At 62.2% G+C, this 56,893-nt stretch carries 53 protein-coding genes (1 of these 53 cut by a window edge); 23 read left to right on the forward strand and 30 right to left on the reverse strand.

The window, feature by feature from the left end:
• Positions 1–375, reverse strand: a 375-nt coding sequence (locus G568_RS18660) for an adenosylhomocysteinase (RefSeq protein ID WP_037374016.1), incomplete at its 3' end; no start/stop codon positions are given.
• A 109-nt stretch (positions 376–484) separates the two neighbouring features.
• Here G568_RS18660 and G568_RS0110495 point away from each other — a divergent pair.
• Positions 485–1,078 (forward strand): HD domain-containing protein, encoded by a 594-nt coding sequence (locus G568_RS0110495; RefSeq protein ID WP_037374017.1) that lies wholly within the window; start codon positions 485–487, stop codon positions 1,076–1,078.
• Here the strand turns inward: G568_RS0110495 and G568_RS0110500 are convergent, their stop codons facing one another.
• Both G568_RS0110500 and hrcA read right to left on the reverse strand, forming a co-directional pair.
• Positions 1,079–1,642: a nucleotide exchange factor GrpE gene (locus G568_RS0110500; protein ID WP_026757994.1), complete on the reverse strand. Its 564-nt coding sequence runs from the start codon at positions 1,640–1,642 to the stop codon at positions 1,079–1,081.
• A gap of 9 nt (positions 1,643–1,651) precedes the next feature.
• Positions 1,652–2,716, reverse strand: a complete 1,065-nt coding sequence (gene hrcA / locus G568_RS0110505) for a heat-inducible transcriptional repressor HrcA (RefSeq protein WP_026757995.1) — start codon at positions 2,714–2,716, stop codon at positions 1,652–1,654.
• Positions 2,717–2,828: 112 nt separating this feature from the next.
• Between hrcA and rph the strand changes: the two genes are divergently transcribed.
• Genes rph through G568_RS0110525 form a run of 4 tightly spaced genes read left to right on the forward strand, consistent with a single transcriptional unit; the run spans position 2,829 to position 5,656 of the window.
• Positions 2,829–3,551: a ribonuclease PH gene (gene rph, locus G568_RS0110510; RefSeq protein ID WP_026757996.1), complete on the forward strand. Its 723-nt coding sequence runs from the start codon at positions 2,829–2,831 to the stop codon at positions 3,549–3,551.
• Positions 3,538–4,149 carry an RdgB/HAM1 family non-canonical purine NTP pyrophosphatase gene (gene rdgB / locus G568_RS0110515; RefSeq protein WP_026757997.1) on the forward strand — a complete coding sequence of 204 codons (612 nt, stop codon included), beginning with the start codon at positions 3,538–3,540 and terminating at the stop codon, positions 4,147–4,149. Before rph ends, rdgB begins: the two co-directional genes overlap by 14 nt.
• Complete coding sequence (gene hemW, locus G568_RS0110520) at positions 4,142–5,299, forward strand: radical SAM family heme chaperone HemW (RefSeq protein WP_026757998.1); 1,158 nt, start codon at positions 4,142–4,144, stop codon at positions 5,297–5,299. The genes rdgB and hemW overlap by 8 nt, the downstream gene beginning before the upstream one ends.
• 3 nt (positions 5,300–5,302) lie before the next feature.
• Positions 5,303–5,656, forward strand: a complete 354-nt coding sequence (locus G568_RS0110525; protein ID WP_026757999.1) for a YbaN family protein — start codon at positions 5,303–5,305, stop codon at positions 5,654–5,656.
• Here the strand turns inward: G568_RS0110525 and G568_RS0110530 are convergent.
• The 7 genes from G568_RS0110530 to hemJ all read right to left on the reverse strand — a co-directional run bounded on the left by G568_RS0110530 (position 5,646) and on the right by hemJ (position 13,042).
• Positions 5,646–6,566 (reverse strand): ParB/RepB/Spo0J family partition protein, encoded by a 921-nt coding sequence (locus tag G568_RS0110530; protein WP_026758000.1) that lies wholly within the window; start codon positions 6,564–6,566, stop codon positions 5,646–5,648. The genes G568_RS0110525 and G568_RS0110530 overlap by 11 nt on opposite strands.
• Before the next feature lie 14 nt (positions 6,567–6,580).
• On the reverse strand, positions 6,581–7,390 hold the full coding sequence (locus G568_RS0110535) for a ParA family protein (protein WP_026758001.1): 810 nt from the start codon (positions 7,388–7,390) through the stop codon (positions 6,581–6,583).
• Positions 7,383–8,000, reverse strand: coding sequence for a 16S rRNA (guanine(527)-N(7))-methyltransferase RsmG (gene rsmG / locus G568_RS0110540; RefSeq protein ID WP_026758002.1), 618 nt, complete (start codon positions 7,998–8,000; stop codon positions 7,383–7,385). The genes G568_RS0110535 and rsmG overlap by 8 nt, the downstream gene beginning before the upstream one ends.
• Positions 7,997–9,865 carry a tRNA uridine-5-carboxymethylaminomethyl(34) synthesis enzyme MnmG gene (gene mnmG / locus G568_RS0110545; protein WP_026758003.1) on the reverse strand — a complete coding sequence of 623 codons (1,869 nt, stop codon included), beginning with the start codon at positions 9,863–9,865 and terminating at the stop codon, positions 7,997–7,999. The genes rsmG and mnmG overlap by 4 nt, the downstream gene beginning before the upstream one ends.
• A gap of 12 nt (positions 9,866–9,877) precedes the next feature.
• Positions 9,878–11,164 carry a tRNA uridine-5-carboxymethylaminomethyl(34) synthesis GTPase MnmE gene (gene mnmE, locus G568_RS0110550; protein ID WP_026758004.1) on the reverse strand — a complete coding sequence of 429 codons (1,287 nt, stop codon included), beginning with the start codon at positions 11,162–11,164 and terminating at the stop codon, positions 9,878–9,880.
• 29 nt (positions 11,165–11,193) lie between these two features.
• Positions 11,194–12,474: a transcription termination factor Rho gene (gene rho / locus G568_RS0110555; protein ID WP_026758005.1), complete on the reverse strand. Its 1,281-nt coding sequence runs from the start codon at positions 12,472–12,474 to the stop codon at positions 11,194–11,196.
• Positions 12,475–12,592: 118 nt separating this feature from the next.
• Complete coding sequence (gene hemJ / locus G568_RS0110560; protein WP_026758006.1) at positions 12,593–13,042, reverse strand: protoporphyrinogen oxidase HemJ; 450 nt, start codon at positions 13,040–13,042, stop codon at positions 12,593–12,595.
• Positions 13,043–13,461: 419 nt separating this feature from the next.
• Between hemJ and G568_RS0110565 the strand changes: the two genes are divergently transcribed.
• Genes G568_RS0110565 through dnaQ form a run of 4 tightly spaced genes read left to right on the forward strand, consistent with a single transcriptional unit; the run spans position 13,462 to position 16,163 of the window.
• Entirely contained in the window at positions 13,462–14,061 is a 600-nt protein-coding gene (locus G568_RS0110565; protein ID WP_026758007.1) for a Maf family protein, read from the forward strand.
• The gene (locus tag G568_RS0110570; protein WP_026758008.1) at positions 14,058–14,891 is read left to right on the forward strand and encodes a shikimate dehydrogenase; all 834 of its coding nucleotides are present in this window, start codon (positions 14,058–14,060) and stop codon (positions 14,889–14,891) included. The genes G568_RS0110565 and G568_RS0110570 overlap by 4 nt, the downstream gene beginning before the upstream one ends.
• Positions 14,888–15,478, forward strand: a complete 591-nt coding sequence (gene coaE / locus G568_RS0110575; RefSeq protein WP_026758009.1) for a dephospho-CoA kinase — start codon at positions 14,888–14,890, stop codon at positions 15,476–15,478. Before G568_RS0110570 ends, coaE begins: the two co-directional genes overlap by 4 nt.
• Positions 15,471–16,163: a DNA polymerase III subunit epsilon gene (gene dnaQ / locus G568_RS0110580; protein ID WP_026758010.1), complete on the forward strand. Its 693-nt coding sequence runs from the start codon at positions 15,471–15,473 to the stop codon at positions 16,161–16,163. The genes coaE and dnaQ overlap by 8 nt, the downstream gene beginning before the upstream one ends.
• Here the strand turns inward: dnaQ and secB are convergent.
• Together secB and G568_RS0110590 are read right to left on the reverse strand one after the other, a co-directional pair.
• Positions 16,160–16,660 (reverse strand): protein-export chaperone SecB, encoded by a 501-nt coding sequence (gene secB / locus G568_RS0110585; protein ID WP_026758011.1) that lies wholly within the window; start codon positions 16,658–16,660, stop codon positions 16,160–16,162. The two genes, dnaQ and secB, sit on opposite strands and share 4 nt — an antisense overlap.
• Positions 16,661–16,717: 57 nt before the next feature.
• Positions 16,718–17,224, reverse strand: a complete 507-nt coding sequence (locus tag G568_RS0110590; RefSeq protein WP_026758012.1) for an FxsA family protein — start codon at positions 17,222–17,224, stop codon at positions 16,718–16,720.
• A 108-nt stretch (positions 17,225–17,332) separates the two neighbouring features.
• Here G568_RS0110590 and G568_RS0110595 point away from each other — a divergent pair, with 108 nt between their 5' ends.
• From G568_RS0110595 to G568_RS0110605, 3 genes are read left to right on the forward strand one after another with little or no spacing between them, the layout of a single operon-like run.
• Positions 17,333–17,992: a Tim44/TimA family putative adaptor protein gene (locus G568_RS0110595; RefSeq protein ID WP_026758013.1), complete on the forward strand. Its 660-nt coding sequence runs from the start codon at positions 17,333–17,335 to the stop codon at positions 17,990–17,992.
• On the forward strand, positions 17,989–19,026 hold the full coding sequence (gene mltA, locus G568_RS0110600; RefSeq protein WP_026758014.1) for a murein transglycosylase A: 1,038 nt from the start codon (positions 17,989–17,991) through the stop codon (positions 19,024–19,026). Before G568_RS0110595 ends, mltA begins: the two co-directional genes overlap by 4 nt.
• Positions 19,023–19,607 (forward strand): Smr/MutS family protein, encoded by a 585-nt coding sequence (locus G568_RS0110605; protein ID WP_026758015.1) that lies wholly within the window; start codon positions 19,023–19,025, stop codon positions 19,605–19,607. The genes mltA and G568_RS0110605 overlap by 4 nt, the downstream gene beginning before the upstream one ends.
• A 70-nt stretch (positions 19,608–19,677) precedes the next feature.
• Here G568_RS0110605 and G568_RS0110610 read toward each other — a convergent pair whose 3' ends face one another.
• The 3 genes from G568_RS0110610 to hslV all read right to left on the reverse strand — a co-directional run bounded on the left by G568_RS0110610 (position 19,678) and on the right by hslV (position 22,809).
• Entirely contained in the window at positions 19,678–20,751 is a 1,074-nt protein-coding gene (locus tag G568_RS0110610) for an alpha/beta hydrolase (protein ID WP_157084377.1), read from the reverse strand.
• Between the two features lie 196 nt (positions 20,752–20,947).
• A complete protein-coding gene (gene hslU / locus G568_RS0110615; protein WP_026758017.1) occupies positions 20,948–22,255 on the reverse strand; it encodes an ATP-dependent protease ATPase subunit HslU in 1,308 nt (435 codons plus the stop codon).
• A complete protein-coding gene (gene hslV, locus G568_RS0110620; RefSeq protein ID WP_026758018.1) occupies positions 22,252–22,809 on the reverse strand; it encodes an ATP-dependent protease subunit HslV in 558 nt (185 codons plus the stop codon). Before hslV ends, hslU begins: the two co-directional genes overlap by 4 nt.
• 101 nt (positions 22,810–22,910) lie before the next feature.
• On the opposite strand from hslV, the gene G568_RS0110625 reads away from it, so the two are divergent.
• On the forward strand, positions 22,911–23,825 hold the full coding sequence (locus tag G568_RS0110625) for a hypothetical protein (RefSeq protein ID WP_026758019.1): 915 nt from the start codon (positions 22,911–22,913) through the stop codon (positions 23,823–23,825).
• A 17-nt stretch (positions 23,826–23,842) separates the two neighbouring features.
• On the opposite strand, the gene G568_RS18665 is transcribed toward G568_RS0110625, so the two are convergent.
• A complete protein-coding gene (locus tag G568_RS18665) occupies positions 23,843–24,502 on the reverse strand; it encodes a TetR/AcrR family transcriptional regulator C-terminal domain-containing protein (protein WP_084627388.1) in 660 nt (219 codons plus the stop codon).
• A 100-nt stretch (positions 24,503–24,602) separates the two neighbouring features.
• On the opposite strand from G568_RS18665, the gene G568_RS0110635 reads away from it, so the two are divergent.
• Positions 24,603–25,745, forward strand: coding sequence for an efflux RND transporter periplasmic adaptor subunit (locus G568_RS0110635; RefSeq protein ID WP_026758020.1), 1,143 nt, complete (start codon positions 24,603–24,605; stop codon positions 25,743–25,745).
• A complete protein-coding gene (locus tag G568_RS18670; protein ID WP_051202919.1) occupies positions 25,742–28,816 on the forward strand; it encodes an efflux RND transporter permease subunit in 3,075 nt (1,024 codons plus the stop codon). The genes G568_RS0110635 and G568_RS18670 overlap by 4 nt, the downstream gene beginning before the upstream one ends.
• Before the next feature lie 115 nt (positions 28,817–28,931).
• On the opposite strand, the gene trxA is transcribed toward G568_RS18670, so the two are convergent.
• From trxA to regB, 8 genes are all read right to left on the reverse strand, one after another.
• Entirely contained in the window at positions 28,932–29,252 is a 321-nt protein-coding gene (trxA, locus tag G568_RS0110645) for a thioredoxin (RefSeq protein ID WP_026758021.1), read from the reverse strand.
• Between the two features lie 61 nt (positions 29,253–29,313).
• Positions 29,314–32,691, reverse strand: a complete 3,378-nt coding sequence (addA, locus tag G568_RS0110650) for a double-strand break repair helicase AddA (protein ID WP_026758022.1) — start codon at positions 32,689–32,691, stop codon at positions 29,314–29,316.
• A complete protein-coding gene (addB, locus tag G568_RS0110655) occupies positions 32,688–35,630 on the reverse strand; it encodes a double-strand break repair protein AddB (RefSeq protein ID WP_026758023.1) in 2,943 nt (980 codons plus the stop codon). Before addB ends, addA begins: the two co-directional genes overlap by 4 nt.
• A complete protein-coding gene (locus tag G568_RS0110660) occupies positions 35,623–36,315 on the reverse strand; it encodes a nucleotidyltransferase family protein (RefSeq protein WP_026758024.1) in 693 nt (230 codons plus the stop codon). Before G568_RS0110660 ends, addB begins: the two co-directional genes overlap by 8 nt.
• A complete protein-coding gene (locus G568_RS0110665) occupies positions 36,291–37,310 on the reverse strand; it encodes an aminoglycoside phosphotransferase family protein (protein ID WP_026758025.1) in 1,020 nt (339 codons plus the stop codon). The genes G568_RS0110660 and G568_RS0110665 overlap by 25 nt, the downstream gene beginning before the upstream one ends.
• Positions 37,307–37,780: a tRNA (adenosine(37)-N6)-threonylcarbamoyltransferase complex ATPase subunit type 1 TsaE gene (tsaE, locus tag G568_RS0110670; protein ID WP_026758026.1), complete on the reverse strand. Its 474-nt coding sequence runs from the start codon at positions 37,778–37,780 to the stop codon at positions 37,307–37,309. The genes G568_RS0110665 and tsaE overlap by 4 nt, the downstream gene beginning before the upstream one ends.
• A 40-nt stretch (positions 37,781–37,820) precedes the next feature.
• Entirely contained in the window at positions 37,821–39,386 is a 1,566-nt protein-coding gene (locus G568_RS18675) for a PAS-domain containing protein (RefSeq protein WP_051202921.1), read from the reverse strand.
• Positions 39,387–39,459: 73 nt separating this feature from the next.
• The gene (gene regB, locus G568_RS0110680; RefSeq protein ID WP_037374021.1) at positions 39,460–40,854 is read right to left on the reverse strand and encodes a sensor histidine kinase RegB; all 1,395 of its coding nucleotides are present in this window, start codon (positions 40,852–40,854) and stop codon (positions 39,460–39,462) included.
• 94 nt (positions 40,855–40,948) lie between these two features.
• Here regB and G568_RS0110685 point away from each other — a divergent pair, with 94 nt between their 5' ends.
• On the forward strand, positions 40,949–41,587 hold the full coding sequence (locus G568_RS0110685; protein ID WP_026758028.1) for an SCO family protein: 639 nt from the start codon (positions 40,949–40,951) through the stop codon (positions 41,585–41,587).
• A gap of 91 nt (positions 41,588–41,678) precedes the next feature.
• Complete coding sequence (locus tag G568_RS0110690; protein WP_026758029.1) at positions 41,679–42,230, forward strand: ActR/PrrA/RegA family redox response regulator transcription factor; 552 nt, start codon at positions 41,679–41,681, stop codon at positions 42,228–42,230.
• A 3-nt stretch (positions 42,231–42,233) separates the two neighbouring features.
• Here G568_RS0110690 and mutS read toward each other — a convergent pair whose 3' ends face one another.
• On the reverse strand, positions 42,234–44,846 hold the full coding sequence (mutS, locus tag G568_RS0110695) for a DNA mismatch repair protein MutS (RefSeq protein WP_037374022.1): 2,613 nt from the start codon (positions 44,844–44,846) through the stop codon (positions 42,234–42,236).
• 161 nt (positions 44,847–45,007) lie between these two features.
• On the opposite strand from mutS, the gene G568_RS0110700 reads away from it, so the two are divergent.
• Positions 45,008–47,263: an NADP-dependent malic enzyme gene (locus G568_RS0110700; protein ID WP_026758031.1), complete on the forward strand. Its 2,256-nt coding sequence runs from the start codon at positions 45,008–45,010 to the stop codon at positions 47,261–47,263.
• 21 nt (positions 47,264–47,284) lie between these two features.
• On the opposite strand, the gene G568_RS0110705 is transcribed toward G568_RS0110700, so the two are convergent.
• The 3 genes from G568_RS0110705 to G568_RS18680 form a co-directional block, all read right to left on the reverse strand.
• The gene (locus G568_RS0110705) at positions 47,285–48,613 is read right to left on the reverse strand and encodes a UDP-glucose dehydrogenase family protein (RefSeq protein ID WP_026758032.1); all 1,329 of its coding nucleotides are present in this window, start codon (positions 48,611–48,613) and stop codon (positions 47,285–47,287) included.
• Positions 48,614–49,176: 563 nt separating this feature from the next.
• Positions 49,177–49,530, reverse strand: coding sequence for a hypothetical protein (locus G568_RS0110710; protein ID WP_026758033.1), 354 nt, complete (start codon positions 49,528–49,530; stop codon positions 49,177–49,179).
• Positions 49,514–49,786 carry a rod-binding protein gene (locus tag G568_RS18680; protein ID WP_051202922.1) on the reverse strand — a complete coding sequence of 91 codons (273 nt, stop codon included), beginning with the start codon at positions 49,784–49,786 and terminating at the stop codon, positions 49,514–49,516. The genes G568_RS0110710 and G568_RS18680 overlap by 17 nt, the downstream gene beginning before the upstream one ends.
• A gap of 141 nt (positions 49,787–49,927) precedes the next feature.
• Between G568_RS18680 and fliK the strand changes: the two genes are divergently transcribed.
• From fliK to G568_RS18685, 3 genes are all read left to right on the forward strand, one after another.
• On the forward strand, positions 49,928–51,439 hold the full coding sequence (fliK, locus tag G568_RS0110720; protein WP_026758034.1) for a flagellar hook-length control protein FliK: 1,512 nt from the start codon (positions 49,928–49,930) through the stop codon (positions 51,437–51,439).
• 12 nt (positions 51,440–51,451) lie between these two features.
• Positions 51,452–52,111, forward strand: a complete 660-nt coding sequence (locus G568_RS0110725; RefSeq protein WP_026758035.1) for a flagellar hook capping FlgD N-terminal domain-containing protein — start codon at positions 51,452–51,454, stop codon at positions 52,109–52,111.
• Between the two features lie 76 nt (positions 52,112–52,187).
• A complete protein-coding gene (locus G568_RS18685) occupies positions 52,188–53,087 on the forward strand; it encodes an aminoglycoside phosphotransferase family protein (RefSeq protein WP_051202924.1) in 900 nt (299 codons plus the stop codon).
• Here G568_RS18685 and ubiB read toward each other — a convergent pair.
• Positions 53,082–54,617, reverse strand: a complete 1,536-nt coding sequence (ubiB, locus tag G568_RS0110735) for a 2-polyprenylphenol 6-hydroxylase (protein ID WP_026758036.1) — start codon at positions 54,615–54,617, stop codon at positions 53,082–53,084. The two genes, G568_RS18685 and ubiB, sit on opposite strands and share 6 nt — an antisense overlap.
• Before the next feature lie 3 nt (positions 54,618–54,620).
• The gene (ubiE, locus tag G568_RS0110740) at positions 54,621–55,373 is read right to left on the reverse strand and encodes a bifunctional demethylmenaquinone methyltransferase/2-methoxy-6-polyprenyl-1,4-benzoquinol methylase UbiE (RefSeq protein WP_026758037.1); all 753 of its coding nucleotides are present in this window, start codon (positions 55,371–55,373) and stop codon (positions 54,621–54,623) included.
• 91 nt (positions 55,374–55,464) lie between these two features.
• Here ubiE and mutM point away from each other — a divergent pair, with 91 nt between their 5' ends.
• Both mutM and G568_RS0110750 read left to right on the forward strand, forming a co-directional pair.
• Positions 55,465–56,316, forward strand: a complete 852-nt coding sequence (gene mutM, locus G568_RS0110745; protein ID WP_026758038.1) for a bifunctional DNA-formamidopyrimidine glycosylase/DNA-(apurinic or apyrimidinic site) lyase — start codon at positions 55,465–55,467, stop codon at positions 56,314–56,316.
• Positions 56,317–56,380: 64 nt separating this feature from the next.
• Positions 56,381–56,893, forward strand: partial view of an enoyl-CoA hydratase gene (locus G568_RS0110750; protein ID WP_026758039.1) — the 5' portion only. 264 nt of this gene lie beyond the right edge of the window; the window shows 513 of its 777 coding nt (coding positions 1–513); its start codon is at positions 56,381–56,383; the stop codon falls past the right edge of the window.

A 56,893-nucleotide genomic window follows, 5' to 3' on the forward strand; every position in this document is an offset into this window, starting at 1 on the left:
CATGTTCGCCGTGCCCTCGGAAAACTGGAAAATCCGGTCGCAGTAATCCCAGTATTCCTCAAGCGTCTCGCCCTTCACCGCGAACACGGGCGTGCCGCCCTCGGCGATCGCCGCCGCAGCGTGGTCCTGCGTCGAGAAGATGTTGCACGACGCCCAGCGAACATCCGCCCCGAGCGCAACAAGCGTCTCGATCAGAACGGCCGTCTGGATCGTCATGTGCAGGCTACCCGCAATCCGCGCGCCCTTCAGCGGTTGCGCGCCTGCAAACTCCTCCCGAAGCGCCATCAAACCAGGCATCTCCGTCTCAGCAATCGCCAACTCCTTGCGACCATAAGCCGATAGTGAAAGATCCTTGATTATGTAATCCGTGGTCATTGGCCGCGCTCCTTGGAAAAAACTTGTTTGACCGAGCAAATAGCATTGGCGCATTTGAACGACAACACGGAACGAGACCGCTGCCGGAGCGCAGCAAGGAGAAGGCGCGATGAAGAGTAGAAGAGCCTGGCAAAGAATGCTCTCAGGGCGCAGGCTGGATCTGCTCGATCCGACGCCGATGGATGTCGAAATCGAAGATATCGCGCATGGCCTGGCATTTGTCGCGCGCTGGAACGGGCAGACCAAGGGCGACTTCCCCTATTCCGTCGCCGAGCATTCGCTACTGGTGGAGACACTTTTTTCCCGCATCGCGCCGCGCAGCCCGGCCAAATGGCGGCTTGCCGCGCTACTGCATGACGCGCCGGAATACGTGATCGGCGACATGATCAGCCCGGTCAAGGCCGCCGTGGGGCCCGGATACGAAGAGCTGGATGCGCGCCTTGCCAGTGCAATTCGGATCAGGTTCGGCCTTCCTGCATCGCTGCCGGACACCGTCAAGCGCAACATCAAGAAAGCGGATCGGCTAAGCGCATGGATGGAAGCCACTGAAATAGCAGGGTTTTCCAAGAGCGAAGCGACCAAGTTCTTTGGCAAGCCGTCCATGGATACCGTTGGTGATCTGACTATTCGGCTACGCGCGCCCCGCGATGTGCGCGCAGAGTTCACTGCGCGTCACAACGCGTTGCTCAAGGAGATGGGGTGATCATTCCTTGGGTGTGGACGAGACCCCAACCTGTGCCGGCCTGAGCAGGCGATCGTGCAGAAGGAACCCTTCGGCGGATACCTGAATGATGTCTCCCGCGATGGTGTCGGGGACCGGCGCTTCAAACATGGCCTGGTGCAGTTGCGGATCGAAGGCGTCACCGACCTGCGGCGAGATAAGCTCGATTCCATGCTTCTTGAACACGTTGAGCAGCTCCCGCATGGTCAATTCGACCCCTTCGAGGAGCGGGCCGAATGCTTCGCGCTGCTCGTCGGTTGCCGCGTCGAGCGCCCGTTTGAGGTTATCGTAAACCGGCAGCATGTCGCGCGCCAGCTTTGAGCCGCCGTATTGCTCGGCTTCTCGCCTATCCTTTTCGGACCGCTTGCGTGCATTCTCGGCGTCGGCCAGCGCCCGCATGAAGCGGTCGCGGTAATCGTCCCGCTCAGCGCGCAAGCTGTCGATCTCGATTTCTTCTTCGTCCGGCTCGGCCATCTGGCCTGCGTATTCCTCGGACTCTGCAGTATCGATATCGTCAAGAAAATCGTCGTTCTTCGGTTCTGCCATATTCCACCTCTAGCTCCGGTCGGAGATCAGTTTTCCAACCAGTTGCGCCGTGTAGTCCACGATCGGCACAATTCGTCCATAGTTCAGGCGCGTCGGGCCAATGACGCCGACTGCGCCAACAATCTTTCGATCGGCGTTCATATATGGAGAGACCACCAAAGAGGAACCCGAAAGTGAGAAAAGTTTATTCTCCGATCCGATAAAAATGCGCACACCGTCGCCCTGTTCGGCCAATTCAAGAAATTCGGCGATGTCGCGCTTGCGCTCGAGATCGTCAAACAGGCTTCGTATGCGCTCAAGGTCCTCTTCGGTGCCGTCTCCGCTAAGAAGATTCGCACGGCCGCGCACGATCAGGCGCTCCGTGTGCTCGCCCTCGTCATCCCAGACCGCAAGGCCGCTTTTGACCAGGTCCTGCGCCAGCGTGTCGATTTCCTGGCGGCGAGCCTTGATTTCGCGGCGCATCAGGCCCTGCAAATCGCTGAGCGTCTTGCCCTCAGCCAGGGCATTCACGAAATTCGCCGCCTCACGCATCGCCGAGGGCGTCTGACCCGCCGGCGGCGTGAACAAGCGGTTTTCAACGTGCCCGTCTGCGAAGACGAGCACGACCAAGGCCCTGTCCGAGCCCAGGCTGACAAACTCGACATGCTTGATCGGCGCTTCGTGCTTGGGCGCCAACACCAAAGAGGCACCCCGGGTCACGCCCGACAGTGCCGTGCTTAACCGATCCAGCATGCCGCTGACGTCCTGGGAGTTGCTGCCAAGGGTATCGTCGATCTTTTGCCGGTCCCCGACATCCAGATCGCCCACCTCCAGCAACCCATCGACAAACATGCGCAGGCCGGCCTGTGTGGGGACGCGCCCGGCGCTGATATGGGGGCTTCCGAGCAGGCCGAGATGCTCCAGGTCCTGCATCGCGTTGCGGATGGTGGCGGCGCTCACCTTTTCGTTCATCACGCGACTGAGCGTGCGACTTCCAACAGGATCGCCGCTTGCAAGGTATCCCTCCACGACGCGCCGGAAAACTTCGCGCGACCGATCGTCCATCTCGTTTATGATATTGGAACTGTCACCCATGCCTGTATCCTGTTCGGGGCGCCATTAAAGGCCTTCACACCAAAAGGTCAATCGGGGTTGCGCCCTGTGCCTGACTGGCTGTATCCCCGCCCTGAATTTACAGGGGACTTACATGCGACCTTCGGGAAGAAACTTAAGTGATATGCGCCCGGTTTCAATCGAAACCGATGTAACGAAACACGCAGAAGGGTCCTGCATGATCCGCGTGGGCGATACGCATGTTCTATGCACCGCCTCGGTAGAGCCGCGCGTGCCGCCGTTCCTCAAAGGCAGCGGCTTGGGATGGGTCACGGCGGAATATGGTATGCTGCCCCGCTCGACCGGGTCGCGCATGCGCCGCGAGGCAACCGCGGGCAAACAAGGTGGGCGCACCGTCGAAATCCAGCGCCTGATCGGCCGATCGCTGCGGGCCGGCGTGGATCGGGTAGCAATGGGTGAGCGGCAGATAACCGTGGATTGCGATGTGATCCAGGCGGATGGCGGTACGCGCTGCGCTGCGATCACTGGCGGTTGGGTGGCGCTCCGCCTCGCGGTCGGCCGCCTCATGAAGGCCGGGGACCTGACGAGCGATCCGCTCATCGAGCCTGTTTCAGCCGTTTCTTGCGGCATTTATGCGGGACAGCCGGTGCTTGACCTGGACTATCTTGAGGATAGCGAGGCAGGCGTAGACGGGAACTTCATCATGCTGGCCAGCGGCAAACTGATCGAGGTCCAGATGTCAGCCGAGGGATCCACCTATACGCGCGCGCAGATGAACGAACTGCTCGATCTGGCGGAAAAGGGCGTCGCGGAATTGACCCAGGCGCAAATGGCAGCGGTCGATGCGACGTCTTGAACAGGGCGAAACCCTGCTGGTTGCCACGCACAACGCCGGCAAACTGGAAGAAATCGCCGCATTGTTGGGGCCCTATGGCATCGCGGTGATCGGCGCAAAGGACCGGGGCCTCGCAGAGCCAGACGAAACCGAAACCACCTTTGTAGGCAATGCCCGCATCAAGGCACATGCCGCCGCGAAAGCAACCGGCCTGCCCGCCCTTGCCGATGATAGCGGGCTTGAGATAGATGCCCTGAATGGCGCGCCGGGGGTCTATACCGCGGATTGGGCCGAAACAGACACTGGGCGCGATTTTGTCCTCGCGATGACGCGGGTTCATAATGAACTAAGCAAAAGCGGCGCGCCGCAACCTTGGACGGCCCGGTTTCGCTGTACCCTTGTGCTCGCATGGCCCGACGGTCATGATGAGGTGTTCCCGGGCTATATCGATGGTCGGATCGTTTGGCCAATGCGTGGCGATCAGGGGCATGGATATGACCCGATATTCCAAGCTGATGGTTATAGTATAACGTTCGGAGAAATGGATCGCTGGGAAAAGAACCGCATCAGCCATCGCGCAGATGCGTTCACGAAATTCACGCAGGCATGCCTTGGTTGACGATTGGAAAAATGGCGGTTTCGCCATCTATGTTCATTGGCCCTTCTGCCAGGCCAAGTGCCCCTATTGCGACTTCAACAGCCATGTTTCACGTGAAATAGACCAGGAACGCTGGAAAGCGGCGTATCTAGCCGAGATTGATCGCTACGCGGCGCAGACGCCGGATCGGGTGCTGACATCTGTGTTCTTCGGCGGCGGCACGCCAAGCCTCATGGACCCGGACGTCGTTCACGCGATCCTTGATCGTATCAGGTATCACTGGCCCGCAGCGAACGATCTCGAAGTGACCCTGGAGGCAAACCCCAGCTCAGTCGAGGCGTCGCGTTTTCGTGGTTATGCGGCGGCGGGAGTAACCCGAGTTTCCATGGGGATTCAGGCACTAAACAACGCCGATTTGCAACGTTTGGGTCGCCTTCACAGCGTCGAAGAGGCAATCGCGGCCTTTGCTATCGCGCGCGAACAGTTCGACCGCGTGAGCTTTGACCTGATTTATGCCCGGCAGGATCAAAACCTTGATGCTTGGCAACAGGAGCTGGAACAGGCCCTTTCCATGGCCGTCGATCACCTGTCTCTCTATCAACTGACCATCGAAAGCGGCACCGCCTTTGGTGACAGGTACGATCGCGGCAAACTTCGCGGCCTGCCGACAGACGATTTAGCTGCCGATATGTACCATGCCACGCAGGAAATATGCCAATCCGCTGGGTACGACACCTACGAGGTTTCCAATCACGCCCGGCCCGGATGCGAGTCGCAGCATAACCGGGTTTACTGGCGTTATGGCGATTTCGTCGGCATTGGACCTGGCGCGCATGGGCGCCTCTCGATTGGCGGCGGTAGGTTCGCGACCGTTGCGCATAGCGCCCCTGGGCGCTGGCTTACAGCCGCAACAGATGGCAGCACCGAGCTGCACCGAGAGCCGATCTCGCGCGAGCATCAAGCAGACGAATTCCTGATGATGGGGCTGCGGCTATCTGAAGGCATTGATACGGAAAGGTACGCGGCGCTTGCCGATCGGGCCCTGCCGACAGAAAAACTGCAACATCTCTCCGATATCGGTATGGTCGAGTTAATCCCCGGAAACCTCAGGGTCACACCCGAGGGGCGTGCGGTTTTGAACTCGATCACTCGTGAGCTTCTGTCGGGATAGGATATGCGATTTCTGTGGGCAGGTATGGGGTTGGCATGCGTCGCGTTCGGGGCGGCGGGCATGTTCCTGCCGCTATTGCCTACCGTGCCCTTCATGCTATTGGCGGCGTTCTTTTTCGCGCGCTCTTCCGAGAGATTGCACGATTGGCTGTTGAATCACCGGGTTTTCGGGCCACCCATCCTCGAATGGAGCGAGAGAGGCGCCATCAACCCACGCGCCAAACGATATGCGACCCTCTCCATCGGCCTGGTGTTCGTTTTGTCCGTCCTATTCGCACTAAAACCGCTGATACTGCTTATACAGGGACTGATTTTGCTATGCGTGCTCGCCTTCATATGGTCGCGGCCTAGCGCGTAGCCGACAACATTCGGCACAACTCATCAAGTTCATCCAGCGTCGAGTAGCCAATGGTTACGCGACCGGATTCCTTGTTCTCGTCATGTTGAATGCTGACTCGCATCCCCAGAGCGGCAGAAAGATCGCCCTCAAGCGCCTTGGTGTCCGCGTCCTTACTGGGCTTTTGCCCCTTCCCTGCCGCCTTTTGTCCGCCCTGCGGCGTCTTGGCATCACTGGCGGCCTTGCGAACAAGGTTCTCCGTCTCCCGAACCGACAGTCCGGAACTGACTACCTTTTTCGCCAGCGCCACAGGGTCATCCGCGGTAATCAGGGCGCGCGCATGCCCCGCTGATAACTTGTTGTCGCGCAAATAGGCTTGCACCTCGTCCGGCAACCCCAGAAGGCGCACAAGATTTGCGATATAGCTTCGGCTTTTGCCCAGGACATCCGATAACTTTTCCTGGGTATGGCCAAACTTCTCCATCAGCTGACGATACCCGGCCGCCTCTTCGATCGGGTTGAGGTCAGCACGCTGGATATTCTCGATAATCGCGATCTCGAGCACCTCGGTATCGTCAAAATCGCGCACAAGGATAGGCAATTCGTGCAGCTTCGCCATCTGTGCGGCACGCCAACGGCGCTCGCCGGCGACGATTTCGAACGATCCGTCTTCTCCGGCCCGAGCGCGGACGATCAGGGGCTGAATGACCCCCTTTTGCCGAATGGACGCAGCCAGCTCTTCAAGATCACTGGTGGTGAAGTTGCGGCGCGGCTGATCGGGGTTTGGGTGCACCTTTTCGATCGGCACAATACGATCGGCCTGTCCACCGGAGGCGGCTGGGGTTGCAGCCTCTTCAGCCTGGCTTACATCAGCCATAAGCGCCGACAAGCCGCGACCCAACCCTCGGTTCTTGTGCTTTTTCTCAGACATCTCGAATTCCTGTATCAGGCCGGAATGCCGGCATGTTTTTCAAGCAGCTCTTTGGCCAGTGCGATATATGCATGGGCGCCCTTGGATGCCGGATCATAATCCAGAACAGGCTGCGCATAAGACGGCGCCTCGGATACGCGCACATTTCGCGGAATCACCGTCTGACAAACCAAGTCGCCAAGGTTGTCCCGTGCATCCGCCTCCACTTGTTGGGAAAGGTTATTGCGGGCGTCATACATCGTCAGAAGCACCCCTTCGATGCGTAAATCCGGATTGGCCGTTTGCCGCACCTCCCGGATTGTCATCAATAGCTGCGATAACCCCTCTAGCGCAAAGAACTCTGATTGAAGCGGTATCAGAACGGAATGGGCCGCCACCATAGCATTGACCGTCAAAAGGCTTAGCGACGGGGGGCAATCGATAAGCACATAGTCAAACTCGTACGCATCCATCGCATGCTGACGCAGGGAGTCATGCAGCAGATAGCTTCGCTTTTCGTTCGCCACCAATTCAATGTCGGCCGAGGACAAATCGACGGTCGCGGGAACAATATAGAGGTTCTCCGTCTTCGTTGGCTTGATGACCTCACTCAGCGCAACATCGTCAACAAGCAAGTCATATGTCGTGTACTCGCGCGCCGACGCCTCGACACCCAGCCCCGTCGAAGAGTTCCCCTGAGGATCAAGATCCACGATCAGCACCCTATTCCCGAGCGCCGTGAGGGCCGCCCCCAGGTTGATCGTCGTTGTCGTCTTGCCAACGCCGCCTTTCTGGTTCGCAATCGCAATCAGGCGTGGCCCCCGCGGGCGGGTCGGATCAGACACGAATGAGCCCTCCAATCTTTAGAATAACGGCGTCCTCATCTGTTTCGCTCTTTATTGCCTCATAGTCAAATGCCCATGCAGCCTGTGCCGCCTCCACCTCTGCGCGCCATCGCGCCCCCTTGGGGAAAAGGCAGATCGCATTAGGTGCCATGTGCCGCTCTATCAGCTCAAACAGCTTACTCAGAGGCGCCAGAGCGCGCGCGGAAATGACATCCGCCCCTTGCGGAGGCACGTCTTCGATCCTCTTGGCAACAACCCTTGCGTTCAGGCCGGCCTGCCGCACCACTGTTCTTAGGAACTCCGCTTTTCTGACATCGCTCTCAACAAGGGTGACGGACCTGGGTGCGTTTATTTCATTGGACATCGCGGCAATGACAAGGCCGGGGAACCCGCCGCCGCTTCCGATATCCAACCAGAGGTTCGCAGGGCTATCGCACAGCCGCAACAGCTGTGCAGAATCGTGGATGTGGCGTTCCCACAAATCGCCAAGCGTGGTTTTTGAAACCAGGTTTATCCGCGGGTTCCATTTTTCAAGAAGGTCGGCGAGAACCCTTAGCCGGTCCATTGTTTCACGTGAAACACTCAGCCCTTTTGAGGGGTCGCCGCTCATGCGGACCTCTCGCAGTTTTCTTGCTTGAGGTGCACAAGCAAAAGAGCAAGAGCCGCCGGCGTCATCCCGTCTATGCGGGCAGCTTGGCCAAGATTGGCGGGGCGCGCCAGCTCAAGCTTCGCTCGAATCTCGTTTGAAATACCCTGCAACCGGGAAAAATCAAAGTCGACAGGTATCTTATGTTGCTCGTCCCGCTTAAGCGCCTCAACGTCACGCGCCTGCCGCGCGATGTAGTTCGCGTATAGCGCATCTTTCTCGAGTTGCGTGCGTGATTCGGCATCCACCACATGCAGATCGGGCCAAAGCGTCAGAAGACTGCCGAAGTCCACATCCGGAAACGCCAAAAGCTGAAATGCGGTACGGCGGGTGCCGTCTTGATTGACCTTGAAGCCAGCATCAGACAGCGCCTTCGGCGTAAGGCTTCGGTCATCAAGGAGTGCTCGGGCCGTCTCGAGCCTGCTGATCTTGTCCGTAAACAATTTTTGCCGCTCCACCCCGACGCATCCAATCTCGATCCCGCGCGCGGTCAGCCTTTGATCCGCGTTGTCGGCCCTGAGGGACAACCGAAACTCCGCGCGGGATGTAAACATCCGGTATGGCTCGCTAACGCCTCGCGTCACCAGATCGTCAACCATCACGCCAATGTAGCTATCCGACCGGCTGAAGTTTACGGGCGTACGGCCAAGCGAGTAACAAGCCGCGTTCAGGCCGGCGACCAACCCTTGTGCGCCAGCCTCCTCATATCCGGTTGTTCCGTTGATCTGCCCGGCCAGGTACAGTCCGACAACCGACTTCACCCCAAGCGAAAGATCCAAAGCGCGCGGGTCAACGTAATCGTATTCAATCGCATAACCCGGTTGACGGATTATCGCGTTCTCAAGCCCGGCAATCGATTGGACGTAAGCCTCTTGAACCTCCTGCGGGAGTGAGGTGGAAATGCCGTTCGGATAGACCAGGTCGCTTTCCAATCCCTCCGGTTCCAAGAATATCTGGTGAGAGTCCTTGTCGGCAAACCGGACAATCTTGTCCTCGATCGAGGGGCAGTAACGCGGTCCCACACCGTCTATATGCCCACCATACATTGCCGACCGCTCCAGGTTGTCCCGGATAATTTCGTGGGTCTTCTTGTTGGTCTGCGTGATCCCACACGACACCTGACGCGCCTGAACGCCTTTGGACATAAAGGAAAACAGCGTCGGATCATCGTCTCCTGGCTGACTATCAAGACGATCCCAATCTATGCTTCTCGAATCGATGCGCGGCGGAGTTCCTGTTTTTAGTCGCCCGAGTTGAACCCCGAACTGATCAATCCTCTGGGCGAGCTTGACCGAAGGACGCTCGCCCATTCGCCCGCCCTCATGACGTGTGTCGCCAATATGGATAACACCGCGCAAGAAGGTTCCGGTGGTAAGGACAACCGCACGCGCCGAGATTTCCGAGCCGTCGCCAAGAACAACCCCCGCCACGTCCGGGCCATCAAAAAGGAAATCGATAACCTCCCCGCACAGGATCCTCAGGCCGTCAGTCGCCTTCATCTCCGACAGCATTGTTGTACGGTATATTTCGCGGTCACATTGCGCGCGCGGGCCTTGAACCGCGGGCCCCTTGCGCCTGTTGAGCAGACGAAACTGTATGCCCGCCGCATCGGCCACGCGCCCCATGAGGCCATCCATGGCGTCGATCTCGCGGACCAGGTGGCCTTTCCCCAGCCCGCCAATCGCCGGGTTGCAGGACATGACACCGATCCCGGCCTCATCCAAGGTCACAAGCGCGGTCTGTGCACCCACACGCGCAGCCGCGTGTGCCGCTTCGGTCCCCGCATGACCGCCGCCAACAACGATGACATCGAAATCGGTTTGTTTCACGTGAAACACTCCTTACTTCCCGAGGCAGAAACTCGAGAATATCTCATCAAGAACACTCTCAATATCCACACGCCCAATCAGCGCTTCGAGCGACCGAATTGCCGATCGTAGCTCCTCGGCCGCCAAATCCGTACTTTCCGGTCCCGATGAAATCAGGTTCTCGGCAGATTCGATACACTCCATTGCGCGCACCATCACATGGCGATGCCGCTCTCGCGTCGCAATACCCGCGCCCGCGACGCACTCAGAAAGATGAACGTTGATTGCTTCTATCAGCTCGTCAATACCCTCGCCGGTTACACCGGACACCGCGCCAGTCTTGACTTTGCGTTGGTCCGCCTTGGGCCGAAGAACAATATCCCCTTCAACAGGAGAAAGGTCCAACACTTCATCTTCCTCCTGCAGAAAAACACGCAAGTCAGCCCCGCGAGCGCGGTCAATGGCTCGCTGAATGCCGATGCCTTCAACTTTATCGGTGGTGTCGCGCAGCCCAGCAGTATCAAGAAACGTAACCGGAAGCCCGCCGATATCCATCCGCACCTCGATCACATCGCGGGTCGTGCCGGCAATTTCCGATGTAATCGCAGCATCGCGCCCCGCCAAGCGATTCAAGAGAGTCGATTTGCCAACGTTCGTTGCGCCAACAATCGCAACCTCGAAACCATCCCGAATGCGCTCTGCTGCCGCAACGCCTTTGATCTGAGTGCTTAACCCGCGCGTCACCTCAGCAAGCAAGTCCCTGACCTCGGGGCTGACGTCAACCGGCACATCCTCATCCGCGAAATCGATCGTCGCTTCCAGCAACGCCGCCGCACGAATAAGGTCGCGCCGCCATGCTTCGGTCTGAGCTGTCAGGTCGCCTGAAAAGACGCGCAACGCCTGTCTTCGCTGCGCCTCGGTTTCCGCATCGATCAGATCGGCCAGCCCTTCGACCTCGGAAAGATCAAGGCGCCCGTTCTCAAGCGCACGGCGAGTAAATTCCCCCGGCTCGGCTTGACGCAAGCCCTCGATCTTGGAAAGCGCGCGCAAGACAGATCCGATAACGGCACGGCTGCCGTGCACATGAAACTCCACGACATCTTCGCCGGTAAAGCTTGCCTTATCACCGAAAGAAATCACCAGCGCACGGTCAAGAACCGCGCCGTCGTTGTCTTTCAACGCGCGCAAACTGGCCATACGAAACGGCGGTAAGGTCCCGCAAAGGCGCGTGGCCGCGCCATGTGCCGACGGGCCTGACAGCCGGATCACCGCAACACCTGACTTGCCTTGTACCGTGGCAAGCGCAAAAATCGTATCCATCGTCGGCTCCATACCGCAGAAGCGGATACCTAGGTGTTCATGGAATCGAAGAATTCCGAATTTGTCTTGGTTTGCTTCAGCTTGGACAGCAAGAACTCAATTGCGTCCGTCGTACCCATCGGGTTGAGGATTCGGCGCAAGACAAAGGTTTTCTGAAGATCGGCCTTCTCGATCAGAAGATCCTCTTTCCGGGTGCCGGATTTCAGGATATCGATAGCCGGGAATACCCGCTTGTCCGCGATCTTGCGATCAAGGACCAGTTCGCTGTTGCCGGTGCCCTTGAACTCTTCGAAAATCACTTCGTCCATACGGCTCCCGGTATCGATCAGTGCAGTCGCGATGATGGTGAGCGATCCACCCTCTTCCACGTTCCGCGCCGCGCCGAAAAACCGTTTTGGACGCTGCAACGCGTTCGCATCGACACCACCGGTCAGAACCTTGCCCGACGATGGCACCACCGTGTTAAAGGCCCGGCCAAGTCGCGTGATCGAATCCAGCAAAATGACCACATCGCGTTTGTGCTCGACCAGGCGTTTGGCCTTTTCGATAACCATTTCCGATACGGCAACATGCCGCGTTGCCGGCTCATCGAAGGTCGATGAAACCACTTCGCCCTGCACGGACCTTTGCATATCCGTCACTTCTTCGGGGCGCTCATCAATCAGCAGAACTATCAAGTAGCATTCCGGATGGTTTTGCTCGATCGAGTGGGCAATATTCTGCAATATCACCGTCTTACCTGTCCTGGGCGGCGCCACGATAAGCGAACGCTGCCCCTTGCCGATCGGCGCAACCAGGTCGATCACGCGCGCCGTACGATCCTTGATCGTCGGGTCTTCGATTTCCATCTTCAGTCGCTCGTCGGGATAAAGCGGCGTCAGGTTTTCAAAGGCGATCTTGTGACGGGCCTTGTCCGGCTCCTGGAAATTGATCTTTTCCGCTTTCGTCAGCGCAAAGTAACGCTCGTTCTCCTGCGGCGCCTTCATAACGCCTTCAATGGTGTCACCAGTGCGAAGAGCGTGATGGCGGATCATCTCGGGCGAGACATAGATATCATCCGGGCCCGGCAGATAGTTCGCTTCGGGGGATCGGAGAAAACCAAAACCGTCCTGCAGCACTTCCAGAACGCCATCGCCGCCGATTTCCCATTCATCCTCGGCCATCTCCTTGAGGATCGAGAACATCATGTCGCCCTTGCGCATGGTCGAGGCGTTCTCGATCTCGAGTTCCTCGGCCATTGCCAACAGGTCTTTGGGGCTCTTCAGTTTTAGCTCGGACAGGTTGAGCCGCTCGATCACATCGCTCGTCATGGGGATATCCTGGGCCGGGTCGCAGTCGCGCGGATTGGCCGATTTTGGTGTGAAAACGTGCATCCGGACGGATGACAGCACAGCATGTACGCAAATCACGGTCCGCTGTCAATTGCGCTTAGAACTTGAGGACAACCGACAACACAATGATCACCATCAGGATAGTCGGCACCTCGTTCATCATGCGAAACTGGCGCCCGGTGCGCGTGTTCCGCCCCGCGGCGAAATCCTTGCGCCGCACGGCAAGCCACATGTGAAACCAGGTTAATACGATTACCGCGATACCCTTTGTCCATGGCCATATCGAAGACCAGTCGATGATCCCCGGCGTCATAACCAGCATTAGGCCAAGCACCCATACCGCTATCAAGGATGGGTTCATAATCAGCTTCAAAAGCTTGTGTTCCATCACCAGAAACACATCATCACGAGCATCGCCCGGTTGCGACCTTTCGGCGTGATAGACGTACAGACGGGGCAGATAGAAGATACCTGCCATCCAAGTGATGACCGCCATGATGTGAAACGCCTTCACCCATGGGTATATCATGATCAAGTAGTCGGTCATCGCGTCTCCTCGTGTAACGGTCCCACCTAATCAATAAATATGAATATAGAAAGGTTGTAGTTTATGTAGGGAGTATAACAACCTTTGGATTATCCAGTTTTTCGCAAGTTGTCCTCAGCAAGAAATCAGCAGTTCTGCGCTGTTGACAGAATTTGAAACATTCACCGAACATCAATAATTTAAAGTAATAAAAACAAATAGTTATAATAGAGAAAGTAATACTTGAACCTGTGGATAATCCCTGTATGAAGTTGCTCGACCTGAAGTAATCAACAACATCCGATTTCTCCCACACACAAGTGGAAAACCGGCGCACGGTTCAGGTGGATTGATCGCTTTTCCGATGATACGCCAAATCCCGGGCAGAACTCCCGCAAAACAAGCCAACCCTCCGCAGACTTACCCACCGGATTATACCCATGTCTCAGCCAATCATCCTTGCCTCCGGCTCCGTGATCAGGCGGCAGCTCCTTGAGAATGCGGGCGTGGCATTTGATGTGCAAAAGCCTCGCGTCGACGAGGTTGCGTTAAAGGCGGCCATGAGGACCGATCAGGCCAAGCCGCGCGATATCGCCGACGCACTGGCCGAAGCGAAGGCGCGGCGCATCAGCGCCAAGATGCCGCATGCGCTGGTCATCGGATGCGACCAGGTGTTGCAGCTTGGGGATGATATCCTGTCCAAGCCCGACACCATGGAAACGGCCAAGGACCAACTGCTTGCCTTACGGGGACGGCAGCACACCCTTCTTTCCGCCGTTGTGATCTATGACGATGCTGCACCCGTCTGGCGTCATGTCGGTCAGGTCAGATTGCACATGCGCGATTTTTCCGACAGCTTTCTTGACGAGTATCTTGACCGCAACTGGCCAGCCGTTCAGTCATCGGTCGGTGCTTATCAAATCGAGGGTGAGGGTATACGCTTGTTTTCAAAGATCGAAGGTGACTACTTTACCGTTCTGGGGCTGCCTTTGCTGGAGGTAGTGATGTATTTGACCCAGCGTGGAGATTTGAAGGCATGACACAAGAGAAAATCCCGTTGGCCGGTGTGATCGGATCGCCGATAGCGCACTCAAAATCACCACAACTGCATCGCCATTGGCTGCGTCACTATGGTCTGCCGGGATACTATATCCCCATGGATGTCAGCGCCGACGACCTCGCCACGGTAATCCATGCCCTTCCGCGTGCCGGGTTCGTGGGCGCGAACATCACCGTGCCACACAAAGAAGCGATCATGGAGATCGCCGATCTGGCCACCGATCGCGCAACCCTGATCGGGGCGGCCAATACGCTGAAATTCCGGTCGGACGGCAAGATCCACGCCGATAACACCGATGGCTATGGGTTCATCGAAAACCTGAGACAGGGCGCGCCGGACTGGGATCCGAAAGCGGGACCAGCCGCCGTTTTGGGTGCAGGAGGCGCCGCACGCGCCGTTGTGGCCGCGCTGTTGGATGCGGGCGTGCCGGAAATTCTGATTGCGAACCGAACGCGCGTACGCGCCGAGGTGCTGCAAAAGGACTTTGGCACGCGCCTCAAGGTGGTCGAGTGGGTTCAGGCCGGCAATATGCTGGAGGACGCGACCACGGTGGTGAACACGACTTCCCTCGGGATGATGGGCATGCCGGCCCTGCGCGTCCCACTTGATGGATTGCAGCGCGGTGCAACCGTTACCGATCTGGTCTACGCGCCACTGCAAACGCGGTTTTTACAAACGGCCGAGGAAATGGGCTGCGTCACTGTTGATGGCTTGGGTATGTTGCTTCATCAGGCGGTTCCGGGTTTTGAGCGGTGGTTCGGCACCCGGCCCGAGGTGGATGCCGCGGCACGGGCAGCTATTCTGCGATGACGTTCAAGCTAGGCCTCACCGGCTCAATCGGGATGGGGAAATCGACGACGGCTGAGCTATTTATGCAAAATGGATGCGATGTTTGGGATGCCGATGCTGCAGTTCATCGCTTATACAGCGCGGGCGGCCGTGCCGTTGAGCCGGTCGGGGCGGAGTTCCCCGATGCAATAGTCGATGGCGAGGTATCTCGTGATCAATTGCGCAAGATAATCGCCGAAAACCCGGATGCCTTGCGCCGCATTGAAGAGATCGTGCACCCCCTTCTGTCGCATGACCGGGCGGATTTCGTAGCGTCCGCCAGCAATGATATTCTGGTGTTCGATATCCCGCTGTTGTTCGAAACCGGAGGCGACGCCAATATGGATGCAGTCGTTTGCGTGACGGTCCCGGAAGAGGTTCAGCGCGCGCGCGTCCTGGAGCGCGGAACGATGGACGAGGCACAATTCGACTCCATAAAGGCCAAGCAAATGCCCAGCGACGAAAAATGCAAGCGCGCGGATTATGTTGTAGAAACAGATACCTTGGATCATGCCGCCGCGCAGGTCCGTGCTATCGTAAATGATATTCGGAGGGGTCGAGATGCGTGAAATCGTGCTTGATACCGAAACCACCGGCTTTGATCCCGAGAGCGGCGATCGCATCGTCGAAATCGGGGCGGTGGAGCTCCATAATCACATGCCGACGGGCCGGACGTTCCATGAATACATCAACCCGCAACGCCCCATGCCGCAATCCGCGTTCGAGGTGCATGGCCTGGGGGATGATTTCCTGCGCGACAAGCCTTTATTTCACCTGATCGCCCCGGCGTTTGTGGACTTTGTCCAGGATGCCAAGCTCATCATTCATAATGCGGCGTTTGATATGAAATTTATCAACGCCGAATTGCAATTTTGCAAAATGCCGGCGATCCCATGGGAACAGGCCATTGATACGCTCGCCATCGCGCGAAAACGGTTCCCCGGCTCGCCTGCCACGCTGGATGCGCTGTGCCGCCGTTTTGGCATAGACAATTCGTCGCGCACGCTGCACGGCGCCCTTCTCGACTCCGAGATACTGGCCGAGGTTTACTTGGAACTGATTGGCGGCCGGCAGCCCGACTTTGGCCTATCCACCGCAGACACAAGCGGGCAAACCCAAGAGGTTCAGTCGCAATGGCGCCCGTCCGCGCGGCCAACACCCTTATCGCCGCGCATCACCGAGGAAGAGGCCGCCGCCCACGATGCATTGATCGAAAGCATGGGCGACGGCGCACTTTGGAAAAAGCAGGGTTAAGCGTCCGGCGTCTCGGGTGCTTGTTCACCCTGCTGCGCCTTACGCCGCGCCAGTTCGTTGCGGTATAGTTGCACGAAGTCGATATTGTCCAAGTTGAGAGGTGGGAAGCCGCCATCGCGTGTCACGTCCGACACGATGCGCCGTGCGAACGGGAAAATCATGCGCGGGCACTCGATCAGAAGGAAGGGGTGCAGCTGATCCTCCGGCACGCCTTCGATGTGGAACACGCCGGCATATTCCAGCTCCAGCAGGAACATCTTGTCGCCGGTATCCTTTGCCGATGAATCTACGACCATCTTCATAAGGACTTCGTACTGGTTCTCGGTGCTGCGCTTCTTGGCATCAAGGTTGACCTGAACGCTGACATCGGGCTGCACCTCACCCGAGCTGCCCTTTTGCGACAAGATGTTTTCAAAGGACATATCCCGAATATACTGCGTCAGGATATTCATCTTGATCTGCGGCGCTTCCGCTTGTCCGTTGCCGTTCTCGGCCATCGTATTTCTCCAGAAGAATTGACTTTGGCGTTTATCTAGCAGGATGCCCAGAGGGCCTCAATGCCTTGTCCATCCTGATTGGCCGCGCGGCGGGATGTCGTCTGGGTCCAGCTCTTCGTACTCGCCCTCGATGACGTCGGGCCGCTTTGAATGCGTCCGCCGGGTGCGCGGGTCGTTGGGGTGTGCGCCCGGTGAGGGGCGTTGTCCAAATTGGTGCACGCGAACCCGCGAGCGAAGGAACAAGAAGACCGCCGCGCGGAAGGCGGGAATAAGCAGGCCGAGACCAAGCGCATCGGTGAAAAACCCGGGCGTCAGCAACAGCACCCCAGCAACCAGGATCATGGCGGCATGGGCCAGCGGCTCTGTCGGGTCCTGCATTTCAGAGAACGAGCGTTGGAGGTTCCCCATGGCCAAACGCCCCTGCGTCCGCATCAGCCATGTGCCGATAAACGCCGTCAGGATGACAATACCAATCGTTGGCATGGTGCCAATCGCGCCGCCGACCTGGATGAACAGGGCGATTTCGATGATTGGCACCGCGACGAATGCCACAAACAACCACATGGCTGACCTCTTGCAATCTGTTGCCTGTGCGGTGGACTTGGCCGCACACGTCACCTACATAGGAAACATAAAGCGTCGTTACCATGCCCCGCTCTTCGAGAGGACGATATGAATTCTCCCATTATTCAGCTTCTGGTTCTTGCCGGCATCGCTGTTTTTCTGATCCTGCGGCTGAAAAGCGTTCTGGGAACGCGTGACGGCTTTGAGAAGGAACCCGAACCGCGCACCCCAAAGATCGATGCGCGACGTGCCGAGTTCGAGGTAATCGAGGGCGGCCCGGATCGCGATATCATCGATCATGTGCCCGAAGGCAGCGATGAGGCGAAAGCCTTGGCCGATATGAAGCGCGTGGAGCCGGATTTCAGCGTGAGCGAATTCCTTGGCGGCGCGCGCGGCGCTTACGAGATGATCCTGATGGCGTTCGAGCGCGGCGAGATGGAAGAGATCCGCTCGTTCCTGGCCGAGGACGTGTTCGAGTCGTTCGCCGAGGTTGTCGAGGCGCGCAATCAGCAGGGTCTGACAATCGAGGCCGAGTTTGTAGGCGTCCGCGAGATGCACATCCATCGCGCGACCTTCGATGCCGAGACGCGCCTGGCCGAGATCACGGTTCGGTTCGTTGGCGAGCTTACCTCGGTCGTGCGGGACAAGGACGGGCAGATCGTCGAGGGTAAACCGAGTGAGATCAAGCGCCAGAAAGATATCTGGACCTTCGCGCGCACGCTGGGGTCCGATGATCCGAACTGGCAATTGGTCGCCACGGGCGAATGATCCGGGCGTTTCGGGCCTGTCTGCTTGCCGGTCTCATTCTGTCGGGATCGGGGGTGATGTCCGAGACGAAGATCAAGGTTCTGGATTTCACGGAATTGGACGGCTGGGCCGAGGATGATCATGCCGCGGCGCTGGAGGTATTCCGCAATACCTGCACCGATCTGAAGGCGCCCGATTGGGCCGCCTTGTGTGCCGTCGCGCAGACGCAGGCAAAGGGGCGTGAGTTTTTCGAATTGTTCTTTCGCCCGGTTCTGATCGAGGATGGGGCGCCTGCCCTTTTCACCGGGTATTTCGAGCCGGAGTTGCAGGGATCGCTGACGCGGACGGGGCGGTTTCGCTACCCTGTCTACGGGATGCCCCCCGAGGCGCGGCGGGCGGAGGTTTGGAAAAGCCGGCGGGAGATCGAGGAAACCGGCGTAATGGAGGGGCGCGGCCTTGAGATCGCGTGGGTCGATGATCCGGTCGATCTGTTCTTCCTGCAGATCCAGGGATCGGGGCGAATCAAGCTACGCGACGGATCGATGCTCAGGGTCGGGTATGCCGGATCGAACGGGCATAAATACAAGTCAATCGGGATGGAGCTGATCCGGCGGGGGGTTTATGACCGGCACCAGGTTTCCGCGCAGGTGATCCGCAACTGGGTGTCTCGAAATCCGCAGGAGGGGCGAGAGCTTCTCCATCATAATCCGTCCTTTGTTTTCTTCCGCCGGGTCAGCGAGGTGCCGCCGGACAAGGGGCCGCTGGGGGCGATGAACCGCTCGATCACGGCGGGGCGGAGCGTGGCGGTCGATCCGGAATTCACCCCCCTCGGCGCGCCGGTCTGGATCGAGAAGGAAGGCGAGCATCCCCTGCGGCGGCTGATGGTGGCGCAGGATACCGGATCGGCGATCAAGGGGGCGCAGCGGGCGGATGTTTTCTATGGCACCGGGGATGCCGCCGGGCGGCGGGCCGGGAAGATGAAGGATGGCGGCCGGATGGTGGTCCTGATGCCGATCCAGCGGGCCTATGCGAGCCTGTATCGGGGGGTGAGATGAGCCGCCGGAAATTGAGGCCCGAAGAGATCGAACTATGGCGGCAGGTGGCCGAGACGGCGGAGAGACTGCATCCGGAAAAGGGCCGCAATGAAGGACCGAAGCCGCGGCCCAAGCCGGAGAAGAAGCCGGCCCGGCGCATTGATGGTTTTACTGTGGGACAGAACACCCAACCCTTTGCGAGGACAAGTAAAAACCTATCTCCGACCCTGTCGGAAGAGCTGCGCAGCGCGCCCGTTCGCATGGACAAGAAGGCGTTTACCAAGCTCAGGCGCGGCAAGTTGCGGCCCGAGGCGCGGATCGATTTGCACGGCATGACGATGGACCGGGCGCATGGCGCGCTGACGGCGTTTATCCTGAAATCGCAGGCACAGGGCAGGCGGCTGGTACTGGTGATCACGGGCAAGGGCAAGGAGCGCGACAGCGATGGCCCGATCCCGGCGCGACGCGGGGTGTTGCGCCACCAAGTGCCGCATTGGCTATCGGTGCCACCGCTGGCGCAGGCCGTGTTGCAGGTAAGTCAGGCGCATATCTCGCACGGGGGCGAGGGCGCGTATTACGTGTACTTGCGACGGGGGCGGTAGCGGACGCCCTGCCGCTGCTAATTCGCGCGGGAGCATCAGGTCATACGTTGAGAACCCGCCGATGCGCGGCCTAGTCCTGCAACACCAGGTGCGGCGACAGGATTAGCTGCGTCGCGTTCTTGACCGTGATCGCCGTGCCCGGCAACAGCCCGGCCTGCGCGGCGCGGTCCTTCTGGAAGGCATTGCGCAACTGGCCGCTTTGGCTAAGCAGGGAAATCAGCACCGGCGAGGTGCCGACGGTGAAGTGCCCGCCGTTTTCAAGCGTGGTAAACTCGGACACGTCGATCAGGGTGACGGGGTACTCCGACAGCTCGGCGGCATCGCTCAGGTTGCCAAGGCGGTTGGACGCGCCATTGATGCGGGCCGAGAGTTGCAGCGCCCGGTCGCGCGACGACACGAAGATGGCGAAGGGTTCGGGCATAGGGGCGAGCCTGTCTGCCTGTGTCTTGAACAGGTCAACGTCGAGGTCGGGCGAGATCAGGACAACGCCGCCAAGCTCTGCATCGGCCCAACCGGGGCTGGCGATATCGATCTGTCGCAGCGTTTCCATCACCAGCATGGTCCCCAGCGAATGCCCGATGACGACGATCTCGCCGCTTGTCTGGTTGGCCAGATTGCGCAGCATTTTCTCAAGCCCGTCGCGTGCGAAAAGCACGCTGTCGCGGTCATAGGTATAGCCAAGCGGGTTGGCCGCGCTGGGCCATGAGAAATGCACCGCGATGCCGGGCACCTCGAAATCATGCGCGATCTGCGCGGTGCGATAGACCCCGTCAAGGAAGCTGTTGTTATAACCATGCACGTAGAGGACGATGTCGCGCTCATCGGCGGGCTTGCGGGCGATATGCGATTGCAGGCGCGATTGAAACGATTGCGCGCCGTTCAGGTCGTCGCGCGCGGCGATGGTGAAATCGCGCGACGGATCGGGCGAGGTATAGCCGTTGCTGATACGGCCGCGCCGGTGGCTTGGCGGCACTGCCACATCAAGAGAGAGATAGCGCAGCTCATCGGCGCGCCCGTTGTCGAACCATCCGGTTTCTGGATCGGGGGTGCGCAGTGTGGCGGCAAGGACCGGCTGCACCGTGCCGATGCGGGCGGCCTCCGGAATGATCGGCGTCTGGCCCCGATCGACGCAGGCCGCAAGCATCACAGCGGCGACAAAGATCAGACAATTGCGCAAGGCGCCACGCCCCCGGCCAAGGATTCATCCCCTACGGTGTAACGGAGGTGAGGGTTCGGGGCCAGACCATAGTGTTCGCGGCCCGGCAATGTGCGGCGGCGCGCAAGCGCGCCATATTCCGCGCTGCTTTTCAACAGGTCGCGAACCTCAACTTCCCACGGCCCTATAGAACATAGCGGCTGAGGTCGGCGGATTTCACCAGTTCGCCAAGGTTGGCATCAACGAAGTCGGCGTCTACGGTGACCGCCTCGCCGGTGCGGTCGGGGGCGTCAAAGCTCAGTTCCTCGAACACCCGCTCCATCACGGTATAAAGCCGCCGCGCGCCAATGTTCTCGACCGACTGGTTCACGTCGGCGGCGATGCGGGCCAGCGCGGCAATGCCATCCTCGGTAAAGGTGACGGTCACCTCCTCGGTGCCCATGAGTGCGGAATATTGCCGGGTCAGGGCGTTATCGGTTTCCGTCAGGATGCGCACGAAATCCTGCTCGGTAAGGGCGCGCAGCTCGACCCGGATCGGCAGGCGGCCTTGCAGTTCGGGCAGCAGATCCGAGGGCTTGGCGATGTGGAAGGCGCCCGAGGCGATGAACAGGATATGATCGGTTTTCACCGGGCCGTGCTTGGTCGATACGGTGGTTCCTTCGATCAGCGGCAGCAAATCGCGCTGCACCCCCTCGCGCGAGACATCGCCGCCGCGCGCTTCGGACTTCGCGCAGACCTTGTCGATCTCATCGAGGAAGACGATGCCGTTTTCCTCGACCGCAGACACCGCAGCGCGGGTGACCGCTTCGTCGTCCAACAGCTTGTCGGCCTCTTCGCTGACCAGCAACTCATGGCTCTCGGCGACAGTCAGGCGCTTGCGGGTGGTGCGGCCGCCGAACGCCTTGCCGAAGATATCGCCCAGGTTCATCATGCCCATCTGGCTGCCGGGTTGTCCGGGGACATCCATCATCGACATGGGGTTGGAGGTGTCGGCGACGTCCAGCTCGATCACGGTGTCGTCCAGCTCACCATTATGCAGCTTGCGGCGGAACATCTCGCGGGTGGCCTCGCGGGCGTCGTCGCCGGCGATGGCGGAAATCACGCGGTCCTCGGCGGCCTGGTGGGCGGCGGCGCGGACATCTTCGCGCATATGCTCGCGGGTCATGGCGATGGCGCTATCGACCAGGTCGCGGACGATCTGCTCGACATCGCGGCCGACATAGCCGACCTCGGTGAACTTGGTCGCCTCGACCTTGATGAAGGGCGCGCGGGCGAGCTTGGCCAGGCGGCGCGAGATCTCGGTCTTGCCGACGCCGGTGGGGCCGATCATCAGGATGTTCTTCGGATAGACCTCGTCGCGGAGATCATCGCTTAGCTGTTTGCGGCGCCAGCGGTTGCGCAGGGCGACGGCGGTGGCGCGCTTGGCCTCTTTCTGGCCGATGATGAAGCGATCAAGCTCGGATACGATCTCGCGCGGGGTCATGTCAGTCATTTGGAAATCTTCTCCACCGTCAGGTTGCCGTTGGTGTAGACGCAGATATCGGCGGCGATGGCCATCGCCTCGCGCGCGATCTGTTCGGGGGATTTGTCAGTGTCCATCATGGCGCGCGCCGCAGCCAGCGCGAAGTTGCCGCCCGAGCCGATGGCGGCGACGTTATCCTCGGGCTCAAGCACGTCGCCCGCGCCGGTGATGACATAAAGCTGATCACCATCGGTGACCACCAGCATCGCCTCGAGCTTTTGCAGGTACTTGTCGGTGCGCCAGTCCTTGGCCAGTTCGACGCAGGCGCGCTGTAGCTGTCCGGGGGTCGCTTCGAGCTTGGTTTCAAGACGCTCCAGCAGGGAAAAGGCATCGGCGGTAGAGCCGGCAAAACCGGCCAGCACATCGTAACCGCCGGGCGACAGGCGCCGCACCTTGCGGGCGCTGCCCTTGATCACGGTCTGGCCGAGGCTGACCTGTCCGTCGCCGGCGATGACGACCTCGCCATCCTTGCGGACGGCGACGATGGTGGTGCCGTGCCAGCCGGGGAATGAATTGTCGCTCATGCGCGGGCCCTCCTGTCAACTCCGGCCTATATGGAAGCAAAGCCATGCAGGCACAAGGGTTTGCCTTGTCCGGGGCGCGCGGCGGCGGTACCAATGCGGCCATGTCACAGGCGCGCATCCTGCGGTTCTACCTTGACCCCGGCCTGAAACGCAGCGCCGAGGACGGGCGGCATAATTTCATCACGCAGGTGGCCGATGTCGTGCGCGGGGCGGGTTTCCGGGTTGAGTTCAAGCCGAGCACCGCCACCGAGCGGATGAAATCGGCCACGCGCCGGGGCTATTCGATGTTCCACATGGACGAGCCCTATCACGAGCGGGCGCTGACCATGCGGCGGGTCTATCACTATCCGTTCTGGGCGATCGAGCAGAGCGCGCGCCGCTGGGAATGGCGGGTGGCGAGGGCCCGGTTCGATCCGGGGCAGGTGGACCGCGATGCGGCGGACAAGTTTGCGCGCTATTGGCGCAAGCGCCTGTTTGGCAAGGCGGCGCCGGTCGAGGCGGGCGGGTTCGTCTACGTGCCGCTGCAGGGGCGGCTGAGCGTGCAGCGATCATTTCAAACCTGCACGCCGCTGGAGATGGTCGAGCAGACGTTGGCGCGGACGGACACGCGCCCGGTGATCGCAGCGCTGCATCCCGGCGAGACGCATGCGCCCAATGAGATTGCGGCGCTTGAACGGCTGTGTGCCGATCATCCGCGATTGGAGCTGCGCACCGGCGGGATGGAGGGCCTACTTCCGGCCTGCGACATGGTGGTGACGCAGAATTCGGCGGCGGCATTCAACGGGTTCTTCTTCGACAAACCTGCGATCCTGTTCGGGCGGGTGGATTTCCACCACATTGCCGCGAACGTCGCCGATCTGGGCGTGGAGGGTGCATTTGACGCCATAGTCGGCGCGCGGCCGGATTTCGCCGGCTACATCTGGTGGTTCTGGCAGGTGATGGCGATCAACGCGGGCCGCCCCGAAGCGCCCGAGAAGATCGCCAAGGCGATGCGCGAAGCGGGCTGGCCGGTGTGAAACGGGCGCGGCCCGACCTATCGCGGTAGCGTGCCATTAAGGAACATATCCACCGCGGCGCGAACTTGCTTTTCGATCTTGTGGTGGGGGACGGTGTATTGGTGGGTCATCAGGGCCTCAAGATCCAGACCGCCCTTGAGCATCTCGGCCAAGATCCGGGCGGCAGTGGGGATATCGGCCAGGACCAGATCCCCCTTGGCGGCCAAGGCAGTCAGATATGTCTCAAGGCGGGCATGAAGGATGGCGGGACCGGCGGCGTATGCTTCGCGGCTCAGCTCTGGCCATTCGCTGGCGTAGACGACGAATTGGCGCATGGTTTGCAGGGCGTCAGGTGCCATCAGTCCCGTTAGAAAGGCGGTGCCAAGCGCCTCAAGCTGTTGCTGGATCGGGCGGGGATCTGTGGCCGGGTCGGGCACCTGGATCTTGGTGAGAATTGTGTCGATCTGATCCTGCATTACCGCTTTGAAGAGGGTCTTCTTGTTGCCGAACAGCTCGTAGATATTGCGGCGGGAGCCGCCGGTTTCGGCAATTATCATGTCGAGCGATGTATGCTCGTAGCCATGAGTGACAAATAATTCACGTGCTTTATCAAGAAGTTCGCGTCGCCGCTCCTGGCGCCGGGTGGCTTGGGGTACGCTTGTTTCATCTGCCATATCGGGTGTCCGGTGAAGTTCCATATTGACATGGTATTTAATAGTACCATATAGCCCTGACAAGATGGTACTAATGAGTACCGCTTAGAAAACGCAATTGCCACGGCCATGATGGGACCCCGAAATGAAATCTTTGCCGATCCTGCTAACTTCGTTCTTGACGCTTGCGGCGCTTGCCGGGTGCAACCCCGTGGCCGACGACGGCAAGGAAGATGCAACCGCCCCGGTGCGGCGTGTTCAGACGGTCATTGCCGCGCCAGCGCAGATCACGAATGTGCGCGCTTTTCCGTCGGTCCTGGAGCCGCCGCAGATCACCAGCCTTGCGTTTGAGGTGGGCGGCCGCCTGAGCACGGTGGACCTGCAGGTCGGGCAGACGGTTGGCAAGGGCGACGTTTTGCTGACGGTTGATCCGGAGGACTTCACCTTTCAACTCCGGCAGGCCGAAGCGGCGGTGGCCGAGGCGCAAAGTGCGTTGATCAATGCGCAGGACGAGGCCGAGCGCCAAACACGCCTGTTTGAGCGTGGCGTGGCGTCAAAGGCGGCGCGGGACCGGGCGGTTACGCAACTCAAGCAGGCCCGCGCGCGCGCCGAACAGGCGCATTTCAGCCTTGAGCTGGTCCGCGGGAGCAGTGACGACGCATCGCTTGAGGCGCCCTTTGACGGAGTGATCAATTCGATCAGCGTGCAGAATTTCGGCGTGGTGCAGCCCGGTCAGCCGGTTCTTACGCTCTATAAGGATGACGGCCTGCAGGCCGAAGTGCTGGTCAGTTACAAAATCGTTTCGCAACTGTCGCTGAATGATGCGGTAACCATCCGCCCCGCCGACAGGCCCGATGCGGCACTGACGGCGCATATCACCGAAATCGCGCGCCGCGCGCCTGCGGTGTCCGCCTTTCCGGTTGTCGTGAAGCTGGATGAGACACCCGATTCCCTGCGTTCGGGTATGGCGGTCGAGATTCTGATCGAGTTGCCACACGCCCCCGAAAAGCGCGCCATTCCCTTGCCGGTCAGTGCGCTTGCAACGCAGCTCTCGGGGGATCTTGAGCCCTTGACGCCATCGGGATCAGAGCGGCGCGGCCAGGTGTTCGTGTTCAAGGACGGCCTTATCGAGGCGCGCGAGGTCGCCGTCTCGGGGGTAGATGAGACCCGGATAATCGTGACCGGAGGGCTTGGCGCGGGCGAGCGTGTCGTTTCCGCCGGTGTGCCCTTCGTCTACCCGGGGCAGAAAGTCGCGCTTTGGGAAAATCCGGCGGAGGACGGGCAATGAGGTCGCTTACCGGCCTTGGCCTGCGCAACACGCGCGTGACCGTCCTCTTCATGATACTGATCCTTGCGCTGGGGCTTGGGTCATTCATTGGCTTTCCCAAACGCGAAGACCCCGCGATCACGGTGCGCACGGCGGTTGTGACCGCGACAAACCCGGGCCTGACCCTGACGCAACTGGAGGAACTGGTGGCGCGACCGCTGGAAGAGGCGGCGCGCGCCATTCCGGGCGTTGACGAGGTGCGCACACAGCTGATCTCGGGCACGTCGATCCTGCAGATCGACGTCAAGGACTCGGTCGCCGAGGGCGACATCGCCGCCGTGCTCTCGGAAATCGACGACGAGATGGAAGACGTCCGCCGCGACTTGCCGAAGGGAACGCAGGGGCCGTTCGTGAACACCGATTTCGGCGATGTGGCCATCGCCACCATCGCCGTCAGGGCGCATGGCTTCCTGCCCCGGCAGGCCGAGCGCTTCGCGGAGGATTTGCGCAACCGGATATATGTCATCGACGCGGTATCTGCAGTAAGGCTTCATGGGGTGCAGCAGGAACGCATATGGCTGAATGTCGATCGCGAGCGGCTGGCCACGGTCGGCACGACGCTGCTGCCTGTCATCGACGCCCTGCAGACCCAGAACGTGCGCCTGCCCTCGGGGTCTATCGTTTCGGAGGGGCAGCGCATACCGCTTGAGACATCGGGCGATTTCACCACGATCAAGGAAATCGAGGACATGCTGGTGGAGCTGCCCGATATCGGGCTGATCCGGCTTGGCGATCTTGTGACGGTCGAGCGCGGGTTAGTCGACCCGGTGAATAACCCGGTTTACTTTGACGGTGTGCCCGCGATCCTTTTGTCGGTCGAGATGGACGCGGGCAATGACATCACCGCCGTCGGCGAGGAGCTAAAGCGCGTCGTCGGCGCGTTCGAGGCCGATCAGCCGCTGGGCGTCGAGGCGGAATTTTCGACATTCCAGCCCAAGGTTGTCGAGGACTCGATCAACGAGGCGATGATCAACATGTTGCAGACCTTTGCGGTGGTGCTTTTGGTGATGTTCGTCTTTCTCGGGTATCGGCAGGCATTGGTTATCGCGTCGATCATACCGTTTGCGGTTGCCTTTGCCTTTACGCTGATGCCGGCATTCGGCGTGGAATTGCAGCAGGTCTCGATCGCGGCGATCATCATTTCGCTGGGGCTTGTCGTTGATAACGGCCTTGTCATCGTCGAAGACATGGACCGGCGCATTCGCGGCGGTGCCGGCCGATGGGATGCGGCGATGGCGGCGGGGCAGCAATATACCGTGCCTTTGCTCATTGCATCGATCACAACGATCGCGGTGTTTCTTCCGCTGTACCTGCTCGAGGGCACCGAGGGGCAGTTCGGGTATTCGCTGGGCGTGGTTGTGGCGCTGATGCTGACGGGGTCGTTCCTGTCGGCCATCTACCTGTTGCCGCTATTGGCGTACTGGTTTCTGCCAGAGCCGGTTATAGACCCTAAACCGGGGATTTTCGACCTGATGGCGGCCGGGTATGGCCATATCGTTGCATGGATCGTGCGGGTGCCATGGCTGGCGGTGGCGGCGATATTGCTGATAGTGGTGATGTCAGTCAGCCAGATGGGCGGCGTTCGCCAGCAGCTTTTCCCGCTATCCGAGCGCAGTCAGTTCCTGATCTATTTCGATCTGCCACGCGGCACCGATATTTCGCGGACCGAGGCGGAGACTGTCCGCCTGAGCGAGTGGCTTGCCGACGCCGAGCAGAACCCCGAAGTCAACAACGCCACCGCCTTTGTCGGGTTCGGGGGGCCGCGATTTGTGCTCTCGCTCGATCGGGCAGATAGGGACCCGGCCTCGTCCTTCGTGGTTGTGAACACCACGACATTTCAGACATCGCAAGACGTGATCGCACGCACCAGGGCGCATATCGCGCAATCGTTTCCGGATGCGCGCGTACGCATGAAGCGGCTGGCGATGGGCGGGCGCGAGCCGGGGATAGAGGTGGAATTGACCGGCCCCGATCCCGATCGTTTGCTGGCTGCGGCATACCAGGTGGAAAACGCGTTCGCAGATGCGCCGGGCATGGTCGAAAACCAGGGGGATTGGGGCAATCGCATCTTGCGTGGGCTTGTCGTGGTGGCGCAGGATCGAGCGCGCGAATATGGTCTCACTTCTCAGGCGGTGTCCGACGCGCTCGCCGGGTTCCTGGATGGCACGCAAATATCGGTGTTTCGCGACGAGGATCGCCAAATTCCCATCGTCCTGCGTGGCGAGGCAAGCGCGCGCGATACGTTCGGGGATCTTGCCAACCTGTCCATCGTCGCGGACGGGCAGCTTGTGGCGCTGGACCAGATCGCCGAGTTCACGCCAGAGCTTGAGTTTTCCTCGCTGCGTCGGGTGAATCAGCGGCGGGTTGTCACGGTCAGCGCCATGTCGTCCACGCTGTCGGCCTATGACCTTGTGGACCACGTTCAGCCGGCGCTTGACCGGATCGCGGCCGATCTTGGACCGGCTTACGCGGTGACGATCGGCGGCGAGGTCGAGCAATCGACCGAGGTGCGCACCAAGCTTGCCGCGGGATTTCCGGCCACGATTGTCGTGATGCTCATCGCGCTGATGATGCAGTTCAATTCGTTCCGACGGGTGGGGCTGACGGTTCTTTGTATTCCGCTGATCGTGGCGGGCGTGCCGCTGATCCTGATCGTGTTCGACCAACCGTTCAGCTTTTTCGGAACGCTGGGCCTTATCGCGTTGAGCGGGATCATCATCAACAATGCCATCGTGTTGATCGACCAGATCGATATCGAGCGGCAGGAGCGCCCGTTGAACGACGCCATCACCGAGGCCGCGAAGAAACGGTTTCAGCCGATCCTGCTGACGTCTCTGACGACGGTGCTGGGGCTGACGCCGATGGCCATCGCCGGCGGCGCCCTGTGGGAGCCGATGGCGACCCTCATGATCGGCGGTCTTGGCATGGCGTCGGCCCTGACGCTTGCTTATGTGCCCGCGCTTTACCGCATCTTCTTTGGTCGCGAACATAAGCTTCGCCAATCGCAACCCGGTCAGGCGGCGGCTGCCTGACCGTCCGGTCGTGGACATCTCACATAGGGCCCTGCGCGGCTCCTGAGGACACCACATACGGCAAAGGGCGCCCTGTTGGGCGCCCTTGATGTTTCGCGTGATGCTGGCGAACGGGTCAGATGCTCTCTTCGATCCAGGACTGCAGCGCGGCCTTGGGGGCGGCGCCGGCGCGGTTCGAAACCACCTCGCCATCCTTGAAGATGAACAGCGCGGGTATGCCGCGAATGCCCAGCGACGTGGCGGTGTTGGGGTTGGAATCCACGTCAACCTTGGCGACCTTGATCTTGCCGTCCATCTCGGCGGAAAGCTCTTCCAATGCGGGGCCGATCTGCTTGCAGGGGCCGCACCATTCGGCCCAGAAATCCACCACGACGGGGATATCGGAATTCTTTACTTCGGCGTCGAAAGTTTCGTCGGTGACGGCAACGGTGGCCATTGGTTTTCTCCTGTGTGGGAATGTCGCTTCCCGACGAACCTAGGCAGGCACCCCGGTAGGGTCAAGCGATCTCGGCCCGGGACAGCGCGGTTGTCACGAGATCGTGCGGCAACCGCATGAGGCGCGGGCCGGCCGTCCACAAAAGGGCGGTGTCAACGCGGCGATCCGGATAAAGAAGCGCAAGCGCCGCGGCATAGGCGCCCATTTGCCGCAGTAGCCCTTCGGGCGTGTCCTCGGGGCGGGTGGGGATTTCGGCATTGGTTTTGAAATCCACGGCAAGCACATAATCGGGGGTGATCAGCAACCTGTCGATGACCCCGTGAACGCGGCGACCCTCCAGCGAATCAAGGGTGGCGGACACCGGCACCTCGGCCAAGGCATCGTTGCCGAAGAGGAATGTGCAATCGGGGTCCGACAGGGTGCGGCGCACCTCGTCCAGAAGGGGCGAAAGGGCGACGTCATCGACGCCGTCCGGACCGTGCCCCAGAAGGCGCGCCGCCTGCCCGACCCAATCTTCGGGCGGGACGGGCGGCAGATGCTCCAACAGGGTATGGATCTGCCTGCCGCGGCGCAGGGCTGCTTCCTCGTCCTGGCCAGCGTCGCCCGGCAGGGCCTTGGCGCCGCCCAGATCGGATGGTGACAGGGTGGCGGGCGCAGCTGGCGGGTGCGGCGCGGCGATGCCGAAATACGAGGGCAAATCGGCCATTTGGGCTGTATCAGGCTCTGATTCCGGGGCGATCGGCGCGGACCAATCCCCGCGCGACAGGCGCTTGCCGGTGCCGAACGAGAATGGATGCGCCTCCGCACTCAACGCGTCCATCGCCGTATCGACGCGCGAATACCAAGCCTGCCCGTCCTTGCCCAAATCGCCCGCCGCGGCGACGATTAGCCACTTTTCCGCGCGCGTCATGGCGACGTACAGCAGGCGATCACGCTCGGCCTGTTCGCGCTCAGTGGCGGTGGTGGTGGCGTCCTGCAGGCGCGCGGGCAGGGATTTGCCGTTCAGCCGCCAAAGCGCCTGACCCTGATCCACGATGATCGAATCCGCGCCGCGCAGGTTGCGCTTGCCGGTGTCGGGCAGGATCACGATGGGCGATTCCAGCCCCTTGGCGCCATGCACCGTCATCACGCGGATACGGTTGCCGGCGCTGTCCATCTGGCGCTTGATCTCAAGATCGTCGGTTTCCATCCATTGCAGGAACCCCGTCAGGCTGGGCACGGCGCTGCGTTCATAGGCCAGCGCCTGAGCGAGGAAGGCGTTGATGCCATCCTCGGCCTCGGGGCCCAGCCGCGCCAGAAGATGGCGGCGGCCCTGGTGGCGGGTAAGGATCCGCTCGATCAGGTCGTAGGGGCGTAGGAAATCTGTGTGATCGCGTAGATCTGTCAGCATCGCCATCGTCTGGGGGTACTCATCCGCGCGGTCACGCAGCGCGGGCCAAAGCCGCCCCTTGCGTGGCTGCGCGAGGGCGTAAAGCTGTGCCTCCGTCCAGCCCAGAAGCGGCGATTTGAGGGCAACGGCAAGCGACAGGTCGTCATCGGGCGTGGCAAGGAATGCCATTAGCGCGGCCAGATCGCGCACGGCCAGCTCCGCCCCAACCTTGAGCCGGTCAGCACCGGCAATGGCAAGGCGCTGTTCCTTGCAGGCGCGGATCACCTCCTGGAACAGGATCGAGCGGCGCTGCACCAGGATCAGGAAGTCGCCCTCGCGCACGGGGCGCATCGCGTTGGGAGCATTTTCGGCCGGAATAGTCTCTTTTACGTCGATCATGCGCCGGATCTCGGCGGCGATCCGTTGGGCCAGTTGGACCATGTGATGCCGCTTGCCAAGGCGATCGACAGGGTCGTGCCATTTCTCGTTGTCGTCATCGGTATCGGCGGGCTCGATCAGCGGCCAAAGATCGACGCGGCCGGGCATGGCGGATTTGAATGCGCGGTGGCGCGAGCCGACGGAAAACCCGGACGATGCGCGACCCTCGAAGCATTGATCGACCAGGTCGAGGATGATTTGCGCCGAGCGAAATGAGTGCTCCAACTCGAACGTGGCAAGGGGGCGGCCGGCGTCTTGGAGGCGGGCGTCGAAATCGGCACGCATGCGGTCGAATTCGCGGGGATCGGCGCCCTGGAATGAATAAATCGACTGTTTCTTGTCGCCAACGACGAAAATCGTGCGCGGGGTGTCGGGCCGCGCGCCCGCGCCGCTGGTGAACTCCTGCGCCAGCAACTCGATCACGCGCCATTGCTCGGGACTGGTGTCCTGCGCCTCGTCCACAAGGATATGGTCGATCCCGCCATCAAGCCGGTAGAGAACCCATTCGGCGACCGCTGGATCGGTCAGGAGATTGCGCGCCTTGAAGATCAGATCGTCGAAATCGAGCCAGCCGCGCAGGGTTTTGCGGTGCTCGTACTCGGTCAGAAACGCCTGCGCAAAGCGGTGCAGCGCCAGCGTTTTCTCGGCCGTTGCAAGGGCCAGCCGCGCCTCGCGGGCGGCCTCGACCCGGCGCATCAGATCGTGTAGCTGCGGTAGCAGATCGCCCAATGCTTCGCCAGTTTTTTTAGTTGGAACAGTCCCTAACTTGGCAGAAAACGGCTCTTTCGCGCTGGCGCCGGTGAGGAAGATGCCCTCCATTTCCTCAAGCGCGTCAAGCGTGCCGGGGGTCAGTGCGGCAAGCCGCGCGGCATGTGTGATGTCGGTGCTTGTCCCCTGCCCCATGACCTGCGCGACCTGGTCCAAGAACGCGCCTTCACCGCCAAGGAACACCGATTCGAGCAGTGCAGCGCGGTCAAAACCCTTGGGCAGGTTCAGCCAGGACCAGATATCGCCGGCTTGCGGGGCCTGAGCAAAGGCGCCGCGGGCGTTGGTGATTGCGGCGGTCAGGTCGTCGAAATCGCCGCCGGTGTGGTACTGTGCAACGCCATCGACCAGCGCCGCCTGTGGGCCGTCGGCCATGCCCTGTACCACCTCGGCGCGCAGCAGGGCGATGGCGCGTTCCTCCATCTCGGCAAACTGGGGACTGACGCCGGATTCGAGCGGAAAACGCCGTAACAGAGACGAACAGAACGAATGAATCGTCTGGATCTTGAGGCCGCCGGGCGTCTCAATGGCGCGGGCAAACAGGGTGCGCGCGTTGCGCAGTTCGGTGTCGTCAAGCGGATGATCCAGCCCCAGATCGGCCAGCTTACTGCGCAGCGCGCCATCCTCCAGCATCGCCCATTCGCCAAGGCGGCGGAAAAGGCGGTTCTGCATCTCGCTGGCGGCGGCCTTGGTGTAGGTCAGGCACAGGATGTGCTGCGGCTGCACACGGTTCAGCAGCAGGCGCGCAACGCGATCGGTTAGCACGCGAGTCTTGCCAGAGCCGGCATTGGCCGACAGCCAGGTCGAGTTCTCGGGGTTGGCGGCCTGCACCTGCCGGTTCGTGGCCTCGTCGCGCGGCGGGGTCATGGCAGATCCTCGGGCGTGGGGGGCGTGGTGACATCCCACTCGCCAAAGCGGGCGAGCTGATCATAATCGCTATGATCGGTGTCGCGAAACATGGCGCGGCGGGCGGTATATCCCTGCTTTGGACTGAAATAGGCTCTTATGAGCTTATCGAAATTCTCCCAGACGGTGATGACCGGCTCTTCTTCCAAGGGGGCGGGATATTCGCCCTGATCGCTGCCCAGGCCGATATAGGCCGCGTGCGTCACCGGGCCGGGATCGATCCCGTGGAAGCCTCCAAACTCGGCAATCGCGGCCTCAAGCAGGAGCTGCTTGTCGAAATGTTGCTGCTGCGGCTTTGAGGGGGGCTTGCCGGTCTTGTAATCGTAGATATGCAGCGCGCCATCGGCGGTGCGGTCGATGCGATCGGCCTGTGCCGTCAGAGTAAAGCCAATGTCGCGGATGACGGCGGCGCCCCCTACTTCGAAATCGGCGGGCTGCGCCTGTGTCTGTCGGCGGGATTCGTCGGTGATGAACCGCTCGGATGCGCGGGCAAGGCGTGCCTTCCACAGGGTGCGAATATCGGGCCAGGGGACGTTTTGGGCAAGAACAGTGTCTGATATTTCCATCAGGCGCGCGGCGGTCAGAGCGTGCGAGGTCTCGCGGACTTCGCGCATGAAGGCCTCGAAAACGGAATGGGTGATAATGCCGCGCAGCAGGGCATCGGGCGCGCGCATCAACGGGTCCAGCGGCTTCAGCCGCAGAGTATGACGCGCGTAGATGGCATAGGGATCGCGGATCAGGCGCTTGATCGCCGTGACCGAAAGCTGCCGGGGGCGCGCGGCGACTGGTGGGCGCGGCGAGGGGCGCGGCGCGGCGGGGGTTTCGCCGGGCGTTTCCATCTGGCGCGCGCGGGCAAGCCAGACGTTGCCGCGCGCGCGCATGTCGGCAAGCGCCTGCTGGCCACCTTGATCCGGAAGGCCGTGCAGCAGGTTTCCCAGCCGGTTGAGCCAGCGCGAAGCGACCGTTTCGGCATCATCCGAGCGGACCGAGCGGGTCAGCCACACCTCGGGCGCCGCGACGGCCTGTTGGAAATCATGCGCCGACAGGCCGATGCGCCGTTCGGGCACCAAAAGGCCGGCATCGTGCCGCATCTTGCGGTTCAACCACGGGTCGGCGGGAGGCATCTCCGGCCAGCTCCCTTCATTCAGGCCACCGAGGATCAGGATTTCGGCGCCCTGAACGCGCGCCTCGAGCGTGCCCCAGATCAGGATGCGGGGGTGCGGCGCGTCGCGGTCGCGGACCTCTTGCCGGGCGAGGATCGCGCCGATCATGTCCGTGTAATCGGTGGCCGACATGGCGCCGCCGGCATCCGCCTCGGCGATCAGCGCGTCAATGGCGGCGCGCGCCGCCTCGCCGGCCTTGTTGGCCCAGAGCGCACCGCTTGCCGTGCCATCCGGGCCGCGTGCGATGCGTTCCGCCAGCGCAATATGCGCGGCGAGCCTGTCGGCGAGGGGCGCGTTTTTCGGCGTGGCCTGGTCCATAAAGCAGGCGATGACCCATTCGGCCCAGTGGGCGGCGGCAGGGTCGCTTTGGATCTCGGCCCATGTGCGCAACGCGTCTGAGTCGGGGAAGGGCACGCCGTGGCGGCGGATATACAGCTCAAGCGCGCGGGCATGCATGAGGTGCGGCCCGCGCCCCGATTCCGAGTGGGTGAGTGGGTGCAGCAGCAAGGTCAGCAATGCCTCGGCCGTCAAATTCGCCTGAAACAGAGCCGCAACATGGCGCAAAAACCGACCCGGCGGGGACAGGTGCAGGGGCATGCCGGCGCTGTCGTCGGGCAGGATTTTCCAACGGTCCAGCGCGGCGGTGACCTGCCGGCTAAGCATGCGGTCGGGCGTGATGAGGGCGGCGGTGCGGCCATCATCAGCGGCCTGCCGCAGGCGCATGGCGATGCTCAGGGCCTCGTCGCGCATCGAGGGCGCCTCGATCAGGGTGATGCCGGCCATTGCATCGCCGATGTCGCGCAGGGCGGGGCCCTCGGTCAGCCATTGATCGGTGACCGGCGCAGGGCGCAGGGCGAGGGAGACGACCGCATTGCGCGCGGGGTGGGGCGGCGCGACGCGGGGCCAGCGGCGAATATCGGAGGACTCAATGCCAAGGCGATCCATCAGCACGCGAAAGCGGTATTGCGGGTGATCCTCGGCGGTGAGCGGGTCGGACACGTCATCCCACGCGGGCGGCGGCATGTCGAAATCGAACCCCGGCAGCACGATGGCGCCGCGGGGCAGGGCCGCGACGGCCTGCATCAGGCGCATGGTGGTCCCGCGCGAGCCGGTCGAGCCGGCAAGAATGACGGGCTCCTGCGGCGGCGCGTCTTGCCAACGGGTAGTCAGGTCTTCGACGATCAGGCGTTGCCGCGTTTCGGTGTCGGGCGGGCCGCCGGCCAGGTCGAAATAGTGCTGCACGATGTCCAGAAACCGCAGCGCCCGCGCCCAATGGCCGGACTGATCCGACACATCAAGGGCGCGGATTGCGTCCGGCGACACGCCCTCACCATGCATTTCGTCCATGAGGGCGGCAAGGCTGTCGGCCAGGTCAAAGAGGGCCGCACGGGGGGCAAGGCCCGGCTCGCGTTCAAGTAGGCCGGCGACGAGCTGTGAGATTTCAAGGCGGCGGCGCAGGGGCGGCACGGCGGCGGGCACATCGGTGGGACCCGCCAGGTTGGTCAGGTCTGTGACCAGCCCGATCCGCGGCAGCAAGAGCGGCGGGCCCTCGTCAAACAGGGTGCGGATGCGCCGGGCCATGCGCCGGGTATTTACGATGAGGCGTACGCGGGCCAGGTCTTGCGGCGGCTTTCCGGCATAGGCGGCGCGTAATCCCGAGACGAGCGCGGCAGGGAAATCCACGCCCGGGTCCATGCCATAGACGCGGGGGCGCCGGGCGGGATCAGGGTCAAACATCCGCGCCCCCGATCATCCGTTCAGCCAGCGCAATGCCGCCCGGATGGCCGACATCGCACCAATCGCCGGTATAGGTGGCGCCAAACAGCCGCCCGGCATGCGCCAGCCTGTCCCACACCACGTTGAGCGAAAATGCGGCGGCGGGGATATCGGACAGGATTTCGGGGCGGATCACCTGCACCCCGGTAAAGATCAGGTCGCCGCCGCGCGTCAGGCGGCCATTGGCACCGAGCGTAAAATCGCCCGGCCCGTCGTGCCCGGTGGCGCGGGCGGCGGGCAGGCAAAGCAGCAGCGCATCCATCTGCGCGCCATCCCATGCCTGCGAGGCAAGGCGCAGCGGGTTTTCGCCGCGCCAGACGGCGTCGGTGTTCATCGTCAAGACCGGCCCCGGCCCCAGCAGGGGCTGCGCCCGGCGCAGGCCACCGCCGGTATCAAGGATGCTGGGCGTCTCGTGCGACAGGGCCACGTCGCGGCCCGACAGGTGCGCGGCAAGCATGTCGGCCATGTAATGCGCGTTCACGACAACGCGCGATGCGCCGTAGTCCTCGACGATATCAAGCGCATGATCAATCAGCGCCCGCCCCGCCACCGAAATAAGCGGCTTGGGCCGGTCATCGGTCAGGGGCCGCATGCGGGTGCCAAAGCCCGCAGCGAACAGCATCACTGCGTCGGGGCGATCGCGCATCGGGATTTCAGCCTTTGCAGGGTGTCGGGCGTGGGCGGTGGCAGGCTATCGGTGATCATGGCACGGACCGGGGCGAGGGCGGGATGCGCCAAATCGCGTTCCAACAGGGTCCAGACACGGGGGATCAGATCGATGTAGTGGGATTTGCCCGCGGTCATGCACAGGCGCGCAAAGACGCCGACAATGCGCAGGTTCCGCTGTGTGCCAAGCAGGTGGTAGGCGTGCTCAAATGTGTCTCTGTTTCGGCCTGTTGCGGCGCAGTAGCGGGCGATCATCGCGCGCTCAATGGCCGGGGGCACGTCGCGGCGGGCATCTTGCAGGACCGAGACGAGGTCATATGCGGGATGGCCGCGCAGCGCGTCCTGGAAATCCAGCAGGCCAACGCGCGCGACGCCCGTGCGATCCGGCAGCCAGAGCAGGTTTTCGGCGTGATAGTCCCGCTGAATGAGGACGGAGGCATCGGCGGCGTCTTGTTCAAGCATCGGCTGGAACGTGGCGGTAAAGGCGGCCTCGGCCTCGGGCGCGGGGCGATCGGCGCCCGCGGCGTACCACTGCCACGCCAGCGCCGACATGCGGGCCATCAACGCCGGGGAATAGGGCGGCAAATCCGCCGGAGGGTCAGCCGCGTGCAGGTGGACGAGCACGTCGGTCGCCGCCTCGTACAGGGGGGGTTCAAGGGACGGGTCATCGGCGACGACGTGGGCAAAGAGCGCATCGCCCAGATCCTCGAGCAGGAGAAAGCCGTGATCGGCATCCTCGGCGATGATGCGCGGCGCGCTGAGGCCCTGCGCCGCAAGGTAGCGGGCGATGCGGGCAAAGGGGCGCACATCCTCGCCGCTATCTGGGGGCGCATCCATCAGGACGGCGCGGTGCGTGTCAAGCGACAGGCGCTCATAGCGGCGGTTGGAGGCATCGCCGGCCAGCGGCGCGCGCGATGCCGCGGCCCAGCCAGCCCCGGCAAGGAAGGTATCGCAAAGCAATTGGCGGTCGGTCATGGCAGGCACCCCATCAGCCGCTCATTCCACTTGTCGTGCTGCCACGTCAAGGTCAGGGTGCGGGCGTCCTCGGCCTCGGTGGTCGCGAAATCCAGCGAGAGCGCGCCATCGGGGCGCAAGGAGCCAAGCCTGTCTGGCCATTCGATCAGGCAAATGGCGTCTGTCATCGCCTCGGGCAGGCCCAGCTCCTCGATATCATCAGGGTGCAACAGGCGGTAAAGATCCGTGTGCCAAACCTCGCCGCGGGTGGTGTCATAGGTTTGGACAAGGGTGAAGGTGGGTGATGGGACATCCTCGGGCACGGTGAGGATGGATTGGATCAGGGCGCGGGCGAAATGGGTTTTCCCAGCGCCGATAGGCCCCTCCAGCAGGATGACATCACCCGGAAACAGCCGCGCGCCAAGGCATGTGGCGAAGGTATCTGTCGCGCCCGGCGAGGCAAGCGCGGCGTGGTGGGAAAACTGCTCCATGCGCGCAGAGTAACGCGCGGGGCTGTCCCTGCAAGTGGGATCATCCCGGGATCTGTGCCAAATCCCGGATGCTGGCGGCCTGGGTTCGGCGAAAGGCAACCATCGTGGCGCCATGGCTGAGCGGGGCGACGTGGCAGGCCAGCATATCACCGCTGGCAAGCCGCACCTCGCCGCGCCAATCGGTTGTGGCGCCGGGGTTCGAGAAATACGCCTGCATCCGTGTCCAGGCCGGGGTTGCACCGCATTTTTGGCGCCAAAGGGTGATACAATCGGTCAGGGTCATCTCGGCAAAGCTGCTGTCGGGGTCGGTTGCCCAAAGATCGCGATACGGCGCGTTGCAGAAATCCAGCACGCCGCTGGGCGAGAACACCGCTACCGCCTGATCGAGGTGGTTCATCATGGATTGCCCCAGTTCCAATTGCGCGCGATAGCGGCGGGTCGAGGCGACCTCGGCGCTGATGTCCTCGAAAAGGAAGGCAATGGCGCCATCGGGGTGCGGCCGCCCGGTGACGCGGTATGTCAGGCCCGAGGGCAGCGACCAGGTTTCCTGGTAGCGCCCGTCGCTGGCGGCGGCGATGACATCGGATATTTCCTCGCGCCAGGTGGCGTAATTGCGCGGCTCTGGCATCATCTGCAGTTCGCGCATCTGGTCGAACATGGTCAGCAGGTCGGGCCGCGCGCTCAGGAATTCGGCGGACAGGCCGGTGAGATTGGTCAGCGCCGGGTTGAACAGGGCCAGGCGGCGCGAGCGGTCGAATATGGCCAGCCCGGTGGAGAGCTGCGCAAAGGTCTTGGCCAGCGTTTGAACGAAGTTGCGCTGCGCGATTTCGGCATTCACCACGGCGTTGACGTCTGTTGCGTAGTGCATATGCCCGCCATTGACGCGCGTCGAGCTGACATCGAACCAATGCACTTGATCGCCCGCCGTCAGGGACACCCGTTGGCATGTGGAAGTGTCGGCGTCTTGGTCGGGCAGGTCAAATAGGGGTGTAATGGTGTTCGGCTGCGCCTGATCGTCAACGCCCAACCTGTCCGCAAGGGTGCGATAGGCGCGGTTTGCCCAGGTCACGGTGCCCGCGTTCGACACCTGCCACACGGGATAGGGGGTGTTCTGGACCGCCTGTTGCAGGGTCGTCATCTCGGACTCGAGGATTTGCAGGTGATGGCGGCCCACCGAAGACAGGGGGGCGTCGGCGCATTCATCCATCAGGCAGACGCGGATAACGCCGTCGTGCCATTCGGCGGTGACATGCGCATGGGCGGCCAGCGTACTGGTCGGGATGTCCAGGTGGCCGGCCGCACGCACTGCGTCAGGCGCGCCGGGAAAGGACGGAAAACGCGGCGCCAGCGCGCGGCGAAGGCGGGCCCAGTCGTTGTCATTGCCGCCCGGCACCGAGGCAAGGAGTGCGGCAGCCGGCGGCGTGGAATCAAGCAGGGTGGTGTCGTCGAACAGGAAGCAGGTGGCGTTTTCATCCCTTTTCAGTAGGGCGCGCCGCCCCGTTTCGGCCCGCCGCTCGCGCCACGAGGTGAGCCAGAACGCAACGATCGCGGTACACCCGCCGATCGCGACAGTGCCAAGAAGTTGGGAGATTGGCAGATAGGTCATGCTATGCCTCACGCGTTCGGGACAAGGCATGCTGTGCCAAGAATGGTTAAGACACTATTAAATTGCGCAAAGTTCAGCCAGTTATCTGCTGATTGGGGCCAAGCGCGCCATCGCCCGGGTCGGCATCCAGCGCGTGCCGGGGCCATGTCAACTCGACAATGGCACCGCATTGCGCCGATTGGCCGGCGCGGGCGTGGCCGGGATCGATACCATTGGCAAAGCTAAGCTCGGCCCCCGCCCGTTCAAGCAGCGTTTTCGCGATAAAAAGGCCAAGGCCCATCCCCTCGTATCCGGGGCGGGGTGTGCCCTGATCGGGGGTGCGGCGGCGGCGCACGAACGGATCGCCGATGCGCCCGATCAGATCGACAGGGTAGCCGGGGCCATCATCCATGATCCGCAGCGTGACGCGATCGGCGGACCACTCGGACTCGATCCAGACATTGGCGGCGGCAAAATCCACGGCGTTCTGGATCAGGTTGCGCAACCCGTGGATGATTTCGGGGCGCCGATACACGGTGGGTTGCGGGCCGGCGCTCTCGTCATTCGCCTCGGCCACGAGAAAGTGGATCTGCTTGCCGCGCGCGGTGTGGGGTTCGGCCGCTTCTTCGATCAGGGCGCTGAGCGGGGCGCTGCGCATGTGCAGATCGTCCTTTCCGGCGCGACCCATGGAGCGCAGGATGTCGCGGCAGCGATCCGCCTGATCGCGGATCAGCGCGGCATCGTCGCGCAAATCGGGGCGATCGGCGAGATCCTCCATCAGTTCGGCGCTGGTCAGCTTGATCGTGGCGAGGGGCGTGCCCAGCTCATGCGCGGCGGCGGCGACCACGCCGCCCAGGTCGGTTAGCTTCTGCTCGCGGGCCAGGGCGATTTGCGTGGCCTGAAGCGCATCGGACATGGCGTGCATTTCCACGGCAACGCGGCGGGAATAGACGCTTAGAAACACCACGGCAATCACGATCGACGCCCATGCGCCGAACACGAAGATATCGGGGATGCGCATGATGAACCCCTGTTCTGTGCGCAGGGGGACGTGAAACTGGCTGAGCAGACTGACCATGAGGATCGCGGTCAGGCCCATGAACACCGTCGATCTGAGGCTGAGGGCCGAGGCGGATACCATCACCGGCCCGATGATCAGGATCGAGAACGGGTTGTTCAGGCCGCCGGTGAGATACAGCAACATCCCCAGTTGCAGGAGGTCGAACAGCACCATCAGCAGGTTTTCGGTTTCCGAAAGCCGCTTGTTTTCCGGGAAGATGAACAGCGAAAGAAGGTTGCCGATCACGGCGACGCCGACCACCATCAGGCACGCCCCCATCGGTAGGTCGAGGCGATAGATCTGTTGCGAGACGACTAGCGCCGCAAGCTGCCCCACGATGGCGACCCAGCGTAGCAGGATGATGGTGCGCAACCTGATCCAGTTGCCGCGCTGGCGCCCTTTGAGAACGCTGAGATCGGTGTTTGTCATGTGCGCGGCTACGTCCCGTTGCAATCCTTCTTGTGATGATAAATATGCAGCACAGACCGATCAATGACCACGCCATCCGCCCAGGAGAGACGAAATGACCCGCAATATAGCCATCCTCGCGGCCGTGGGGGCCGTTCTTTTCATCGCGGTGTTGACCGGGATCACCCTTTTCGGTGGATCGGACGGCGATGCAGACAAGTACGCGCAATGCCGATCTTCCAAGGTGGCGGGTGGCTCATCGCAGATAGGCGGGCCGTTCACCCTGGTGGATGAAACCGGCAAGACGGTGACGGATGCCGATGTGATCGACAAGCCGTCGCTTTTGTATTTCGGGTACTCGTTTTGCCCCGATGTCTGCCCGCTGGACAATTCCCGCAACGCCGAGGCGATCGAGCTTCTGGAGGAGCGGGGCAAGATCGTGAAGCCGGTGTTCATCTCGATCGACCCGGCGCGCGATACGCCCGAATTGCTGGCTGATTTCACCGAGAACCTGCACCCGCGGATGGTGGGCCTGACCGGTACGCCCGAGCAGGTCAAGGCGGCCAGCCAAGCCTATCGCACGTATTACAAGAAGAATGAGCCCGAAGAGGGCAACGAGGATTATTACCTGGTGGACCATTCGACGTTCAGCTACCTGGTTTTCCCCGATGAGGGGTTCGTCGAGTTTTTCAAGCGCGACTTGAGCCCCGGGCAATTGGCCGACAAGGTCGAGTGCTTTCTCGAGGCGCGCTGAGGCGCTTTGCTTGAAGCCCTGTGTTTGACGGGCCGTGGCCTGCGCTATAGATAACATGCTAAGACCCTTGCGTAGGCTGAGGAGGATTAGCATGGCAATCGACCAGCGAGAGATCGGTGAAGACAAGAGTTTGCTCTTGCTGGATGATGACGAGCCATTCCTGAGACGCCTTGCCAAGGCGATGGAGCGGCGCGGCTTCGAGGTGGAAACCGCGCTATCCGTTGCGGCGGGGCAGGCGATTGCCACCGCACGGCCGCCCGCCTACGCGGTGTGCGATCTGCGGCTGGAGGATGGCAACGGCCTCGACGTGGTCGAGGTGTTGCGCGAAAAGCGTCCCGATTGCCGGATTGTGGTTCTGACGGGATACGGCGCGATTGCCACCGCGGTAGCCGCCGTCAAGATCGGCGCAACGGATTACCTGTCGAAACCTGCCGATGCCACCGACATCACCAACGCCCTGCTGGCCAGCGAGGACGACCCGCCGCCGCCGCCCGAGAACCCGATGAGCGCCGACCGCGTGCGGTGGGAGCATATTCAGCGGGTTTACGAGCTATGCGATCGCAATGTCAGCGAAACCGCGCGGCGATTGAACATGCACCGCCGGACGTTGCAGCGCATCCTTGCCAAGCGCTCGCCGCGCTGAGGGTTACTCGCCCAGCTCTGCCTTTAGATCATAAATCGCCTGAAGCGCCTCGCGCGGGGTCATCTCGTCGGGGTGGATGGCGTGCAGGCGTTCGGCGATGGGCGATGCCTCATCGGGTTTTTGCGGCGCGGGGGCGGGCGCGGCCGAAAACAGCGGCAGATCGTCGATGATCGCCTTTTGCTTGCCCGCGCCTTCCCGCTCGCCGGTTTCCAGCGCCTCTAGGATGACGCGCGCGCGGGCGATCACGGGGGCGGGCAGGCCCGCCAGCTTGGCTACCTGCACCCCGTAGGAGCGATCAGCCGCGCCCTTGCGCACCTCGTGCAGGAAAACCACGTCGCCGGCGTGTTCCTTGACCGCGACGGTGGCGTTTTCCACGCGGGGCAGCTTGCCCGCCAGCGCCGTCAGCTCGTGATAATGGGTGGCAAACAGCGCGCGGCAGCGGTTCACCTCGTGCAGGTGTTCCAGCGTGGCCCATGCGATCGACAAGCCATCATAGGTGGCGGTGCCGCGCCCGATCTCATCAAGGATGACCAGCCCGCGATCATCGGCCTGGTTCAGGATGGCGGCGGTTTCGACCATTTCCACCATGAAGGTCGAGCGCCCGCGCGCCAGGTCGTCCGACGCGCCGACGCGGCTGAACAATTGGCTGACGATGCCGATGCGGGCACTGTTGGCGGGCACGAAGCTGCCCATTTGCGCCAACAGGGCGATCAGGGCATTCTGCCGCAAAAAGGTGGATTTGCCGGCCATGTTGGGGCCGGTCAGCAGCCATAGATCCGATTGCTCGCCCAACACGCAATCATTGGCGATAAAGGGCGATCCGGCCTGTTTTAGAGCCTGTTCAACCACCGGATGGCGCCCCCCCGCGATGTCCAGCGCGCGAGAACTGTCCACCTGCGGGCGGCACCATCCCTCGCCCCGCGCCAGATCGGCCAGCGCGATCGCCAGATCCAGTTCTGCCAGCGAGGCGGCGGCGGCGGCAATCGGGCCGGCCTGTTCAAGAATTTGCGATTTCAGGCTGTCATAGAGCCGCTTTTCGATATCAAGCGCGCGGCCGCCTGCGTTGAGAATGCGGGTCTCCATCTCGGTTAGGGCGGGGGTGGTGAAACGAAGCTGGTTCGCCGTGGTCTGCCGGTGCTTGAAGCTGTCGGAAAGGGGCGGCGAAAGCATCTTTTCGGAATGGGTGGCGGTGACCTCGATGAAATAGCCAAGAACGTTGTTGTGCTTGATCTTGAGCGATGAAATCCCGGTTTCGCGGGCATAGTCCTGCTGCATGCGGGCGATGACGCCGCGGCCTTCGTCGCGAAGCTGGCGCAATTCGTCCAGTTCGGTGTCATAGCCGGGGGCGATGAACCCGCCATCGCGCGCCAGAAGGGGCGGCTCGGCCACAAGGGCCTGATCCAGCAGGTCAAGAAGCGCGTCGTGCCCCGTGAGAGACGACAAAGCGCGTTGAAGCAGGTCGGGCAACTCGGTGCCATCGAGGGTGGCGGCGATCTCGGCGGCTTGCGTCAACCCGCCCCGCACGGCAGCCAGATCGCGCGGTCCGCCCCGATCAAGCCCCAGCCGCGACAACGCGCGATCCAGGTCGGGCACCTTACGCAGCGCGTCGCGCAGGCGGGCAGATATATGAGACTGTTCCACCATGAATGACACGCAATCGAGCCGCTCGGCGATGACCCCAAGTACCTGCGAGGGGCTGGAAAGCCGCCGCTCAAGCAGGCGGGCACCGGCGGCGGTTACGGTGCGATCCACCGCCGCCAGAAGCGAGCCGGCGCGGCCGCCCGAAAGGCTCTGGGTCAGTTCAAGGTTGCGGCGTGTTGCGGCGTCGATCTGCATAACGCGGGTGGCATTTTCGCGCTGCGGTGGGCGCAGCAGGGGCAGGCGCCCGCGCTGCGTGACATCAAGGTAATCCACGATCGCGCCCATGGCGGCCACCTCGGCGCGGGTGAACTGCCCGTAGGCATCAAGGCTACCGACGCCAAACAGATCACGCAGGCGCTTGTCGCCATTGGTGCTATCGAACGAGGTGCGGCCCAGCCCGGTTGGGGATGCACCCGATTCAGAGACTGTTTCGGCCAATTCGGCCTCAAGCGTTTCGGGCAGGATCACTTCGGACGGCATCAGGCGGGCCAGTTCGGGGCCAAGGCGCACGGCGGGCAGCTCCATCACGTGAAACGATCCGGTCGAGATATCGACCCATGCCAGCGCCCCGGCGTCGCGCACGCGGGCATAGGCGGCAAGGTAGTTGTGACGGCGCGCTTCCAGAAGGCTATCCTCGGTGAGGGTGCCGGGGGTGACGAGGCGCACCACCTCGCGCCGGACAACGGCCTTGGAGCCGCGCTTTTTCGCGGTGGCCGGATCTTCCATCTGTTCGCAGACGGCGACACGAAAGCCTTTGCGGATCAGGGTCAGCAGGTACCCTTCGGCGGAATGCACGGGCACGCCGCACATGGGGATGTCGGCGCCCTCGTGCTTGCCCCGCTTGGTCAGGGCGATATCCAGCGCCTCGGCCGCGGCGACGGCGTCGTCGAAGAACATCTCGTAGAAATCGCCCATCCGGTAGAACAGCAGCGCGCCATCGTACTGCGCCTTGATCTCGAGGTACTGCGCCATCATGGGCGTGACGGTTGCGGTGTTGGAACTCACGATTGCCCCCCAGAGTTTCGCCCGGACCTTACAAACCACGCACCGCAGGGAAAAGGCGAAAACGCAGCGCGGTTGAGGCGCGGGCGTTCACGGGGTAAGAGGTTGGAACCCAATCAAGGCAGGCACGACACATGTCCAAATCCAAGATCACCCCGGAAGAGGCGCTATCCTTTCACCTGGAGCCGACACCCGGCAAGTTCGAGATCACTGCGACGGTTCCGATGACGACGCAGCGCGACCTGAGCCTGGCGTATTCGCCGGGGGTTGCCGTGCCATGCGAGGCAATCGCCGAGGCACCGGAAACGGCGTTCGACTACACCAACAAGGGCAACCTCGTGGCGGTGATCAGCAACGGCACCGCGGTTCTGGGCCTGGGCAACCTGGGGGCGCTGGCCTCCAAGCCGGTGATGGAGGGCAAGGCGGTTCTGTTCAAGCGCTTCGCGGATGTGAACAGCATCGATATCGAGCTGGATACCGAGGATGCCGACGCATTCGTGGACGCGGTCAAGCTGATGGGGCCGACATTCGGGGGGATCAACCTTGAGGATATCAAGGCGCCAGAGTGTTTCATCATCGAGCAGCGCCTCAAGGAAGAGATGAACATCCCCGTGTTCCATGACGATCAGCACGGCACCGCGGTGATCTGTGCGGCGGGGCTTATTAATGCGCTGCATCTGTCGAGCAAGAAGATCGAGGATGTGCGCATCGTCGTCAACGGCGCGGGGGCGGCTGGTATCGCTTGTATCGAGCTGCTGAAGTCCATGGGCGCGCGGCATGACAACTGCATCCTGTGCGACACCAAGGGCGTGATCCACCAGGGCCGCAAGGACGGCATGAACCAATGGAAATCGGCCCATGCGGCCAAAACCGACGCGCGCACCCTGGAAGAGGCGATGGACGGCGCGGACGTGTTCCTTGGCGTGTCGGTCAAGGGGGCAGTGACGCAAGCCATGGTGGCGTCGATGGCCGACAACCCGGTGATCTTCGCCATGGCCAACCCCGACCCCGAGATCACGCCAGAGGAGGCGCACGAGGTGCGCGTCAATGCCATCGTGGCTACCGGGCGTAGCGATTATCCCAACCAGGTGAACAACGTTCTGGGCTTTCCCTACCTGTTCCGGGGGGCGTTGGACATTCACGCGCGTGCGATCAACGACGAGATGAAGATCGCCTGTGCCGAGGCGCTGGCGGCGCTGGCGCGCGAGGATGTCCCCGACGAGGTGGCGATGGCCTATGGCCGAAACCTGACGTTCGGGCGCGATTACATCATTCCCACGCCGTTCGATCCGCGCCTGATACACCGGATACCGCCGGCAGTGGCGCGTGCGGGGATGGAAACCGGCGCGGCGCGGCGGCCGATCATCGACATGGATGCCTATGAGCTGAACCTCAAGTCGCGAATGGACCCGACCGCATCGATTCTGCGGGGCATTCACACCCGGGCCAAGGCCAACCAGGCGCGCATGATCTTTGCCGAAGGGGACGATCCGCGCGTGTTGCGGGCGGCGGTGATGTATCAGCGCTCCGGTCTGGGCAAGGCCCTTGTCGTGGGGCGTGAGGCCGATGTGAAGGAAAAGCTGGAGGTGTCTGGCCTGGCGGACGCGGTGCGCGAGATCGAGGTGGTGAACGCCGCCAACACCAGTCATCTGAGCACCTACAAGGAGTTCCTTTATGGCCGGTTGCAGCGAAAGGGCCACGACCGGCACGACATTCACCGGCTGGCCGCGCGCGACCGGCACGTGTTCGCGGCGCTGATGCTGGCGCATGGGCATGGCGACGGGTTGGTGACGGGCGCGACGCGCAAGTCGGCCCACGTGATGGAGCGGATCAACTACGTGTTCGACGCGGACGCGGCGCATGGGGCGGCCGGGGTAACGGCACTTTTGCACAAGGGGCGGATCGTGCTGATTTCCGACACCCTGGTGCATGAGTGGCCCGACCAGGAGGACCTAGCCAACATCGCGGAGCGGTCGGCGGCGGTGGCGCGGCACCTCGGGCTAGAGCCGCGTGTGGCCTTTGTCAGCTTTTCAACGTTCGGCTACCCGGTGTCCGAGCGGGCCGAGAAGATGCACCTGGCGCCGCAGGTTCTGGAGAAGCGGGGCGTCGATTTCGAGTTCGAAGGCGAGATGACGGTCGATGTCGCGCTGAACGTGAAGTCGCAAGATGCCTACCCGTTCCAGCGCCTGACCGGGCCGGCGAATGTCCTGGTTGTGCCGGCGCGGCATTCGGCGTCGATTTCCGTGAAGCTGATGCAGGAAATGGCGGGCGCCACGGTGATCGGGCCGATCCTGTCGGGCGTAGACAAGTCGATCCAGATCTGTTCGTCTGGATCGACGGTCAATGACATCCTGAACATGGCGATCCTGTCGGCCTGCAAGGTTGGCTGAGGCAAACGGGGCGCCTGCCCCTCAATCCTCGGGCGGAAGGAGCGAGGGGCGGCCAACGGAGGCGTAGGTGTGAAAGCCCGCGCTCTTGGCGTCCTTGAGGGAATAGACGTTGCGCAAATCGGCCATATTGGCGTCGGCCATCTTGCGCGCGATCCTTTTCAGGTCCAGCGCGCGGAACTCGTTCCATTCAGTGAGCAGGACCAGCAGATCGGCGTTGTGGGCGGCCTTGTACGGGTCATCAAGCCAATGCACGCCGGGCAGAAGCGCCTCGCCCTCGCGGCGGCCCTGGGGATCGACCACGCGCACCTTGGCGCCGCCACCGACAAGCGCCGGCACGATATCGAGCGCGGGTGAATCGCGCATGTCATCGGTGTTGGGTTTGAACGTCACACCCAGCACCGCGATGGTCTTGCCGTTGAAGGAGCCGCAGCACAGATCCAGCAGCTTGTCGATCATCCGCCGCTTGACGCCATCGTTCACCGCGATCACCGTCTCGGTGATGTGCATGGGCACGGAGTGGTCTTGTCCGATTCGGGCCAGGGCCTTGGTATCCTTGGGAAAACATGACCCGCCATAGCCCGGGCCGGCATGCAGGAACTTGTTGCCGATCCGGCCATCCAGCCCCATGCCGCGCGCGACCTGCTTGACGTCGCCGCCGGTGCGTTCGCACAGGGCGGCGATCTCGTTAATGAAGCTGATCTTGGTCGCCAGGAACGCGTTGGCGGCGTATTTGATCATCTCGGCGCTTTCCAGATCGGTGGTCAGGATCGGAAAGTCCCGCAGGTAGAGGGGACGATAGATCTCGGCCATGACGGCGGCTGCGCGCTCGGACTGAACGCCTACGACGACGCGATCGGGTTTCATGAAATCGTCGATCGCGGCGCCTTCGCGCAGGAACTCGGGGTTCGAGGCGACGTCGAAATCAAGGTCCGGGTTGGCCTTTTTCACGGTTTGCTTGACCATCCGGTTGGTGCCCACCGGCACCGTCGATTTGGTGACGATGACGATGTAATGATCGGCGGTGCGGGCGATATCCTCGGCCGCGGCCATAACGTGGCGCAGGTCGGCATGCCCATCCCCGCGACGCGAGGGGGTGCCAACGGCAATGAACACTGCATCGGCCCCGTCGAGCGCCTTGGCCAGGTCGCCGGTAAAGGACAAGCGGCCGGCCTCGACGTTGCGGGTCATCACCGCCTCCAGCCCCGGCTCGTATATGGGCACCTCGCCCCGCTCGAGCATCTCGATCTTGGCGGGGTCCTTGTCGACGCAGACAACCTCGTGCCCGAAATCCGACAGGCACACGCCCGAAACCAAACCCACGTAACCTGTGCCGAGCATTGCAATCTTCATGGAATTCCCTCTCAAAAAATGCGTCGCGCGTTCAACGTGCCGGAGGAGCACCACCGATCCAGTTACCGTCTAGCGCGAACCGGCGGGAGAAAAAAGAACGATGCATGCGGTGAATAAAAAACCCGCGGGGGACAGTGGCATGGGATGCTGCCTGCTTTACGAGGAGGGGGCAGGCGGAATGCGTAGAAGTTTAAACGTTAAGCTGCTCTTAAAGCAGGGCTGCTAGCACTGATCCCGGGTGAGTAGAAGGTGACGGGAATGGGGACGCAATCCAATGCGCCGCCAGTCATCATCAAAAGAAAAAAGATTGCAGCTGGCGACGCGCATCATGGCGGGGCATGGAAGGTTGCCATATGTTTCTTCCTTCAATCGGCGGGCGGCTTTGCGCCCGGAGCGTGGCCCTGCATGTGTAGGTTTGATCAAAGGTCTTCTGACCCGTGCAGGGGCAGTGCCGCCGCCCGCGCCATTCGGCTATCCGAATGCCGGTTAAGCCTGTGGTCCGAAATGCTAAGAGAGGCCTAACCATCACCGGACGCGTACGGCGAATTCGTGTAAAATTGACATCAACTGCGTCGCTCCAGGCGGTGCTGCACTTGCCCGATGGTGCTGTGCGCGCCGGTGTCGTCATATGTCCTGAGGGTATGGCGCGCATTCTGCCGGGTGCCGATTCTTCGTATGGCGGCGCGCATGCCCCGAAGGGCCGCATCCAGCAGGGAACGATTGCGGGCAATGAGGGGGCGGATCTGCGCGATTCGCACTTGGCTTGCCGCATCCAAACCTGACAAAGCGTGCATCAGGCGTTCCTTTTCCGACAACAGCCGGGGCAGTCTTTCCAGATCACCCTTCAGGAGTGCGCCGCGCTCCCGGATGAGCAGATCTTCGAGTGCATCCAAGAGAGCATCAGCGTGCATCGTCATCTTCCTTCAGCGCGTGAAACAGGGCTTCAGAAAGGCCTATCCCTCCGGCCTTGACCATCTCTTCGGCCTGCGCGTGGCGCAGGAACGATGCGAACTGATCCTCACCCGCACCGCCGCCATGGGTCTCGGGGGTTTCACCCAACCCGGCGGATTTCAGCATCTCCGCGAGGAACCCGGCCTCCAACTTCTGCGCCGCGTCCCGCAAGGCCGCGTCGGGTGTTGGCCGGGCCGCATGATCTGCGTTCGGGGTATTCATTGGGCCGAGAAGGGGCGAAATACCGGGCATTCCAAATAGCTCCAATTGATAGTGATTTGGCCATCCTGACTGAACTACGGTAAAGAAGCGGTAACCAAATCCGGGTTATCTGGCTCAAGCCAATGAAATCCGGAGCATCACATGCCAGACGTCCAAACTGCCTTGTCGCCCTTGGCGCCGTCGCTGGGGCAGGTCATGCCGGCCAAGGCGCTGACCACGCCAGACGGATGGCAACCATTCAGCGCACACCTCGATCTGTTGCCTGTCGAAGATGCGGCGCAAGCAGGTTTGGCAGAGGACGGAACCGCGGCGGCCGACGCCGCCGTGAATGTGCCTGATGTCCTGATCGGTGCGCTTCCCGCTGGGACGGCCGCACCTCATCCGGATGGCGGGGCGCCTGAGCAACGGGATGTTCCGGCGACACCGCCATCCGGTGGGATCAAACGGCGCACGCCGGATCAGATACTTCAGGTTGACGGCGGTCTGCCGCAGCGTCCGGATGCGGGCGGAGAGGCGCGCGCCGATGGTTTGGCCGCGTCGCCCGGGCGAAGCGCCCCCGAGGGGGGGCGAGACGGGAAAATGATGATTGCGCAGCAATCGGTGCCTGATGCCACGCCGGTGCACGCCGCTCTGCGCAAGGCGCAGCCTGTCGCTGATCCAAAAACGATGGTGCCACCAAAAGCGGAGCAGGCAGAAAAGGCACCTCGTGAGGTGCCTGCGGTTGACCGGGTAGGCGCCACTCGGGCGAGCGGTCCGGCAACCGTCGTGGCAGAGCCAAAGCTTGCGCCAAACCCGGCCCCCGCCACTCAGCCGCCGGATCCAGCCCCCACAATTCGGGCGTCTTCAAGTGCGAGTGGCGGAACAGCGCAGCCGGCAAAGCTTCCCGAGGGGATGGAGCAGATAGCCGCGTCGGGGTTGGCTGCTACGCAGGCGCAGAGCACCCTGCGCCCCGCGCCCACCCCGCCCAAGCGAGACGTACCATCGGCCAGGGCCGACGCGGGCGACCGCCGGGCGCCGCCAGAGGCGCAGATGGAATTCGACACGCGCAGCAACACAGCCGCCCGCGTGCCCGCGGTTGCCGCCCGCCCCGACGCGGACGAGGTTGCCCGGGGCGGCTTTTCTCAGACCTTGGAGATCAAAGAAATGCAGGGGAAATCATCCGCTATGACCGCCGAAAGCGAGATCTCCGGGTTGGCGGTTTCTACACCTACGGCGGTCGCCCGGGGCGCGCCCGGCTACCTGCAAACTGCGGCCCCGGACATTCCCCGACAGATCGCTGTACAGCTTGCGGACGCGATGCCACAGGCGCAGGGCCGCGACGTTGAGATCTCGCTCAATCCGCAGGAGCTGGGCCGGGTTCGTATCAGCCTGAATGCCAATGATGCCGGCGTGAATATGGCGATCACCGCCGAGCGGGGCGAGACGCTCGACCTCATGCGGCGCCATATCGATCAACTGGCACAGGAATTTCACGACATGGGGTATGGCGACGTGAGCTTTTCTTTCGGTCAGTCGGGCAAGGGGCAGGACCAAGGCGATCCGCAGACTGTAGCGGGCCAGGTGGCCGCGCCGGATCAACAGGGAATGCCGCTTGATCCCGCCGCGCCGCCGCGCCCGATCGCCGCCGCCTCTGGGCTGGACCTCAGGATATAAGGAGTTCTCACCATGGACGTTACCGCAGCCGCCAGCACGGCAGGCGCCTCGCCCCCCAACGCCAAACCTGCCGCCGATAGCGCGGCGTTGAGTTCGGATTTCGAGACGTTCCTGAAGATGCTGACCGCGCAAATGCGCAACCAGGACCCGCTCAATCCCGTCGATTCGAGCGATTATGCCGTGCAATTGGCCACGTTCTCATCGGTGGAGCAGCAAGTTCTGACGAACGAGCTGTTGTCGGACCTGGGGGCGGGATTGAACGGGGGCATCACGGAGCTGGCAGGGTGGATCGGGATGCAGGCGCGCGCGCCTGTCGATGGGCATTTCACCGGCACGCCTCTTGACGTCGCCTTTACGCCGGAGCTGGCGGCGGACCGCCAGGAACTTGTCATTCGCGATGCGCAGGGCGCCGAAGTGGGGCGCAGTGCAGTGCCGCCGGGGCAGACATCGATCCGGTGGGGTGGCCTTGGGGCAACGGGGCAGATGCTTCCCGAGGGTCCCTATTCCTTCGAGGTCGAAAGCTATGGCGGCGACACGCTCCTGAGCACGCAACAGGCGCAAGTCTACTCGCGCGTCATCGAAGCCCGGATCGAGGATGGCGCGCCGGTTCTTGTCCTTGACAGCGGCGCCCGGGTCGCGCCCGAAACCGTTACCGCCCTGCGCAGCGGCTGAGCTGGCCTTGCCATGGCGCGCCACGTTCCATAGCGTTTGGCCAACCGAATGGACCCTGGCAGAAAGAGCCGCTGCAATGGCATCTGATTACGCGCACCTCGTGCGCTATCTTGAGGAAGAGGGCATAGTGCCTTCCGGCGCATCCTGGACCCGGATGGAGGGCGGGCGCACCAACCGCCTGTGGAAGCTGGACGCTGGCAAAGGCACCGATGCGTTGGTTGTCAAACTCTATAGTCACGCCGCCCCCAACCCGATGTTTCCAAATCAGCCCGAGGCCGAGGAACGCGTATTGCGGCATCTGGTCGGGCAAGGGGTGGCGCCGGAGTGCCACGCGTTGCTTGAAACCCCGCTGGGGCCTTGCCTGATCTACCGCTACTTGCCTGGCGCGCCCTGGCGCACGGACCCGGCGCCGGTTGCGCGTCAACTGCGCCGCCTTCACCAGATGCCCGCCCCGCCCGACCTGCGGCACGGGGTGGATGGTGCTGCCCAGATCATTGAACAGACACGGCTGATCCTGTCGCATGTCCCGCAAAAGCAATCGCGCGAGCATGAACAGACGTTGCCGCGACTGGCGCTACCGGGCCCATCGGGGCAGCGCGCGCTGTTGCACGGTGACGTGGTGCCGGGCAACCTGGTGATGGCATCGGAGGGGCCGGTTCTTATCGATTGGCAGTGCCCCGCAGCCGGCGATCCGGCAGAGGACCTGGCCATTTTCCTATCGCCCGCGATGCAGCAGCTCTATTGCGGTCGCCCGTTGGACAAGGCAGAGCGCGCGGCGTTTCTGGCGGCGTATGACGACCCGGAAACCATCGCGCGGCTTCGTGCGCTTGCTCCGTGGCATCACTGGAGGATGGCGGCCTATTGTCTTTGGCGCCTGCATCAGGGGGCCACGGATTATGCCGAGGGGTACGCACTCGAACGTGCTGCGCTGTGCCGGTATGCCGAAAGCGCAGCGGCACGCGACGCCGTTCTATGACAGCAGCAAGGCCGCCGCGATTGTCCCGCCCGCGCCCAGGATAGACCCCGCGACCAACCAAACCGCTGGCCAAAGCCAGCTGGGGTGGGGTTTCGGCTCTGGCGGCGCGGCCTGCCGGATCAGGGCATTTTCCACCAGATTTGGCAGGCGAGGCCCGAAACGCGCCAAAACGCGCGCCGTCTTGGCCAGATCGCGGGCAACGGCGCGCGGTCCGATGCTTTGGCGGATGTAATCCTCGACAATGGGCCGGGCGACTTCCCAGATGTTGATCTGCGGGTGGAGCGAGCGAGAGACCCCCTCGACCACCACCATCGTGCGTTGCAACAGGATCAGTTCCGTCCGGGTTTCCATGCCGAAGCGTTCGGTTACTTCGAACAGGTAGCTAAGAAGCCGGCCCATCGAGATATGCGATGCATCCATACCGAAAATCGGCTCGCCAACTGCACGTAGGGCGCGGGCAAACTCGTCAACATCGCGATCGGGCGGCACATATCCCGCCTCGAAATGCACTTCGGCGACACGTTGGTAGTCGCGCTTGATGAAGCCGAACAGAATCTCGGCATAGACGCGGCGGGTATATTCGTCGATATGCCCCATGATCCCGAAATCATAGGCGATGATCTTGCCATCGCTGCTGACCTTCAGGTTCCCCTGATGCATGTCGGCGTGAAAGAACCCGTCGCGCAGGGCATGGCTCAGAAACAGCTTCAGAACCCGCTCACCCAGCGCGGCGCGGTCATGCCCCGCCGAATCGAGCGCCGCATTGTCGCCCAACGGCACCCCTTCGGCCCAACTCATGGTCATGACCCGGCGCGAGGACAGCGACCAGTTGATCGCGGGCAGGCTAAAGCCGTCGTCGCCCGACGTGTTGGCCGCGTATTCCGACGCGGAGGACGATTCGAGCCTTAGATCCAGCTCGCCCAGAACGACGCCTTCGAAATGAGAGATCACATCGGTCGGGCGCAAGCGCCGGGACGCGGGCGAGAGGAACTCGATCATGCCGGCGGCGAAATAGAACGCGTCGATGTCCTTGCGAAAGGCGCGCTCGATCCCCGGGCGAAGGACCTTTACGGCAACATCCTGCCCGGTGTCGCGGAGGCACGCACGGTGCACCTGCGCGATCGAGGCGGCCGCGACCGGCTCGGACAATTCCGAGAATATCTCGTCCACCGTCAGGCCCAATTCTTCCTCGATGCTGGCCTTTGCCTGTTCGATCGAGAAGGGCGGCAACTTGTCCTGCAGAACCCGCAGTTGCACCGCCAGCTCATCGCCCACGACATCCGGTCGCGTCGAAAGCACCTGGCCAAACTTGATGTAGGCTGGCCCAAGCGCGGTGAGCGCCCGCGTCGCCGGCGGCATCGCCGCGTCGCCCTTGTAGCCCAGCCACCGAAACGGCCAGGCCAGCGTGCGAAACACGATGCGCAAGGGGCGGGGCGCGTCGAACGCATCAAGAACGACACCCATCGCGCCGGTGCGTTCAAGGGTGGCGCCGGTGCGAATCAGCCGCCAGATATTATGAGGTCCACGCATCGATCAGATTTTCCAGCCAGAGTGCAGCGCCGCTATGCCCATGCTCAAATTACGGTACTTTGCCTGTTCAAATCCGGCCTCCCGAAGCATGGAAAGGAACGTATCCTGATCGGGAAAACGGCGGATCGATTCGACGAGGTATTGATAGCTGTCGCGATCATTTGCGATGAGCTGCCCCATGCGTGGAATGATATTGAAGCTGTAGATGTCATAAACGCGCTGCATCAACTCGTTCGGGATCTGGCTGAACTCCAGCACCATCAGCCGCCCACCAGGGCGCAGCACGCGGTAAGCCTCGGCCAGCGCAGCTTGCGGGCGCGTGACGTTCCGGATGCCGAAGCTGATCGTGTAGGTGTCAAAGGTGTTGTCGGCGAATGGCAGCGCCATCGCATCCCCAACGATCCAGTCCAGCGATGACGCCAGTTTCTCGGCCTCGGCGCGTTTGCGTCCCTCGACAAGCATCGGTTCGGTAAGGTCCAGAACGGTGGCGTGCGCCTGCCCCGCGCGTGCAAGGTATCGGAACGCGATATCGCCCGTGCCCCCCGCAACATCCAGAAGCCGCGTGTTGGGGCGGGGCGCAAGCCAATCCATCATCGCGTCTTTCCAGATGCGGTGGATACCTGCGGACATGACATCGTTCATCACGTCGTACCTTGAGGCGACGCTGCCGAATACGCCTCGCACGCGGGACGCCTTTTCCGATTCCGGTACCGTTTGATATCCGAAATGCGTGGTGGTGTTGTCCTGCTCGCTCATGAAACCTTGCCGATCCGTTGCTTCACCCTTCTTATAGGGCGCATGCAGGTAGCTGCAATGCGCCCGTGTGTCCCCGGCCAGGAGAAGACGTATGCCAGAATTGCCAGAGGTCGAAACAGTGCGCCGTGGATTGGCCCCCGTGATGGAGGGGCATCGCATTGCGCGCGCGCAGGTCAACCGCCCCGACCTGCGCTGGCCGTTCCCGCGGGATATGGCTGCGCGGCTGACCGGGCGGCGGGTTGAGGCGCTCAGGCGCCGGTCGAAATATATCCTGGCCGATCTGGATTCGGGTGAGTCGCTGTTGATTCATCTAGGGATGTCCGGGCGGATGCAGGTGTCCGGTGATCCGCTGGGGCATTTTGCACATGCCCATGCGGCGCCCGAAAAGCACGATCATGTCATACTGGAAATGGAGGGCGGCGCGCGTATCATCTTCAATGACCCGCGCCGGTTCGGGGCGATGGATTTGCTGCCGACGGCAAACCAGGAGGCGCACAAACTGCTGGCGTCCTTGGGGCCAGAGCCACTGGGAAATGCCTTTGACGAGCTGTACTTGGTGTCCGCCCTGCGCGGGCGCGGGACGCCGATAAAATCCGCGCTGCTGGATCAACGGATCGTTGCGGGGCTTGGAAATATCTATGTCTGCGAAGCACTTTACCGTGCCCGGATCTCTCCGCGCCGCCGGGCGGGGCGAATTGCCGCGGCACGGGTCGCGGCGTTGGTGCCTGTGATTCGACAAGTGCTGCTGGACGCCATCGACGCGGGCGGCTCGTCCTTGCGCGACCACAGGCAAGCCAACGGGGACCTGGGGTATTTTCAACACAGCTTTGACGTTTATGGCCGCGAGGGCTCGGCATGCCGAACAGAGGGTTGCGCCGGCACCGTGCGCCGCATTACGCAATCGGCGCGCTCGAGCTTCTATTGCCCCCGGTGTCAAAGATAACTTGAACCGATCTCGCGAATGGGTCAGGAGTCGGGCTTGATCGAAACAAGCGAAAGCAGATTTCATGGCCTATGAGACGATCATCGTCGAAGTAGAAGATCACGTTGCCCTGATAAAGCTCAACCGCCCCGAAGCCATGAATGCGCTGAACGAGCAATTGCTTGGCGAGTTGGCGCACGCGTTGACCGAGGCACAAAAGAACGACAAGGCGCGCTGCATCGTTGTCACCGGCTCGGACAAGGCGTTTGCCGCTGGGGCCGACATCAAGATGATGAGCGAGAAAAGCTTTGTCGATGTCTTTGCCGGAGATCTGTTCACGGACGAATCCGAGCAAATTATGCGCGTGCGCAAGCCCATCATAGCAGCCGTGTCCGGCTATGCCTTGGGCGGCGGGTGCGAATTGGCGATGATGTGCGATTTCATCATCGCGTCCGACACGGCCAAATTCGGCCAGCCCGAGATCAACCTTGGCGTTGTCGCCGGTATCGGAGGCACGCAGCGCCTGACGCGGTTCGTGGGCAAATCCAAGGCGATGGACATGAACCTGACCGGGCGGTTCATGGACGCCGAAGAGGCC

This window comes from Sediminimonas qiaohouensis DSM 21189 (assembly GCF_000423645.1).
GTDB lineage: Bacteria > Pseudomonadota > Alphaproteobacteria > Rhodobacterales > Rhodobacteraceae > Sediminimonas > Sediminimonas qiaohouensis.

Coding starts and splice junctions, on each gene's coding strand:
- G568_RS0110495 (WP_037374017.1), top strand. CDS start 485: ATGAAGAGTAGAAGAGCCTGGCAAAGAATGCTCTCAGGGCGCAGGCTG.
- G568_RS0110500 (WP_026757994.1), bottom strand. CDS start 1,642: ATGGCAGAACCGAAGAACGACGATTTTCTTGACGATATCGATACTGCA.
- hrcA (WP_026757995.1), bottom strand. CDS start 2,716: ATGGGTGACAGTTCCAATATCATAAACGAGATGGACGATCGGTCGCGC.
- rph (WP_026757996.1), top strand. CDS start 2,829: ATGCGACCTTCGGGAAGAAACTTAAGTGATATGCGCCCGGTTTCAATC.
- rdgB (WP_026757997.1), top strand. CDS start 3,538: ATGCGACGTCTTGAACAGGGCGAAACCCTGCTGGTTGCCACGCACAAC.
- G568_RS0110525 (WP_026757999.1), top strand. CDS start 5,303: ATGCGATTTCTGTGGGCAGGTATGGGGTTGGCATGCGTCGCGTTCGGG.
- G568_RS0110530 (WP_026758000.1), bottom strand. CDS start 6,566: ATGTCTGAGAAAAAGCACAAGAACCGAGGGTTGGGTCGCGGCTTGTCG.
- rsmG (WP_026758002.1), bottom strand. CDS start 8,000: ATGAGCGGCGACCCCTCAAAAGGGCTGAGTGTTTCACGTGAAACAATG.
- mnmE (WP_026758004.1), bottom strand. CDS start 11,164: ATGGATACGATTTTTGCGCTTGCCACGGTACAAGGCAAGTCAGGTGTT.
- rho (WP_026758005.1), bottom strand. CDS start 12,474: ATGACGAGCGATGTGATCGAGCGGCTCAACCTGTCCGAGCTAAAACTG.
- hemJ (WP_026758006.1), bottom strand. CDS start 13,042: ATGACCGACTACTTGATCATGATATACCCATGGGTGAAGGCGTTTCAC.
- G568_RS0110565 (WP_026758007.1), top strand. CDS start 13,462: ATGTCTCAGCCAATCATCCTTGCCTCCGGCTCCGTGATCAGGCGGCAG.
- G568_RS0110570 (WP_026758008.1), top strand. CDS start 14,058: ATGACACAAGAGAAAATCCCGTTGGCCGGTGTGATCGGATCGCCGATA.
- coaE (WP_026758009.1), top strand. CDS start 14,888: ATGACGTTCAAGCTAGGCCTCACCGGCTCAATCGGGATGGGGAAATCG.
- dnaQ (WP_026758010.1), top strand. CDS start 15,471: ATGCGTGAAATCGTGCTTGATACCGAAACCACCGGCTTTGATCCCGAG.
- secB (WP_026758011.1), bottom strand. CDS start 16,660: ATGGCCGAGAACGGCAACGGACAAGCGGAAGCGCCGCAGATCAAGATG.
- G568_RS0110590 (WP_026758012.1), bottom strand. CDS start 17,224: ATGTGGTTGTTTGTGGCATTCGTCGCGGTGCCAATCATCGAAATCGCC.
- G568_RS0110595 (WP_026758013.1), top strand. CDS start 17,333: ATGAATTCTCCCATTATTCAGCTTCTGGTTCTTGCCGGCATCGCTGTT.
- mltA (WP_026758014.1), top strand. CDS start 17,989: ATGATCCGGGCGTTTCGGGCCTGTCTGCTTGCCGGTCTCATTCTGTCG.
- G568_RS0110605 (WP_026758015.1), top strand. CDS start 19,023: ATGAGCCGCCGGAAATTGAGGCCCGAAGAGATCGAACTATGGCGGCAG.
- G568_RS0110610 (WP_157084377.1), bottom strand. CDS start 20,751: ATGCTTGCGGCCTGCGTCGATCGGGGCCAGACGCCGATCATTCCGGAG.
- hslU (WP_026758017.1), bottom strand. CDS start 22,255: ATGACTGACATGACCCCGCGCGAGATCGTATCCGAGCTTGATCGCTTC.
- hslV (WP_026758018.1), bottom strand. CDS start 22,809: ATGAGCGACAATTCATTCCCCGGCTGGCACGGCACCACCATCGTCGCC.
- G568_RS0110625 (WP_026758019.1), top strand. CDS start 22,911: ATGTCACAGGCGCGCATCCTGCGGTTCTACCTTGACCCCGGCCTGAAA.
- G568_RS18665 (WP_084627388.1), bottom strand. CDS start 24,502: ATGGAACTTCACCGGACACCCGATATGGCAGATGAAACAAGCGTACCC.
- G568_RS0110635 (WP_026758020.1), top strand. CDS start 24,603: ATGAAATCTTTGCCGATCCTGCTAACTTCGTTCTTGACGCTTGCGGCG.
- G568_RS18670 (WP_051202919.1), top strand. CDS start 25,742: ATGAGGTCGCTTACCGGCCTTGGCCTGCGCAACACGCGCGTGACCGTC.
- trxA (WP_026758021.1), bottom strand. CDS start 29,252: ATGGCCACCGTTGCCGTCACCGACGAAACTTTCGACGCCGAAGTAAAG.
- addA (WP_026758022.1), bottom strand. CDS start 32,691: ATGACCCCGCCGCGCGACGAGGCCACGAACCGGCAGGTGCAGGCCGCC.
- addB (WP_026758023.1), bottom strand. CDS start 35,630: ATGTTTGACCCTGATCCCGCCCGGCGCCCCCGCGTCTATGGCATGGAC.
- G568_RS0110660 (WP_026758024.1), bottom strand. CDS start 36,315: ATGCGCGATCGCCCCGACGCAGTGATGCTGTTCGCTGCGGGCTTTGGC.
- G568_RS0110665 (WP_026758025.1), bottom strand. CDS start 37,310: ATGACCGACCGCCAATTGCTTTGCGATACCTTCCTTGCCGGGGCTGGC.
- tsaE (WP_026758026.1), bottom strand. CDS start 37,780: ATGGAGCAGTTTTCCCACCACGCCGCGCTTGCCTCGCCGGGCGCGACA.
- G568_RS18675 (WP_051202921.1), bottom strand. CDS start 39,386: ATGACCTATCTGCCAATCTCCCAACTTCTTGGCACTGTCGCGATCGGC.
- regB (WP_037374021.1), bottom strand. CDS start 40,854: ATGACAAACACCGATCTCAGCGTTCTCAAAGGGCGCCAGCGCGGCAAC.
- G568_RS0110685 (WP_026758028.1), top strand. CDS start 40,949: ATGACCCGCAATATAGCCATCCTCGCGGCCGTGGGGGCCGTTCTTTTC.
- G568_RS0110690 (WP_026758029.1), top strand. CDS start 41,679: ATGGCAATCGACCAGCGAGAGATCGGTGAAGACAAGAGTTTGCTCTTG.
- mutS (WP_037374022.1), bottom strand. CDS start 44,846: ATGATGGCGCAGTACCTCGAGATCAAGGCGCAGTACGATGGCGCGCTG.
- G568_RS0110700 (WP_026758031.1), top strand. CDS start 45,008: ATGTCCAAATCCAAGATCACCCCGGAAGAGGCGCTATCCTTTCACCTG.
- G568_RS0110705 (WP_026758032.1), bottom strand. CDS start 48,613: ATGAAGATTGCAATGCTCGGCACAGGTTACGTGGGTTTGGTTTCGGGC.
- G568_RS0110710 (WP_026758033.1), bottom strand. CDS start 49,530: ATGACGATGCACGCTGATGCTCTCTTGGATGCACTCGAAGATCTGCTC.
- G568_RS18680 (WP_051202922.1), bottom strand. CDS start 49,786: ATGAATACCCCGAACGCAGATCATGCGGCCCGGCCAACACCCGACGCG.
- fliK (WP_026758034.1), top strand. CDS start 49,928: ATGCCAGACGTCCAAACTGCCTTGTCGCCCTTGGCGCCGTCGCTGGGG.
- G568_RS0110725 (WP_026758035.1), top strand. CDS start 51,452: ATGGACGTTACCGCAGCCGCCAGCACGGCAGGCGCCTCGCCCCCCAAC.
- G568_RS18685 (WP_051202924.1), top strand. CDS start 52,188: ATGGCATCTGATTACGCGCACCTCGTGCGCTATCTTGAGGAAGAGGGC.
- ubiB (WP_026758036.1), bottom strand. CDS start 54,617: ATGCGTGGACCTCATAATATCTGGCGGCTGATTCGCACCGGCGCCACC.
- ubiE (WP_026758037.1), bottom strand. CDS start 55,373: ATGAGCGAGCAGGACAACACCACCACGCATTTCGGATATCAAACGGTA.
- mutM (WP_026758038.1), top strand. CDS start 55,465: ATGCCAGAATTGCCAGAGGTCGAAACAGTGCGCCGTGGATTGGCCCCC.